We start from the raw sequence: 56992 nt of genomic DNA, 5'->3' as shown, positions 1-56992 counted from the left end.
GGTGAGTCGGCGACGGCGCTCCGGACGAAGTTGTACGGGCTGCCGGCCAGGGCGTAGGTCGTCGATGTGGGCCACGTCGGGGTCTCGGGGTGTGCTGGGCGGATCCGGAGGTCATCGGGCTCGGGGCGGCAGGACCACCGACCGGGTGATCCTGCCGGGAGCCGTCGTGGGAATCGTGCGCTGGTCTCAGCCGGCCACGCGCTTCTCGATGTCGGCCCGCATCTCGGGCGGGAGGGCGTCGGCCACCAGGAGGCGGGACAGGTGCTGTGTGTTGTGCATGTAGATGTCGAACGCCTCGGCGATCGTCAGACCGTGAGCGGGGCGCTCGATGACCTCGATGCGGGCGCCGGGCGTGACCTCGCCCTCCTGGAGGATGCGCAGGTAGGCGCCGGTGCGGTTGGAGGCGGCGAAGCGTTTGGTCCAGCGGGGCTCGCCCATCCGGTGCTGGAAGGTGGAGCACGGGATGCGGCCGAACGTGGTCTCCAGGACCACCTGGTCGCCGACCTGCCAGCGGTCGCCGATCACCGCGTTGTAGAGGTCCAGGCCCTCGGTGGTCAGGTTCTCGCCGAACAGGCCCGGTGCCAGGTCACGGGACAGTTCGGCGGACCACCAGGCGTAGTCCTCGACGGCGTACGCGTACAACGCCTGGTCGTCGCCGCCGTGGTGTTGGATGTCGCCGATGAAGTCGCCGACCACGCCGCTGTGCAGGCCGGTCCTCTTCGGACCGGGGCGGCGGACGGTCACCGGGTGGTCGACCGGGCGTTTGCCGATGCCGGTGCCGCCGGTGTCCTTCGCGGGGTTCGGCTCGGAGCGGCCCACGTTCAGCGAGATCAGGCGGCCGACGCCAGGAGAAGGAGAAAGGGTCATCGGGGGAACTCCACCACCGCTCGGTCTTCGATCGGCCGGTAGCCCGGCCGGGGGTACAGGGCGTTACTGCTCGGGTTTGCCAGGTCGGTGAAGAGGACCACGCCCGTCGCGCCGGCGTCCAGCGCATTTCGGGTCGCCGCCGGCGGCCAGGTGTGCCGGACGGGCGACGACCGTGGGGAAGGGCCGGCGTTGTCGGCGGAGGCCGAGACGCCGGAGGGGAGGTGCCAGGTCATCGGGCCCAGGCTTTCGCGATGCGGGCCAGGCTGTCGATGCGGGTCGCCGGGTCGTAGACGGCGCCGGCCAGCATGAGTTCGTCGGCGCCGGTGCGGTCGGCCAGATCCTCCAGGGCGGCGACGACCTCGTCGGCGGTGCCCGCGAACTGGGTGCCGGGCAGTGACTCCAGCACCGCACGGTCCAGATCGGACAGCTGCCGCTGGGCGGCCGTCTCCGGTGACACCATCGGGCCCAGCCGGCCGGTACGCAGACTGAGCGCCATCACCCGGCTCGGGCCCGCGAGGAACTGTGCCTCCTCGGTCGTCTCCGCGGCCAGGACCGACGCGCTGACCATCACCCAAGGGCGCGGGAACCGCGGCGACGGCTGGTACCCGTCCCGGTACAGCCGCAGGGCGCCGTCCACATCGGAGCTCATCGCGAAGTGGTACGCGAAACAGAACGGCAGCCCCAGCGCGGCCGCGAGCTGCGCGCCGTAGGTGGACGAGCCGAGGATCCACACCTCGGGGTACGACTCGGCGGCCGGAGTGGCGGACAGCCGGTCGGCCGGCACCCGGTCGTCGCCGAGCAGGCCGAGCAGCGTCTTCAGATGCTCCGGGAACTGCTCGACCGTCAGATAGGGCGAGACGCCCCGCAGTGCGGACGCGGTGGCCTGGTCGGTGCCCGGTGCACGGCCGATGCCGAGATCGACGCGGCCCGGATAGAGCGCCTCCAGCAGGGCGAACTGCTCGGCCACCACGAACGGCATGTGGTTCGGCAGCATCACGCCGCCGGAGCCGACCCGGATGTCGCGGGTGTGCGCCGCGACCGCGCCGATCAGCACCGGCGGCGACGTCGACGCGACCGCCGGCATGTTGTGGTGCTCGGCCACCCAGAACCGGGAGAAGCCCAGCTGGTCGGCGGCCGCGGCGATCTCGATGGTGCCGCGCAGCGCATCGGCGCTGGTGTGGCCCTCGCGGACGGTGGCCAGGTCGAGCACGGACAGCGGAACGCGTTTCGGTGCGGTCATGCGGGGCTCAATCTTTCCGGTTCTGGGTGCGGATCGTCTGCACGCCCACGGTCACCGCGCCGAGCGCGACCCCCGGCACCAGCAGCCAGATCGGCCACGGATAGACGAACTCCGCGACCGACGCGGCGACCAGGGCGTAAACGACGACGTTCACCGCGGCGAGGGCACCGAAGATCGTCCAGAGCACGATCAGGGCGGTCGGCAGGCGGCGGATCCCGTCGGCGGCGCCCCGCCCGGGACGGGGCAGGTCCTTCACGAGGACGCGCAGCTCGGCGTGAGTGCGTGCGGCGTACGCCAAACCGATGCGCTCGTCATACTCATGCAACGACAGACGGCCCTCGTCGAGCGCGAACTTCAGCCGGTCGGCGATCTGCTGGCGGTCCGCGTCCGCCGCGCGCATGCTTTCGACCTCTTTGGACACCGCAGCCCCCTCGTCACCCGCTTACCGTCAGGCTATCCCGGCGACCCCTCACACGAGGTCCGCGGCGAGCCTCTCGGTGGCATGCCGATCGGCGCGGGCCATCGAGCCTCCGGGGACGGCGGCGACCGCCGCGGCCAGCAGCAACACCGTCGACGCGAACACGAACGACCAGGGCAGGCCGCCCGGCTGGTCGACGATCACACCGGCCAGGGCGCCACCCGCCGCACTGCCGGCCACCGAGACGGTGACCATCCAGGTGTACGCCTCGTTCAGCATGCCGGCCGGCGCGATCCGGCCGACCAGACTGTTCTCCACGGTCAGGGCGGGTGCGATGGTCGCGCCGCCGAGCACCAGGGCGGCACCCAGCCACAGCGGGCCCGGCATGAACGCCAGCACCAGGAAACTCAGCGACACCGCCGCCAGCAGCCAGGCGAACTGCCGGTACAGCGCCATCGCCGGGCGGCGGGTGCCGAACCAGATGCCGCCGATCGCGCTGCCGATCCCCCAGACGCCGAGCAGCACACCGCCGAGGGCCTCGCCGCCGCCGTGCTGAGCCGCGTAGGCCGGGACGATCACGCCGGCCGCGCCGAACGCGGTGCCGAGGGCGCCGACACACAGCAGCAGTGCCGGGAATCCACCGGATCGCAGGGGGCCCAGTCCCTTCGCCGCCGTCCCCGGGTCGTACCCGCCGCGGTGGCGCATCACCGGGAGCCGGGACACCCATGCCGTACCGGCGAGCGTCACCGCGCCCGCACAGATCAACGCGGCCGCCGGCTCGGTGGTGGCCACCAGGAACGCGGCGACGAGCATCGGGCCGAGCACGAACACCAGCTCGAACAGGGACGTCTCGGCGGCGATCGCGGCCGAGCGCAGCTCGTGCCGGCCGGTGCCCGGTGCGGTCATGGCGGTCCACGCGCGACGGATCGCCGCGGTCGACGGCGGATAGGTGGCGCCGGCCGCCGCCGAGGCCACGAAGATCCATTCCAGATTGCCGGCACCGCCCCGGCTCGCCAGCAGCAGACCGGCCAGCGCCAGCGGATGCAGCACCGCCGTCGCCAGCAGGATCGGGCCCGCGCTGATGCGGTCGGCGAGCCGGCCCGCGATCGGGCTCAGCGCCGCCCCGGCCAGTGCGTAGACGCCACCGGCCAGACCGGCCGCCGCATAGCGGCCGGTCGCCTGCTCCACCAGCAGGAGCAGCGCCAACGGGGTCATGCCGATGCCCAGACGGGCCAGGATCCCGACGACCAGCAGGACCTTCGCCCCCGGCAGTTGCCACACGCCAAGGTACTGACGTAACGCGGTCACAGGGGCCTCCGGCTGCCGGGTCGGTAACGAGCGAAATGCTCTTCGAGGCTAACGTCGGCAGCCGGGTGGCTCATCGGGATTATCGGCGGCAGGGCTATGAGCAGCGTCACCGATGCCTGGTGAGGGCGGCCTGTTCGTGCAGACGGCGGACCCGTTCCGCCATCGGCGGGTGCGTGGAGAACAGCGCGGCCAGACCGCCGCCCGCGAACGGGTTCGCGATCATCAGGTGGGCGGAACTCGCCAGGCGTCCGTCGGTGGGCAGGGGCGTGCGGGCCGTACCGTGATGGATCTTCTCCAGGGCGCTCGCCAGGGCGAGCGGGTCGCCGGTCAGCGTGGCACCGGAGGCGTCCGCCTGGAACTCCCGGTTGCGGGAGATCGCCAGCTGGATGATCGACGCGGCCAGCGGGCCGAGGATCATCATCAGCAGCAGGCCCGCCGGGTTCGGGCCGTCCTCGTCGTCGCCGCCGAACGGCAGGAAGAACGCCAGGTTCGCGAGCATCGTGACGATGCCGGCCAGGCCCGCCGCGACACTCGAGATGAGGATGTCGCGGTTGTAGACGTGCGACAGCTCGTGGCCGATCACCGCCCGCATCTCACGCGGCTCCAGCAGATTCAGGATGCCGGTGGTCACCGCCACCGCGGCGTGCTGCGGATCGCGGCCGGTCGCGAAGGCGTTCGGCTGCATCGCCGGCGAGACGTAGAGCCTCGGCATCGGCTGGCCGGCTGCCTGAGCCAGCTCCCGCACGATCGCATACAGTCCCGGCAGCTCCGCCTCGGTCACCGGGCGGGCGCGCATCGCCCGGAGCGCGATCCTGTCGGAATAGAAGTAGCTGACGGCATTCACCACCAGCGAGACGAACACGGCGAGCACCAGACCGGTACTGCCGCCGAGCCAGTAACCCACGGCCAGGATGAGGCCGGTGAGCAGACCCAGCAGAGCGGCCGTCTTGAGGCCGTTGTGATGGCTGGACAACTTTCACTCCTTCGGCTTGCGGGCTCGTGACCCGCATTCCACGGAACATCGGTTGCCTTCGTGTTCATCCGTGTGCGCGCTGTGACTTCGCTGAACACCCCATCAAGAGCGACAGCGGTGGTACGCCGTACGCCACCGGCAACCGCACCCACCGGTCACGTGGCTCCCCCGCGAGGCAGGCGCGGTGCCGGACCGTGGCGCGGCCGCCGGGCTGAAGCCGTTGGTCACCGGCTGGTCGTCACCGCTGCCTCAGCGGCCCTGAGGAGCACGGGGGTTTCCTCGGCTGGTCGTCACCGCTGTCTCAGCAGCGCTGAGACAGCGGTGGGAACCAGCCGAGATCTGTGGGCGAGCCAGCCGGGGCCGGTGGGCGAGCCAGCCGCGGGTCGGTGGGTCACGTGCGGGCCGGCCGCGGGGTGTGCGGGCTACGTGAGAGCGTTCAGGAGCAGCTGGGGGGCGAAGCCGAGCACCACGGCCGTCACGGTCGCCACCGTCAGGGCGGCGGCGACCGGGGTGGCCACCCGGTGGCGGGGGTGGGTGGCGTCGTAGATCAGGCCGGGGTCGGCCACGTGGATGCCGGGGTGTTCCGGAACGGTGTAGAGCAGGGCGGACACCCGGACGTAGTAGGCCAGCGCGATCACCGCGTTGACCACCACCACCGCGGCCAGCCAGATCCAGCCCTCGGCCACCAGGGATTCGACCACCGAGACCTTCGCGAACAGGCCGGCCAGCCCCGGTGGGAGGCCCGCCAGCCCGGCCATCGCCAGCACGAACACGGCACCCAGCCAGGGGTGGCGACGGGCCGCGCCGCGGAAGTCCGCCAGGGTTCCGCCGTCGGCTTCGGCCTGTTCCGCGGTGGGGATGAGCGTCACGGGCGGGCGCAGGGCCACGACCACGCCGAACGCGATCGACTCCAGGACGACGAAGAAGACCGCGTAGGCGAGGGCCGCCGGCACGCCGGGTGCGCCCATCGCCAGAGCCGCCAGGATGTAGCCGGCCTGCGCCACCGAGGACCAGGCGAGCAGCCGGACCATCCGGGTCTGTCGTAGGGCGACCAGGTTGCCGACGGTCATCGTGAGGACGGCCAGGGCCGACATCACCGCTCCCGTGTCCAGGTGGGCCACGACGGCGGCCAGGGCCAGGACGCCACCGAGCTTGGAGGCGGTGGAGAGATAGGCGGCGACCGGTATCGGGGCGCCGTCGTAGGTGCCGGGAGCCCAGGCGTGCAGCGGCACCGCGGCGACCTTGAACGCGAGGCCGATCACCAGCAGGGCCGCGCCGACTCCGGCGAGCGCGGCGAACGGGGTGGTGGCGGGGCCGAGCAGGGCCAGGTGGACGGTTCCGGTGGCGGCATAGTTCAGGGCGATCCCGAGCAGGGCGATGGCCGTCGAGATGACGCTGATCAGGAAGAACATGACCGAGGCTTCGGCCGGGCGGGTGCTCGGGCGCTCGATCGGGGCGTAGCGGCGGAGGCCGACCAGGACGTACAGCGGGAGGGTGAGGGTCTCCAGGCCGACGATCAGGGTGAGCAGGTCACCGGCGTAGGCGACGGTCACGCCGCCGGTCATCGAGCACGCGAGCAGGAAACAGTACTCACCGGCGGGGGCGGCACCGATCCGCAGTGCGGGCACCGAGAAGGCGAGGACGGCGGCGGTCAGGGCGCCGAACAGGGCCGCGGTCACCGCGGCCGGCCAGGTCGGCACCCAGGAGCAGCCGCCGGTGGCGCAGAAGGTCGGGTCCCACGGGCCGACGGCGAGCGCGCAGGCCGCGGTGACGATCGCGCCGACGACGGTCGTACCGATGATCGCCGGCCGTTTCCCGGTGAACAGGTCGGCCAGCAGGGCGAGGACGGCGGTGCCGGCGGCGACGTAGAGCGGCAGCAACGCGATGTGGTCGACGGCCTGACTTCTCATCGGCGCACTCCGGGCAGGTCGACGTCGGGGGTTCCGGTCACGGCCGGATTCCCAGGAGGGTGGTCAGCGGCTGGGCCGTGTCGGACAGGACCAGGGCGGGGGCGACGCCGATGGCCAGGGTCAGCAGGATCAGCGGCGACCAGGCGAGCCATTCGGTTCCGGTGATGGCGGGGCTCAGGGACCGTACCTCCGGGGTGGCCGGACCGTGGGTCACCCGGCGCAGCAGGCGCAGGAAGTAGGCGGCGGTCAGGGCGCCACCGATCGCGGCGACCGCGGCGAGGGTCAGCCAGAAGGGGCCGCCCCGGTCGACCGCGGCGATCACCGCGAACGCCTCGCCCCAGAAACCGGCCAGGCCGGGCAGTCCCAGCGACGCGATGGCGGCGAAGCCGAGTAGCGCGGCCAGGCGCGGAGCGGTCTCGCGGAGGCCGCTCAGCTGGTTGAGGGATCCGGTGCCGGCCCGATCCTTGATCGTCCCGGCGAGGAAGAACAGCAGGCCGGTGATCAGGCCGTGGGCGATGTTGCCGAGGAGGGCGGCCTGGATGCCGGCGACCGACAGGGTGGCGATGCCGAGCAGCACGAAACCCATGTGGCCGACGCTGGAGTAGGCGATCAGGCGTTTCAGCTCGGTCTGGCGCAGACAGATCAGGGCACCCACGATGATCGCGATGACGGCCAGGATGCCGAGGACCGGGGAGGCCCAGGCGGCACCGTCGGGGGCGACGCCCAGGCCGACCCGGATCAGTCCGTAGGTGCCCATCTTCAGCAGCACCCCGGCCAGGATCACCGAGCCGACGGTCGGGGCCTCGGTGTGCGCGTCGGGCAGCCAGGTGTGCAGTGGCCAGAGCGGGGCCTTCACCGCGAACGCGACGGCCAGCAGGGCGAACGCCGCGTACTGGGTGGTGCGGTCGAGGTGTGGGGAGCCGGTGAGCAGGATCAGGTCGCCGGTGCCCGCCTTCGTGACGACGAGCAGGACACCGAGCAGCAGCAGGACCGAGCCGGCCAGCGTGTAGAGGACGAACTTGCGGGCCGCGGCACGGCGGTTCGGGCCACCCCAGCCGGCGATCACGGCGTACATCGGCAGGAGCACGACCTCGAAGAACAGGAAGAACAGGATCAGGTCCAGGGCCAGGAAGGTGCCGAGCACACCCACCTCGAGGACCAGCAGGAGCGCGGCCAGGCCCTTCTTTTTGGTGTACGCACAGCACAGCGCCGTGAGCAGCCCGGTGAGCACGATCAACGGGTAGGACACCCCGTCGACGCCGAGGTGGAACTCCAGTCCGAGGGCTGGCACCCACGGCAGGTCCAGGTCGATCCAGGGCACCAGCGGCGGCCGGTCCGCCGGCCCGTAGGCGAACCAGCCGAAATCGTTCGGTCGCATCAGGATCGGCAGCACCGACAGCACGAACGTGACCGTGGCGAAGGCGCCGGCGACGAGCCGGGACCGGGCGGCCGGGGCCAGGGCGACCACGATCGCCCCCAGCGCCGGCACCAGGAGCAGTGCGATGAGCAGCAGCTGCGGGGCGGACCAGGCGGGTTCTACGTAGTCGCGGTACATCAGGCTCCCCACCAGGCGATGGCGCCGAGCAGCAGGGCCGCGGCGCAGACGGCGACCGCGGCGGCCGGCAGCGGCAGCCGGTGTGCCTCCTTGAGCGCGTCACCCGCGCGGGACGTGCCGGTTCCGGTGCCCATGACGGCAGCGTCGACGATCCGGGTGTCGCCGGTGGTGGCCCAGCGGGCGAGCGCCTCGGCCGGGCGGACCACGAGCCGGTGCTGCACGTCGTCGAGCCGGAACCCGGCGGCCAGGAACGGCCCGGCGCGGCCCAGCGCGAGAGCCGGGTCGGCGCCGGGGACGGCCCACCACAGCCACCACGCCGTGCCGGCACCGGTGGCGAGCAGCAGCATCGGCAGGGCGACGGCGACGCCCAGGTGCGGGTCGTCGAGTTCGAGCGCGGTCCGGAAGCCGGGAGCGAAGGCGGCCAGCCCGAGCAGGGCGGCCGGGATCGCCAGCAGGATCAGCGGCCAGCGCATCGGGGCCGGCGGGTCGTGCGGGGCGGCCGGGACCTGATAGCGGGCGTCGTCGAAGCCGACCTCCCAGGCCGGGCCGTACGGGCCGGGCGCGCGGGACGGGCCGAAGAACGCGCGCAGGAACAGCCGCGTCGCATACCAGGCGGTGACCCCGACGGAGAGCAGCGCGGCCAGCCACACCAGCCAGGCGGCCCAGGCCGGTGCGGTCTCCCCGCCCTCGGTGGCGTGGGCGGCCGCGGTCAGCACATTCTCCTTGGACCAGAAACCGGAGAGCGGCGGCAGGCCGGCGAGCGCACCCAGCCCGATCGCGAACGACCAGAACGTGACCGGCATGTGCGGGCGCAGGCCACCCATCCGGGACAGCAGGTTGGTGCCGACCGCGTGGATCACCGCGCCCGCCGCGAGGAACAGCAGCGCCTTGAACGCGGCGTGGGTGAGCAGATGGAACAGGGCGGCGGCGGGCGAGCCGACGGCCAGGGCACCGGTCATGTAGCCGATCTGCGAGACCGTCGACCAGGCCAGGACCCGTTTCAGGTCGTCCTGGGCGGTCGCCGACAGCGCGCCGATCAGGATGGTCACCGAGGCCATCACGGCCAGCGTCGCCAGGGCGGCCGGGGACTGCGCGTAGAGCGGGAAGAGCCGGAACACCACGTAGACGCCGGCCGCGACCATGGTGGCCGCGTGGATCAGCGCGGAGATCGGGGTGGGGCCGGCCATCGCGTCCGGCAGCCAGGTGTGCAGCGGGAACTGGGCGCTCTTGCCGGCCACCCCGGCCAGGATCAGCAGCAGCGCGGCGGTCAGCGTGCCCGGCGAGTAGTCGTGGGCGAGCACGTCGGGCAGGTAGGTGCTCTTCGCGTCGGCGACCAGGACGGCGATGCCGAGCAGGAAGCCGATGTCGCCGATCCGGGTCACCAGGAACGCCTTCACCGCGGCGGCGGGCGCCTCCGGCAGCCGTCGATCGTGGCCGATCAGCAGGTAGGAGCAGGCGCCCATCACCTCCCAGCCGATCAGCATGAGGATCAGGTCGCTGCCGGCGACGACCAGGAGCATCGCTCCGGTGAAGAGACTGACCTGGGCGGCGTACGGCGCGTAGCGGGGGTCGTCGTGCAGGTAGGTGATCGAGTAGATCTGCACGCACAGGGCGACCGCGGTGACGGCCAGCGCCACGTAGGCGGCCGCGGCGTCGACGAGCGTGCTGAATCGCACCTCCAGGTCGCCGATCACGGCCAGCGTGAGACCGGTGTCCCACCCGTCGGACGACTGCGCCGGATCCAGGACCAGGCGGAACGCGAGCAGCAGGGCGACCGCGGCGCCGGTGACACCGATTCCGGCGGCGAGACGGCGGCGGTTCCGGTCACCGTCACCCGGGGGCAGGGCCAGACCAATCAGACCCAGGAGCAGGGGTACGAGGGGAAGCAGCGGCCCGGCAACGTCGACGCTCACCCGGCCACCCGTTCCTCGTCCGCGTCCAGCCGCACGTCGTCGACCACGACCGCCCGGCGCATCCGGTAGTACTGGAGGATGATCGCCAGGCCGACACCCACCTCGGCGGCGGCCAGCACGATCACGAACAGGGCCAGCACACCGCCGGTCCCGGGAGCCGCCGAGCCGGGACGGGCCCACGACTCGACCACCACGCCGGTCAGCGCCGACCGCAGGGACACGTCGGCGGTGACCAGGATCAGGTTGACCGCGTTCAGCATCAGCTCGACGGCCATCAGGACCAGGATCGCATTGCGCCGGCGCAGGACGCCGTAGACACCCAGACCGAAGAGCAGGGCGCCGACGACGTACGGGATGACGACGTGCATCAGACCTCCTGTCCGTGCTCTTCGGCGACGGCCTTGTTCTGTTCGGCGACGGCCTCGTGCTCTTCGGCGACGGCCGGGGTGCGGGCGCCGATGTCCGGGCGGGACAGCACGATCGCGCCGACCAGGGCGGACAGCAGCAGGATCGACAGCACCTCGAACGGCAGCACCCAGGCGCCGAAGATCTGCTCACCGACCCGCTCGGCGGTGCCCGGCTCCGGGGCCGGATAGCGCACCCAGCGGAAGGCGTCGGCGAACAGGGCGGCCAGGCCCAGACCGGCGCCGCCGCCGACCAGGACGGCCGGGACCGCCGGACGGTCCAGGTCGGGGGACGGGCCGATCGGGGCGCGGGTCAGCATCACGGCGAACAGCAGCAGCACCACCACCGCACCGACGTAGACCAGGATCTGCACCCAGGCGACCAGCTCGGCACCGAGGACCAGGTAGAGGCCGGCGATCGCGCCCAGGCTGACGACCAGGTACAGACCCGAGCGGACCAGATGGGCGCTGGTGACGACCAGGAAGCCCGCGCCGACGGCGACGGCGCCGAGCGCGAGCAGCAGCACGTCGGCGACGGTCACCGGCCCGCCTCCGGGCCGGGTTCCTCCGCCGAGGGTCGTGGTTCCGGTGGGGTCACCGGCGTCGGCGGGGGGGCCGGGGCTGCGGGTGTGCCAGGGGTGGTGCGTACCGCTGCGGGTCTTGCGGTCTTCGCGGCGGTGGCCGCGCCCGGACCGGCTGCCTTGCGCGCCGCGGTGGCCTCCTCCTTGGAAGGTTCGCCGAGGACGTCGTGCGCCGGCGGCGGCGGCACCGTGCGCATCCACTCGCCCAGCCGGTTCTTGTCGTGCAGCAGGTCGAGGACGTCGGTCTCGGCGTACTCGAACTCGGGCGTCCAGTGCAGCGCGTCGAACGGGCAGACCTCGATGCAGATCCCGCAGTACATGCAGAGGGAGAAGTCGATGTCGAATCGGTCGAGCACGTTGCGCTGCCGGGCGCGCGCCGCGCCGGGGACGACGACCTCCTCCTTGTGCGAGTCGATGTAGATGCACCAGTCGGGGCACTCGCGGGCGCAGAGCATGCAGACCGTGCAGTTCTCCTCCGACAGCGCGATCACCCCGCGGGAGCGCGGTGGCAGATCGGGCTGCACGTCCGGGTACTGCTGGGTGCCGGCGCGCCGCGTCAGGGTCTTCAGCGTCACGGCGAGCCCGTCGAGCAGGCCCTTGCCGGGCATCATGCGCTCACCGTTCTCACTCACAAGGGACCATCCTGCCCCGTTGAGTGATCCCGCGCGACCTCGGGTGGGACGGATCTTCCGGTAGAGTGCCTAGTCGTGCGACATGCCCCCGTCGGCGCATGTCTAGGTCAGGGCCTTCACGGCGACGGTCAGGACCAGCTGGGCGAGGGCGACGGGCACCAGGACCAGCCAGCAGAGACGCTGGAGCTGATCCTCGCGCATGCGGGGGAAGGTGACCCGGAGCCAGATGATCACGAAGGACAGGGCGCCGATCTTCAGCAGCGTCCAGAGCCAGCCGAGCTGATCCTCCATCGGCCCGTGCCAGCCGCCGAGGAACAGCACCGTGGTCAGCGCCGCGATCACCACGATGCCGACGTATTCGGCGAGCAGGAAGAACGCGAACCGCAGACCCGTGTACTCGGTCATGTAGCCGAAGACCAGCTCGGAGTCGGCGATCGGCATGTCGAACGGCGGTCGGCGGATCTCGGCCAGGCCCGCGATGAAGAAGACCAGGCCGGCCGGGGCCTGCCAGATCAGCCACCACGGCTGCCACGCCTCGACGATGCCGGGCAGGCTCAGCGTGCCGGCCGCCATCGCCACGCTCGCCGCCGCCAGCACCAGCGGAAGTTCGTAACCCAGCAGCTGGGCGGCGCCGCGGACCCCACCGAGCAGGCTGTACTTGTTGGCCGACGCCCACGCCGACATCAGCACCGCCACCACGCCGATGCCGAGCACCGCCAGGACCAGGAACAGGCCGATGTCCAGGCTCTGCGCCACCAGGCCCGGCCCGATCGGGATGGTCATCACGACCACCAGGTACGGGAAGAGGGCCACGATCGGGGCCAGCCGGAACACCGTCCGGTCCGCGTCGTGCGGGGTGATGTCCTCCTTCTGGACGAACTTCACCCCGTCGGCGATCAACTGGGCCCAGCCGTGGAAGGCACCCGCATACATCGGACCGACGCGGCCCTGCATGTGCGCCATCACCTTGTGCTCGGCCTGCCCCACGACCAGCGGCAGCACCAGGAAACCGGCCAGCACGGCGGCGACCCGGATCAGCAGATCCAGCCAGAGCGGCATCACTCCGTCCTCCTCGGAGCACGCCGTTCCCGTTCCGGTGCCGGCGGAGCCTGGCCTTTCAGCGGGCCCCACTCGTTCGGATCCGGGACGCCGGGCGGGCGCACCGGTGCCCGTTTGGCGCCGCCGCCCTCCGACTCCCCCGGCTCCTTGGCGCCCGGCCACGGCTTGGCCACCCGGGCCGCCAGGACGAACTCCTTGCGCAGCGGATGACCCTCGAATCCCGGGGGCAGCAGCAGCGGGCGCAGGTCGGGGTGGCGGGCGAACGTGATGCCGAACATCTCGAACGTCTCCCGCTCGTGCCAGGTGGCGCCGGGATAGAGGTCCACCAGCGACTCCACCTCCGGGTCCTGGCGCGACACCCGGGTGCGCAGCAGCACCCCGTGCCGGCGGCGGGTCGACCAGAGGTGCGCGACCACCGAGAAGCCACCGTCCAGCTCGTCCACCGCGGAGAGCCAGTCGAAGAAGTCGAAGCCCAGCGCACCGGCATCGCGGGCCGCCTCGGCGGCGAACCACCAGCGGGCCACCGGCACGTCGACCACGGCGCGGGCGTGGCGCGGTCCGCCGCCGGAGACCTCGGTGGTGACGGTGCCCTTCTCCGGGTCGTCGGTCGCCAGCAGGTGGACCAGGCGTTCACCGACCTCTTCGGGCGTCATGCCCGTCATCCTATGATCCGGGGCCCGGATGCAACGTTCCGCCGGGCGACCGCGTGTAGTCCTCGTGACCGTCATAGCCGCACGGGAGGCAGGCATCACGGCCGATCCCGATCCGCCCACGTTCGACGAGGTGTACGCCGCGAGTTACACCGACCTCGCCGTGCAGCTGTACGCCTACTTCGGTGACCGTCAGGAGGCACAGGACGTCGCCCAGGAGGCGTTCTGCCGTGCCCTGGCCAAGTGGAACACGATCGCCCGGTACGACGATCCGGTCGCCTGGATCCGCCGGGTCGCCTGGAATCTCGCCGTCAGCCGGTGGCGCCGGACCCGCACCGCACTGAACTTCCTGCGCCGGCAGCGCCCGGACGAGCCGCACACCGACGGGCCGGGGCCGGAGCGGGTCGCCCTCGTCGCCGCGCTCGGCACCCTGCCGCCGGCTCAGCGCCGGGCCACGACTTCGGCGGATACGGCTGGCATGCCGAGTTCCCCGACTCGGAGCGGTACGACCTGGCGCTGACCTGCCGCGGGAGCACTACGACAACAGAACCGGGACGATCGGCACCGTCGCCTGGGCGCTGATCATCCGCTGACGGCACTCACAGGCCGGGGAGGCGGCCGTTGCGGAACACGTCGACGAAGTCCTGATGGTCCTCGCGGGCCTGGTCACCGTACTTGTGCGCGAACTCGACCAGGTGCTGGACGAAACCGGGCTCGTCCTTGTCGACGACCGCGACGATCGCCTCCTCGGTGGAGAAGTCCACCAGGTCGTGACTGGACTCGTCGTCGGCGACCGAATGCATCCGGGCCACCGCACGGCCCAGGTCGGCGATCACCGCGGCCAGTTCCTCCGGCTCGTTCACGTCCGACCAGTCCAGATCGGCGGCGTACGGCGACACCTCCGCCACCAACTGCCCCACCCCGTTCAGCTCGGTGAACCCGAGCCACGGGTCGGCGTGTGCCTGGAGGGCCCGCTGCGACTCGGCGGTCCGGTGCCCCTGATGCCGGAAGTAACCGCGTACCCGGTCGTCGTCGATCCAGCGGGCCACCGCCGGGACCTGCGCCTGCTTCATGTAGATGACGACGTCGTTCTCCAGGGCCTCGGTGTGCCCCTCCAGCAGCAGGTTGTACGACGGCAGGCCGGCCGAGCCGATACCGACGCCCTTGCGCAGTTTGATGTCCTTGATGTGCAGCGAGACCGGCCGGGTCTGCTGTGGAAGCGTGGCCAGATAGCGGTCGAACGCCTCCATGACCGACGCGTGCATGCCCGAATCCACGTCGTAGACCCCGTCACCGATCGAGAACCGGCGTTCGTAGTCGTCGATCGTGGTCTGCTGGCTGAGCAGGTCGACCCGGGTGTTCAGCCGGGCCTCCTGCAACACCCGGCGCAGCACACCGGTCGCGTTCTCCAGGGTGATCGAGCCGATCGCGTCGTCGCCGCCGTGCGCGATCGCCCGCAACTCGGTCAGATAGGAGCGGGCGAACTCGGTCACCAGCGCCGTGATGCTGTCGTCGGAGAGCGCCTTCGAATACCCGATCAGCGCGACACTCGCCGAGAAACGCTTCAGATCCCAGCTGTACGGCCCGACATACGCCTCGTCGAAGTCGTTGACGTTGAAGACCAGCCGGCCGGACGAGTTCATGTACGTCCCGAAGTTCTCCGCGTGCAGGTCACCGTGGATCCACACCCGGCTGGTCCGCTCGTCGAGAAAACTGTCGTCGCGGTAGTCGCCGCTCAGGTCAGCGTAGAACAGCGAGGCGCTGCCCCGGTAGAACGCGAACGGTGACGCCGCCATCTTTCGGAACTTGCGGCGGAACGCGGCCGGGTCGAGCGCCATCAGCTCGCCGAACTCGCGGGTCAGAACCTCGATGATGAACTCGGCTCTCATACCGGGTCACGTTACTCAGCCCGAGTATGCCAGCGGTTACCCTTTCCGCTATGTCCGCTTCACGCCTGCTGCGTATCGGCACCCGCTCCTCCCCCATGGCCCTCGCCCAGGTCGAGCGTGTCCGGCGGATACTCGCCGCCCGCCGGCCCGAGATCACCGTCGAGGTCGTGCCGCTCACCACCAGCGGCGACCGGTGGCAGGGCGCGCTGTCCGAGCTGGGCGGCAAGGGCGCGTTCACCAAAGAGGTCGACCAGGCGCTCCTCGACGGACGGGCCGACCTCGCCGTGCACTGTGTCAAGGACGTCCCCGGCGACCGGCCCGCCCCCGCCGGCACCGTGTTCGCCGCCTACCTCGCCCGCGACGACGTACGCGACTGCCTCGTCGACCCGGCCGGCCGCCGGATCGAGGACCTGCCCGCCGGCACCCGCGTCGGCACGTCGGCGGTCCGCCGGATCGCCCAGCTCGCCCTGCACTGGCCACACCTCACCGCCGTGCCGATCCGCGGAAACGCCAACTCCCGCCTGGCCCGGCTCGACGCCGGCGAATACGACGTGCTGCTCCTGGCCGTCGCCGGACTGCACCGGATCGGCATGCCGGAACGCGTCGGCCAGCCGATCGACGTGGACACGTTCGTACCCGCCGTCGGCAGCGGGACCCTCGTGTTGCAGTGCCGGCAGGACGACGAGGCGGCGCTGGAGATCGCGGAGGCGCTCGCCGACCGTCGGACCGGGCAGGAGACCGAGGCCGAGCGCACCATGCTGCACATCCTTCAGGGCAGCTGCAGCTCCCCGATCGGCGGCTACGCGCGTACCGAGCCGGACGGGCGGATCAGCCTGCGGGCCCGGGTGATCAGTCTGGACGGCAAGACGGTGCTGGACGCCCACGAGTGGGCCGCCGACCCGGTCGTACTGGGCACGTCGGTCGCCGCGTCCCTGCTCCGGCAGGGCGCCCGGGAGATCCTCGGCTAGCTGCTGCTCGTCGTCGCCGGTCCGGCCGCCTCGGGCCGGCTCGGCTTCGCGCTTGCCGTCGGCCCTGACCTGCTGGCCCTGCTTCGCGTTGCCTGCCGGCTCTGACCCGCCGCCCTGCTTCGCGTTGCCTGCCGGCTCTGACCCGCCGCCCTGCTTCGCGTTGCCTGCCCGCTGCCTTGCTTCGCGCCGCCTTGCTTCGCGCTTGCCGTCGGCCCTGGTGCGCCGCTCTACTTCGTCGGCGGTTTCACCAGCGGGGCGGTCAGCGCCAGCGGGTCGGGCCGGTGGACACCGCCCGGACCGGACTGCTCGGCGGCGATCTTCTCCTGGAGACGCAGGATGCCGTGCAGGAGCGCCTCCGGCCGCGGCGGGCAACCGGGCACGTAGACGTCCACCGGGATGATCTGGTCGACGCCCTTGGTCACCGAATACGAATCCCAGTAGGGCCCGCCGCAGTTCGAGCAGGAGCCGAACGAGATCACATACTTCGGCTCGGGCATCTGGTCGTAGAGCCGCTTGATCGCCGGCGCCATCTTGTCGGTGACCGTGCCGGACACCACCATGAGGTCGGCCTGTCGTGGCCCGTGCGCGAACGGGATCACCCCGAGCCGCATGAAGTCATGCCGGGCCATGCTGGACGCGATGAACTCAATGGCACAGCAGGCCAGACCGAAATTGAACACCCAGAGGGAGTAGCGGCGCCCCCAGTTCAGCACGAACCGGATGGGTTCCCCGAGCACTCCTGGCAGACCGGCCATCCGGTCAACCTAACGCATCCGGGTACCGCCGGCTCAGCGTCATCGGCGTGCGAGCCGTCTCCAGCACCCGAACCGGAAGATTCGGTCCCTCGACGTGGTAGTGCGCCCGGGTGCGGCCGACCGGCTCCAGCGACCGGCGGCGGCGAGAATCCCTAGGTCACGCTGCTCCTGCTGGAGGGTCAAGTCCCGGCCGTGCACAGTGCGCCCACCGAAGGCGCCGACTCACCACGACATCGTGCAGCGCGGAGACCATCCGCTCGTCGACGCCTTGCCCGGCAGAGAACGGTAGAAACAGGACGCCACCAGCGGTGAGGGCCCACCGCTCCCCGTTAGTTCCCCCACCGTCACCTAACGGTGGGGCGCTGAAGCAGGCTCAGGAAACCGGTGAGCATGGCCTCGCGAAGGGCCGGTGGTGCGGCATTGAGGATCGTGTTGACCGCGGCCATCCGGGTGAAGTCACCGGCTCCCAGACCCAGGCCCTCGGCCAGGGAGGCGATCAGCTCCGGGGTGACCATCTCGGGGGTCAGCGGTGGCAGCGGCGGCAGCTCGATCGGGCCGCGTGCTCGAGCCACGGCGACGGCCTCGGCCAGGTCCGGAGCGAACGAGGCGGCGGTGGCGTGGACGGCCGCGGTCACCGTCAGGTGGATGGTGGGCGGGTGGTCGGCGTGGGCCATCTGGGGTTGGGTGTGCCAGCCACGGGCCGCCAGTTCGTCGGCCAGGACGAAGAGGTCGACGCCGTCGGAGGCCAGGCAGACGACGCTGGTCTCGGTGGGGGCATAGAGCCGCACCCCGTCGGTGGCCTCGACCGCCGCGGCCAGCACCGCGACCGACTCGCGGGTCTTGCGGGCCAGATCGAGATAGCCGGTGTCGCCGATCGAGCGCAGCGTGGCATAGGCCGCGGCGATCGGGCCGCCGGAACGGGTGGACGAGATCACCGGATTGATCATGGTGTAGCCGGGCCAGTCGGCGTGTGCGAAATACTGCGGGCGGCGCAACTCCTCCGAGGCGTGCAGGAGGATCGAGACACCCTTCGGTGCGTAGGCGTATTTGTGCAGGTCGGCGGAGATGCTGGTGACGCCGGGCACGGAGAGGTCGAAGTCGGGCAGGTCGGCACCGAGACGGCGCAGGTAGGGCAGGATCCAGCCGCCGAAGCAGGCGTCCACGTGGAACCGGACACCATGCTCGGCGGCGATGGCGGCGATCTCCGGGATCGGGTCGACGACGCCGTGGGCATAGCTCGGGGCGGAGGCGGCGATGAGAACCGTGTCCGGGGTGACCGCCGCGGCCATCGCGCGTGGATCGGCCCTCAGGTCCGTCACCGGCACCACGTCGAACTCGACCCGCAGGTAGTGCGCCGCCTTGGCGAACGCCGCGTGCGCGGTGGACGGGACGAGCAGCCGGGGCGAACGGATGTCGGGGTGGGCGTCGCGGGCCGCTTTCACGGCCAGGATCAGGGACTCGGTGCCGCCGCTGGTGACGCTGCCGACCGTCGCCGGCCCACCGCCGAGAAGCCGCGCGGCCGCGCCGACCAGGGCGTTCTCCATCGCCAGCAGCGACGGGAAGGCGGTCGGATCAAGGCCGTTGACGTGCGCGGACGTGGCGTGGGCGGCGCGGGCCAGATCATCCAGGCCGTCGAGGGCGGGGTCGTAGACATAGGCGAACAGGCGCCCGCCGTGGGTCGGCAGGTCACCGGCCCGCAGCTCCTGCAACTCGGCGAGGATCTGCTCGCCCGGGACGCCCTTCTCCGGCAGCGCATCAGTCATGCCGGTGACGCTATCCGTTCGCCGGTGCCGAGCCGCCGGTTGTCCACAGCGGCTACTTGTCCACAGGGCCGGCGCCGGCATCGGCCCGGTCGTCGTAGCGTCGCAGCAGCACCACGGCCGCGCCGACCAGCAGGGCCGGGAGGACCGTGAAACCGAGCAGCACCCCGAGTCGTGCCGAGTCGCTCTGAGCGGCCGACTCGCCGGTGGCCGACGAGGCATAACCGAAGATCTGGAGGATCAATGCGTAGATGCCCGGTCCGAGAGCCAGGCCGAAGGTCTCCCCCGCGGTCCACAGGCCGGTGAAGACGCCGGCCTGACGGCGGCCGGTGCGCTCGGTGTCGCGGGCGATGCAGTCCGGCAGCATCGCCATGGCGAAGACCTGCTGGCCGGCATATCCGACACCGACCACGGCGACGATCAGGTAGACGGCGACCGCGGGCAGGGACGGAGCGGCGACGAGCGCTAGGGCCGCGCAGGCGAAGAGCAGGGAGGCGGCGATCAGGGAGCGCAGTTTGCCGTGCCGGCGGCCGATCGCGGTCCACAACGGCATCACCAGCAGCGCCGGGCCGACGAACGCGGCGAACAGGAAGGTCGCACCGGACCCCTGGACGAGGACGTGGTCGGCGAAGTACTTGACGCCGGCCAGCATGGTGCCGATGCCGGCGGCCTGGACGATCCAGCAGATCAGCAGGGCACGGAAGGGGGCGTTGCCGCCGGCCACGCGCAGTTGCGCCCGCAGGCTGGGCTCGGAGTCGCCGGCTTGGCGGGACTCGGCTTTACGCGTACCGAGAAAGGTGGCGAGCGTGCCCACCACGATGAGTGCGCCGACGAAGGCGCCGGACCACCGGTGTCCTTCGCGGCCGCCGCCGGTGAGTTCGACGACGAGCGGTGCGAGGGCGCCGGAGACGAGGATCGCGAGCGCCAGGACCGCGACCCGCCAGGTCATCAGGCGGGTGCGCTCGGCGTAGCCGTCGGTGAGTTCGGCGGGCATCGCGACGTAGGGGACCTGGAAGAAGGCGAAGGCGGTGGCGGCGGCGAGGAAGGCCACCGCGACGTACGCCCCGGAGGCGCCACCGCTCGGGAAGGGAGCCGCGAAGATCGCCGCGAAGAGCACGCCGAGGAGCAGTCCGGCGGACAACAGGAACGGGCGGCGCGAGCCGCTGCGGTCGGAGATCCGCCCGGCGACCGGGTTGACGACGACGTCCCATGCCTTCGGTAGGAGAACAAGTAATCCGGCCACGCCCGCGGCCACACCCAGGGTGTCGGTCAGATAAGGCAGAAGAAGCAAACCGGGCACCGTACCGAAAGCTCCGGTGACCAACGAGCCAAGCGCATATCCAGCCAAAACACCGCGCGGCAGAACACTCGTCGGGGTTACCACGGGAGGGGGACCACCGGTCGTCATCGAAGCGCATCGTAACCATGATCGGCCTGCTCCGCCTACGCTCGGCCGCATGAAAAGCGTTGCGGCCGGCGTCGCCGCCAGTCATCCGGCGACCGCCCGCGCCGGGCTGCGAATCCTCGAGTCCGGCGGCACCGCGGCCGACGCTGCGGTGGCCGCCGTGCTGGCCTGTTGTGTCGCCGAGACGGTCTATACGGGACTCGGCGGCGGCGGGTTCGCCACCTTTTACGACGCCGTCACCCGTGAGGTCACCTGCCTCGACTTCTTCGTGGCGGTGCCGGGCCTCGACCGGGACCGGGATCCGTCGGCCATGGTGGCGGTGGACGTGTTCTTCGGCGGGCTGCCACAGATCTACTCGATCGGCGGGGCCAGCGTGGCGGTGCCGGGAGTGCCGGCCGGGCTCGGCGAGGTCCACCGGCGGTGGGGTCGGCTGCCGTGGCCGGAGGTGGTGGCGCCGGCGGCCGGACTGGCCCGGACCGGAGTGCTGCTGCCCGACGCGCACGCGCGGACGCTGGAGTCGTGCGCGCCGGCGCTGGCCTACGGCGAGGGGGCGGCCCTCTATCAGCCGGGTGGGCGGCTGCTGCAGGGCGACGAGCTGCTCTTCCACCCGGGACTGGCCACCGCGATGGACGCGCTGGCCGTCGACGGGCCGGAGGTCTTCTACACCGGGGGGTACGGGAAGCTGCTCGTCGACACGGTTCGGGACGCGGGCGGCAACATCGGGCCGGCGGATCTCGCCGCGTACCGGGTCGAGTCGGTGCCGGTGGATCACGCGTCGCTCGCCGGGTATCGGGTGCATGCCCGCCATGATCTGAACCGGACCGTCGACACGATCGGGGCGCTGCCCGCCGACCTGTCCCTGCCGACCCGGGCGCCCGGAGTGGCGTCCGCCCTGGTCAACCGGGGTAAGCAACGGCTCGGTGACACCACCAACGTCTCGGTGGTGGACCCGGCCGGAAACGCCTGCGTGATCACCACGACGCTCGGGCTGGGTGCCGGGGTGTGGCTGCCGGGGCTGGGCATCAACCTGAACTCGATGCTCGGCGAAGGAGAGTTGCTCACCGAGAATCTGGTTCCCGGGGAGCGGATGTCGTCATACATGTGCCCGCTCGTGGTGACCGGGCCCGACGGTGGCCTCGCCGTGGCGGCGGGGTCGGCAGGGGCCTCCCGGATCCGGACCGCTCTGGTCGACACGCTGCTCGGGGTGCTGGTCGACGGGCTCAGCGTGCCGGAGGCGATCGCCCGGCCCCGCTTTCACGCGGTGGAGGACACCGTGCACGCGGAGGCCGGTTATCCGACCGCTGAGCTGGCCGAACTCGCGGCCGCGGGCTGGCAGACCGTCGAGTGGCCGGAGATCAACCACTACTTCGGCGGTGTCACCGCCGTCGGCTGGACCGGCGCGGCCGGCGACCCACGGCGGGGCGGCGTGGGCCTGCTGCTGTAGCGGCCGGGTGGCTCACATGGTGCGGGCGGCGGTGGCTGCGGCGGTCGCCGCGGTCTCGCGCAGGGGGACGTCGAGGTCGGTGGCGGTGAGGCCGAAGGTGCGCTCGGTCAGCGACGAGTCGAGGACGAACGGCGCGTAGAACTGGTAGTCCATCTCCGCCAACTCGCGGGCCATCGGGATCACCAGGCCGGCCGTGCGCATCACGAAACGGGGCATGCTGCGGACCTTCAGCGGGGACCGGCCGGTCAGGGCGCAGTAGCGGGCGGCCAACTCACGGATGGAGATCGCGGGCGGTGACGGCACATGCCAGGCCCGGCCCCACGCCCGCTCGTCACGGGCCAGCTCGACCAGGGTGCGGGCCATGTCGCCGGTGTAGGTGAACGTGTGCGGGGCATCCACGTCGGCCGGGCACCAGGCGGTGCGGCCCTTGTCGATGGCGGGCAGGAGCACGCTGGAGAAGACGCCGACCGCGCCGGCACCCAGGTAGTCGGAGGCGCGGGCCTCGATCGTGCGCACGCCGCTGTCCACGGCGTCCTGCCACATGCGGTTGCGGATGCGGCCCTTGCGGCCGGTCGCGGCGAGCGGGGTGTTCCCGGTCATCAGGCCGCCGGGCTGGGGGCCGTATCCGTACAGGTTGCCGGTGATGGCGTAGACCGCTCCGGCCGACTTGGCGGCGGCGATCATCGCGCTGTTCATCGGGAACCACTTGTCGGCCCACTCGGTGTATTTCGGGTTCGCGCAGTTGTAGACGACCTCGGCGTCCTGGGCCAGCTCGGTGAGGCGGCGGACGTCCGACGCGTCGGCGGCGGACCGCTCGATCAGCTGATGCTCGGGACCGCTGCCGCTGCGCGTGACGATGCGGACCCGCTCGCCGCGCTCGGCAAGCAGGCGGGCGACGGTGGAACCGATGGGGCCGGAACCGATGACCAGGTGCATGATGATCTCCTTGCTCGCTTTTGTGAGCACTGCTCTCTTGCTAGAGCAACGATCGCATAGAGGGTGCTGAAAATGCAAGAGCAGTGCTCTCGTTGTGGCACACTGACCTGATGAGCGAGAAGGTGACTGCGACCAACCTGCGGGCCCGGGTCCGGGCCGAGATGACCGACGAGATCAAGACGGTGGCGCGGCGGCACCTGGCCACCGATGGGGCGAACCTGTCGTTACGGGCCGTCGCCCGGGATCTCGGCATGGCCTCGTCCGCGGTCTATCGGTACTTCGCGAGCCGGGACGAGCTGCTCACGGCGTTGATCATCGATGCGTACAACGCGGTCGGCGACGAGGCCGAACGGGCGGTGGCCGAGCAGGAGACCCCGCTCGGGATGTGGCTGGCGGCCGGCCATGCGGCACGCGAGTGGGCACTGGCCAACCCGCACGAGTGGGCGCTGATCTACGGCAGTCCCGTGCCGGGATATGCGGCGCCGAGGGACACCGTCGAACCGGCGACCCGCTTCATGCTGCTACTCGGAGCAACGCTCGCGAAGGCGAACGTGACGGGCGGGATCGCCGACCGGCCGCCGCTCACCGGACGCTTCGCCGAGGAGCTCGCGGCGATCGCCGGCGCCTACTTCCCGGAACTGACGGCACGCATCATCGCCGACACCATCGCGGCGTTCTTCCAGATCTGCGGTGCCATCAGCTTCGAGCTGTTCGGGCAGCTCAACAACACAATCGAGGACGACCGGCGGGGCTTCTTCGACTACCAGCTGCGGTCGGCCGCGAGACTGGCCGGACTCACCGAGTAAAAGCTCCGCCGGGAGACCGGCGGGCTCACCGTGCAGGCGGGGCGACGGGCATCCAGCCCGCCTCCGCCATCAGGACCCGGTCGCCGCGCATCGGTACGCCCTCGCCCAGAAGCAGCCCTTTTGCCCGGACCTCGTGACCCGGCGGGAGCCGGCCTCCCCCGCTGCACACCCGGTGCCACGGGACGCCGCCGCCGTGCAACGCCATGATCCGGCCCACCAGCCGGGCCGAGTTGCGGCCGGAGCGGTCGGCGAGGGCGTCGGCGATCGCGCCGTACGACATCACCCGGCCCGCCGGAATGCTCTCCACCAGCGCCAAGACCTCTTCGACGTACTCCTGGGGTGTCACAACCCGCCACGATATGGGATCGGACGACGACCGGCACCGCCCGGCCGAGCACAATGGGCCTGGTGCGGGAAGTGGTGACCGGCGCGCGCCGGATCGTGGTCAAGGTGGGCTCGTCCTCGCTGACCACCGCGACGGGCGGCATCGACGAGCAACGGATCGACGCCCTGGTCGATGTGCTGGGTTCGCTGGCGACCAGCGGCCGTGAGGTGGTGCTGGTGTCCAGCGGCGCGATCGCCGCCGGGCTCGCCCCGCTCCAGTTGCGCCGGCGGCCACGTGACCTGGCCACCCAGCAGGCCGCCGCCTCGGTCGGCCAGGGTCTGCTGATCGGGCGCTACGCGGCCGGGTTCGCCCGGCACGGGCTCACCGTCGGGCAGGTGCTGCTCACCGTGGACGACGTGACCCGGCGTGTGCACTATCGGAACGCGTACCGGACGCTGCGCAAACTCCTCGACCTGGGCGCGCTGCCGATCGTCAACGAGAACGACACGGTCGCCACCGAGGAGATCCGGTTCGGTGACAACGACCGGCTCGCCGCCCTGGTCGCCGCGCTCGCCGACGCCGATCTGCTGGTGCTGCTCTCCGATGTGGACGCCCTCTACACCGGCGATCCGGCCGACCCGGCTTCCCGGCGGATTCCGCTGGTCCGCGACGACAGTGACATCGCGGGCGTCACGATCGGCGCGGCCGGGCGGTCCGGCGTCGGCACCGGTGGCATGGTGACCAAGGTGGAGGCGGCCCGGATCGCGACCGGCTTCGGAATCCCGGTCGTGCTGACCGCGGCCCCGCTGGCCGGGCAGGCGCTCGCCGGCGAGGAGGTCGGCACCCTCTTCGAGGCGGCCGATCACCGGCCGGCCGCACGTCTGTTCTGGCTGGCCCACGCCACCGCGCCACGCGGGCGGCTGCACCTGGACGAGGGCGCGGTCGCGGCGGTCGTGGCACGGCGCAAATCGCTGCTGCCTGCCGGCATCACCGCGGTCGACGGTTCGTTCGCCGCCGGCGATCCGGTGGATCTGGTTGATGCCGGATCTGGTACGCCGGTGGCGCGCGGCCTGGTCAACTATGACGCGGTCGAACTGCCGGCGCTGCTCGGGCGGTCCACACCCGAGTTGGCCGCGGCACTGGGGCCGGGATATGAACGAGAGGTCGTCCACCGCGACGACCTGGTGCTGCTTTAGCCGTACCCCCGTCTTTGTCGAAAGGGTTTTCATGAGCGTGCTGGAGCAGGCGGCTGCCGCCCGGATCGCGTCGTTCGACCTGGCCGCGGCCACTCGCGCGGAGAAGGACGCGGCTCTGCTGCTGATGGCCGACCGGCTGGTCGAGCGGACCGACGACATCGTGCACGCCAACGGCGTCGATGTGGCGAAGGCGCGGGAGAGTGGCACGTCGGAGGCGATGATCGACCGGCTTCTCCTGACTCCGGAGCGGGTCGTCGCGATGGGCGACGGCCTGCGACAGCTCGCCGCCCTGCCCGATCCGATCGGTGACGTGGTGCGCGGCTCGACGCTGGCCAACGGCCTGGAGTTGCGGCAGGTCAGGGTGCCGTTCGGAGTGGTCGGCATGATCTACGAGGGCCGGCCGAACGTGACCGCCGACGCCGCCGGCATCTGTCTCAAATCGGGCAATGCGGCGCTGCTGCGCGGTTCCGGCTCCGCCTTCTCGTCGAACGCGGCGATCGTCTCGGTGCTGCGCAAGGCGATCGCCGACGCCGGTCTGCCGGTCAACACGGTCCAGTTGCTGGACGCGACCACCCGCGACTCGGTGAAGGAACTGATGCGGGCCCGTGGCCTGGTCGACGTGCTGATCCCGCGGGGCGGCGCCTCGCTGATCAGGACCGTGGTCGAGCAGTCGACGGTGCCGGTGATCGAGACCGGGGTCGGCAACTGTCACGTGTACGTGGACGCCGCCGCCGACCTGGAGAAGGCGCTGGCCATCACCGTCAACTCGAAGGCGCAGCGGCCCTCGGTGTGCAACGCGGCCGAGTCGCTGCTGGTGCACGCGGAGATCGCCGACACGTTCCTGCCGCTGGTGCTGTCGTCGCTGGCCGACGCCGGGGTGACCGTCCACGGCGACGCCCGGGTGGCGGGTTACAGCGACGCCGTGGTCATGGCCACCGACGAGGACTGGGGCACCGAGTTCCTGTCGCTGGACATCACGGTCGCGGTCGTCGACGGCCTCGACGACGCGCTCGACCACATCCGGCGCTACGGGACGGGCCACACCGAGGCGATCGTCAGCGAGTCGGTCGCGGCCACCCGCCGGTTCGTGGCGGGGGTGGACGCGGCCGCGGTCATGGTGAACGCGTCGACCCGGTTCACCGACGGCGGCGAGTTCGGGTTCGGTGCGGAGATCGGCATCAGCACCCAGAAGCTGCATGCCCGCGGTCCGATGGGCCTGCCCGAGCTGACCTCGACGAAGTACGTCGTCACGGGCAACGGACACACCCGCTGACCCTCCCCGGCTGGTTCTGGCCGCTGCCTCAACCGTGCCGAGACAGCGGTGAGAGCCAGCCAGACCTCCCCGGCTGGTCACCACCGCTGCCTCGACCGCGCTGAGACAGCGGTGAGAGCCAGCCAGACCTCCCCGGCTGGTCACCACCGCTGCCTCGACCGCGCTGAGACAGCGGTGAGAGCCAGCCAGACCTCCCTGGCTGGTCACCAGCGCTGGGTTGACGTGGATGAGGCAGCGGTGAGAGCCGGCCGGGACTTCAGCGGCAGGCGCGGAGCACCGTCAGCGTGGTGTTGACGTCGAAGAGTGGGCCCTCGTTGCTGTCCCACCCGCCGTCAGGGCGCTGGGTCTCCGCCAGCCGCTTCCGGGCGCTCTGCAGCAGCCAGTCGTCACCCAGATTCACCCGGCGCAGGGCCGCCGCCATCGACGCGACGTCGCCGGGTGACATGTCCGTCAAACGGTCGCCGAGCACCTGCTGAACCCGCGCCGACTCGTAGAAGAACTGCTGCTGGTGCAGGAGACCGGCGGCGTGCCAGCCGACGGCCAGGAATGACGGCCACGTGCCGTCCGGCCGGATCTGGGTGACCACCCAGCGGGCGGCGGACCGCAGCACCTCGCTCCATGGCGCCCGGGTCTGATGGGGGTCGATCTCGACGGCCGCCGCGGTGAGCCAGAAACCGGCCACCGACGTCTGGTAGAGCGTGGCCTCGGGATCGCCGGGCATCGCCCAGGCCGGCGCCTCATCGGCCAGCGATTCGTGCTCCTGCCAGGTGCCGTCGCCGCGTTGCGCGGCGGCCAGCCATTGCAGGGCCTGGATCCCGACCGGACTGTTCAGCGCACCGATGCCGTCGAGTTCGGCGAGTCGGTAACAGGTCGCGTCGACCGAGGGGATGCCGCCCTCCGCCGAGGCCGGCCAGCCACCCTCCGGCATCTGGCCGGCGGCGATTCGTTCCACGGCGTCCGGAGGGGCGGGATGCCCGGTCCTGAGGTGGGACAATCGCGCACGTTCCACCGGATCGCCATGGCCGACCACGTAGCCGATGGCGGCGTCTATATCGATCACGGTGAAGACGGTACCGGCCGGATCTGTGAATCGCAGGTCTGTTCCATCCGGGGAGTCACCCGTTGGTGACTCCCCGGACAAGGATCCGTCAGTACGACGGCAGCGACGGGTCGATCAGGTTGACCCACGCCACGATGCCGCCCTGGACGTGCACCGCGTCCTTGAACCCGGCCGACTTGAGCGCGGCGAGGGCCTCGGCCGAGCGGACGCCCGACTTGCAGTGCAGGACGATCTGCCTGTCCTGCGGAAACTTCGCGAGCGCCGCACCGGAGAGGATCTCGCCCTTGGGGATCAGCGTCGCGCCGGGGATCCGGTTGATCTCCCATTCGGCCGGCTCGCGGACGTCGACCAGGAAGATGTCCTTGCCGTTGTCCTGCCACTCCTTGAGTTCACGGACGGAGATCGTGGAGCCGGTGATCGCCTCCTGCGCCTCCTCGGAGACCGCGCCGCAGAAGTCGTCGTAGTCTTCGAGCAGGTCGGTGACGGTCGGGTTCTCCCCGCAGAGCGCGCAGTTGGGGTCCTTGCGGACCTTGATCTTGCGGTACTCCATCTCCAGGGCGTCGTAGACCATCAGGCGCCCGACCAGCGGCTCACCGATACCGGTGATCAGCTTGATCGCCTCGTTGACCTGGATCGACCCGATCGACGCGCAGAGCACGCCGAGCACGCCTCCCTCGGCACAGCTCGGGACCATGCCGGGCGGCGGGGGCTCCGGGTAGAGGCAGCGGTAGCAGGGACCGTGCTCCTCCCAGAAGACCGACGCCTGGCCGTCGAAGCGGTAGATGGATCCCCAGACGTACGGCTTGCCGAGCAGCACCGCGGCGTCGTTCACCATGTACCGCGTGGCGAAGTTGTCGGTGCCGTCGACGATCAGGTCGTACTGGCTGAAGATCTCCTTGACGTTGTCACGGTCCAGCGCGGTGTTGTGAATGACCACGTTGACCAGCGGGTTCACCTCGGCGATGCTCCGGGCCGCGGACTCCGCCTTGGGCGTGCCGATATCGGAGACTCCGTGGATGATCTGGCGCTGGAGATTGGACTCGTCGACCGTGTCGAAGTCGATGATGCCGAGCGTGCCCACGCCGGCCGCGGCCAGGTAGAGCAGGGTCGGCGAGCCGAGGCCGCCCGCGCCGACGGCGAGGACCTTCGCGTTCTTCAGCCGCTTCTGCCCGTCCATCCCGACGTCGGGGATGATCAGGTGTCGCGAATAGCGGCGGATCTCGTCGACGCTCAGCTCAGCGGCCGGCTCGACGAGCGGGGGCAGAGCCACAGTTCACTCCCCGGGTTCGGTGGAAAGGATCGCCGCCCATTGTTGCTCGATTCGCACGCGCGGATCCATGACGTTGGACACGGGCCCGACATGCGGGATCGCGGAATAATTCAGGCTACCGGCTCGCCCGTGTAACGCTTGCCGTCCAGATAGGGCCACGGGTTCGGCGTGCAGCCCTTCAGACCGAAGGTCTGCTGCTGCATGACCGGGGCCTTCTCACCCTCGCCGGGGCAGGCCTCGTGCCCATGTCCCAGCTCGTGCCCGACCTCGTGGTTGATCGCGTAGCGGCGGTAGGTGTCCAGCTCACCGTCGTAATCGGGTACCGCGTCGGCCCACCGGTCGGCGTTGATGATCACCTGGCCGGGGACCCGGCACGAGGTGTAGCCCTCGGTGTCCAGCCCACCGGTGGCGCACATCTCCTCCGACGTCTTCGCCGAGGCCAGGTAGATGGTGAAGTCCGCATCAGCGGCCTTCGGCACCCGGCGCAGACGCAGCCGGCCGTCGTTGATCCAGCTCCGCTCGTCGCCGAGGGACTCGTCGATCACCTCGGCGAACTCGGTGGGCGATGTGTCGTCGACGTTCTTCTCGACCGCCACCCGGAAGCGGTACAACCGGCCGCCGTCGCCCAGCATCGGGCCGCGCTCCGCGGCGTACCCGAACTCTCCGGACTTGCCCTTGGCGGCGGACTCGCCGTCGCCGTCCGCATCGATCTTGGCCGGCACGTCTCCGGTCGCCTGCGGCGCGGGTTCCACGGCCGCCGGTTCGTTCGCGCGTTGCGCGGCCTCCCGGCCGGGGGCGAGCGGCCGCTCATCGTCGCGCAGCTCATTGCCGACGACCAGAATCAGGACGACCATCAGGAGGTACGCCACCAGCAACGTCCTGCGACGACGCCGGACACGCCGCGCGGCGGCCGTCTCGGTCACCGCGTGCCGGGCCGGTCCGGTGGTCCGCGAATGCGCGGGCACGTACTCGCTCTCCGCCTCCGGATGCTCCAGCACCGAGGGCAGGAACTCGGGTTCGGCCTCCTCGGGACGGCGGATCTCGACGGTGGACCGGTGCTGCTCCGGCGCGGCGACGGAGAGGTCCTCGTCGGCCACCACCTCCGGCGGCTCCGGCTCCTCGGCCTCCCACGGGTCCTCCACCCGCGGTGGCACCGGCGCCGGGACGTGGATGTTCTCGGCGAGGTTCCGCTCGAGCATCGACTTCGGCGGCCACAGGTTGTCCGGCAGTTCGGCCGGCAGTCGCAGGCTCGGCGGAAGGCCCCGGTTCCTGGTCCGCGGGTACTGGTCGTCCGGGTCGGCGCCCACCGTCGGCTCGGCCGGCGGCTCGGGCCGGATCAGGGTCTCGACGTCCTGGCCGGGGAGGACTCCGAGCCAGCCGTTCTCGGCCGACCGGCCGTCCCAGGGGACGGGCTCAGGTGGTGCGGGCGGACGGGAGCCGGCGCGGGTCCGGCGGGTGCCGGTGGCGCGCGGGTTCACGTGAACGCCCGGGGCGGCCATCGGGTCGTCGGCCGGTCCGAGTGGCTCCGGCTCGGCCGGACGGGGCCGGGAAGCGGCCACCCGTTCTGCCGCCAGTTCCAGGATGCCCCGGGTCAGCGGTGGTGGTGGTTCGTGGTTCTCCGGGGCGCTCACGGCGGGCGCAGGGGGCTCCGGCGGGGCCGGCATGGCCCGCGCGGCGCTCCGGCGGCGGGACGGCTTCTCCTCCGTCGCCCTCTCCCCCGCGAGGTCCTCTCCCGGCACCGGCGGCTCGACCGGTGCGGTGGCGGGCCGGCGGGCCGGGGTGCGACCGGCGGCGGACTTCCGCTCCGGCTCGACCGGTGCGGTGGCGGGCCCGCGGGCCGGGGCACGGCCGGTGGCGGACTTCCGCTCCGGCTCGACCGGCGCCGTGGCGGTCTTGCGCGCCGGGGCACGCCCGGTGGCGGTTCTCGACGAGGTGGACTTGACCGGGGTCTCACCGGTCTTGCCGGCGGCCTCCCCGGTGGCGCTCCGGCTCCTGCCGGTGGTCTCCCCGGTCGCGCTCCGGCGGACGCTCTTGCGCGCGGGCTCGGCCGGCGCGGTCAGCGGCGACCGGCCCGTGGTGGACGCGGCGACGGTGCGCCGCCGGGCCGGTGTCTCGTCCACGGGCGGCTGCGCCGCCTCGGTCCGGGAGCGCGCGGCCCGGCCACGCCGGTCGGTGCCGGCGTCCGGGTCAACGGGGCCATTTGTCGCGTTTGCCATAGCAAGCGCAAGCCTGCCACGACTCACCGTCTGTCACAGGACTTTCGGATTTCCGTACCGGATGGACGTTCAGAGCCGGGGGCCGGCGAGGTCCCGATCCCGGTTGCGAGGCCAGGACCAGGGAACACAGCCACGCAGCGTGAGGGTCTGCTGGACCATCACCGGCGCCGGCCCGCCCGCTTTCGGGCAGCCCTCGTGCCGGTGGCCGAGCTCGTGCCCGACCTCATGGTTGATCACATACTGCCGGTAGGCCGCGAGATCGGTCCCCGCCTGGAGGTACGGCGGCGCAGACGTCCGCCAGCGGTCCAGGTTGATGACCGCCTTACCGATGGCACGACACGAGGTGTACGGCACCCCGCCGATCCGGATGTTGGTGCCGCCCACCTCGCACATCCGGCCGGCCGTCTCGCGGGTGGCCAGGTAGACGGTGAAGTCCGCCCGGTCCGCCCCGGCGACCATCTGCATCCGGACCGTCCCGGACCCGATCCAGCTCCGCTCGTCCTCCAGGATCGCGCGCACCTGTGCGGCGAACGCGGCGGCGTCCTCACCGCTGCCCTCCTCCACGGCGACCTTGAACCGCCGGAGCCGGCCCGCGACACCGACGACCGGGCCGCGGTCGTTCGCATACTCGAACCGGCCGGAACCCTTCACCGGCACGGCGCCCGGCAGCGTCAGCACGCCCGCGGGCGGGAAGACCGAGGCCGGCGCGGGTGAGGGTGTGGTCGGCGCCTTCACCTGGTCGGTGACGACCGCGGACGGCGACGGAGCGGCGCTCGGCGAGGCGGCGGGAGAGGCGGCGGCTGCCGCATGACCGGGCGGGCCGGCCGGTGTGTCGGACGGCCGGCTGACCGCGACCACGGTGAGCAGCACCAGCGCGGCGGCGAGGATCACCAGCCAAGCCTGGCGCCACCGGTCTCCCGAGGACAGGGATCGCGGCTCAGGGGCGGGCCGGGGGGAAGCGCTCATGGGGGTCCAGACTCGCACGAAACCGGTCAGCGCTCCCACCCCGGAAGGATCTTGTGCGCTTCGCTACATCGAGCAACCGATCCACCGGCGTGGTCGTCGCTAGCGCTCCGCCGGGGCCGTCCGGACGTCGTCGAGAAGACCCGCGATGGCCCGTGCCACCAGACGGGGGACCTCCATCTGGGCGACGTGACCGACACCGGGAAGGATGAGCAGGCGCCCGTCCGGGACGACCCGGGCCACCTGGGCCGGCACCCGCGGGTCGATCAGCCGGTCGTTGAGGCCGCCGATGACCAGCGTCGGCGCCTGGATCCGGGCGGCCAGCCGCCACTGCGAGTTGCCACCCGGCAGGTACGCCCGCAGGAAGCTGCTCACCAGGCCGCGCAGAGTGCCCAGATACGCCTTCGGATAGTGGGCGACGGTGTAGCGGAGCTGGATCTCCTCCATCGCCTCGGCCCGGCGCTGCGGATGCACCTTGGTGGTGTCACCGAAACACGCGGCCAGCACCTGCTCGGCCATCTGGTCCGCGGTGACCCGGGTCAGTGCCCAGGCCATCAGGCGCTCCGCCCCCGGCAGCGCGAGCAGCGGCAGGACCGGGCCCTGCGCGGTGCGGCGCGGGTCGAGGAACGGCATGGCCGGGGAGATCAACGTGAGCGTACGCACCAGATCGGGCCGTAGCGCCGCCACCCGCACCGAGATGGAGCCGCCCAGCGAGTTGCCGATCAGGTGAACCGGGCCGCGGCCGGAGTGCTCCAGATAGTCGACCAGCGTGGCCGCGAACGAGGCGATCGAATAGCGCGGGCTCGGATCGCTGTAGCCGAACCCCGGCAGGTCGACGGCCTGACCGTCGAGCCGGTCGGCGAGCAGGCCGGCCAGATCGGTGAAATTCTGCGAGGAGCCGCCGAGGCCGTGCACGTAGACGGCGGGTTCGGCGGTGTCACCCAGTGCCGGAGTGTCCCGCACGTGCAGCATCGCCCCGCCGACCGTGACCCGGCGTGCGGGCCATGGCGGCGGAATCTCACCCTCCGGCAACAGCGCACTGTCGTCGGCCAGAATCGCGCCCTTCATCAGGCCAAGAGTGCCTCGAGCCGCCGGTTCACCGCAGAGAGTGTGGCGCGCACCATGGCGTGCCGATCGTCACCGGTGACCACGGCCGAACCCGCCAGCTGCTCGACCCAGCCGCCGCCGCAGGACAGCAGCAGCACCACCACGGCCACCTGCATCTGCCCGAACGAGACCGAGGCCGCGTGCTCGACGAAGCACCGGGCCGGGCCGTCCTCGTGCTGTGAGGTGGAGAGCAACTCGTCGACGGCACCCGCGGTGGCCGTCGCACACAGGCGCAGAAGGTAGCCGTCGACCGCCGGGCCGGTGGCCACGCCCGAGGCGCTGCGCCCGCCGGCACGCAGCCGCACCTCGACGGAGGCGTCCGCGCCGAATGTGTTGACGTGCACATTCTCGATGATCACGCGAGGGCCGGGGTTGTCACCCGGGTCCAGCGGCCGCGGCTTGGAGGAGTCCGCGGGAACCAGGGCGGCGCCGGCGTTGACGCCGGGCTGCCGCTTCTCCAGCGGGGGGTACGGCGCCGCGGAGACCGGCGCGGCGGCCGGGGCGGGCGCTGCGGACACCGGGCTGACCGGGTTGACCGGACTGGAGACCGGCGCGACCGGGCTCGACACCGGGGCCACCGGGCTGGAGACCGGTGCGACCGGCACCGCGGCCCGGGCCGGCCGGGTCGGCTGGCTGGGCAGCAGCGGGGTGCTCCGGGGGGCGGAGACGGGCGCGCTGGACGGCCGGAACGGCGAGTCGGCGGGCATCGCCGCGTCCAGGCCCATCCGCTCCTGGAGCAGACGGGCCACCTGGCGGCTCACCTCGGCGGCGTCCGCGCCGTCGGAGAGGTCGAGGCGGAGGCTGTGCGCGCCGGCGGGAGTGGCCCGCAGCGAGGCGTCGCGAACCCCCGGCACCTCGCGGACCGCGGCCAGGATGTCCTGGACGTCGAAGCCCTCCTGGCGCTCCTGAGCGGGTACGACATCGCCGCGGCGCAGGTGCGTCGCGATACGGGCCAATGCGGGCGCTTCGGCCGACGGTTCCACGGAGGGCGGCTCCGGAACTCTCGGGACGTCCGGCTGGGCCGGGACGCGCTGCGGGAGTGTCCCGCGCTGGTCGCCGTCGTTCTCGGCGTCACCGGGCGGGGCGTAGGGCGGTGTCACATCGGGGACCGGATCGTACGCCCGGCGGGCGAATCCCGGCGGATCGAACGAGGCGGCCTGGCCGTCGAGCTGAGGCAGCCCCTGGGCCAGGGTGTCGGTGACCAGCGCGTGCCGGGAACGGGCGGCCCCGCCGGAGACCGGGGCGACCGGCGGCGGCCCCTGGACCGGCTCGGGCACCCAGTCGGGCCGGGGCGGTGGCACGGCGGCACGGTGCTGGTAGGTGTCGTCGAGGTCACCCTCGTACGGAAAAGGCGGCGCGCTGCTCGGTGCGGGAGCCGTCGGCGTACGGCGGTGGTGACCCAGGATGTCGGCGAGCCGGCTCCGCTCGGGGGACCATGCTTCGGTGGACCCGGACGGGGGAATCTCGGAACCCGCCCCCGGCGCGGGGACCCCGGACGCGGGTGCGGCCCCGAAGGGACGTTCCGCCGGGCCCTGCTGCCGTCCGAAGGTGCGCCCGTCGGACGGGCGACGCCATGGTGGCGTGTCCACTCCCTGCTCCAATGCCGCTCCCGTGTGGGGCCACGAACTCTCGTCGTCGGCCCAGCCGTTCATCCGTGTGCGGTCACGCGAGTCGGCGCCGTTGCCACCCGCTGAGGCTCCCGTGTCTCCGGAATGCCCTGATTCATCCACCGCGCGCTCCTCGCTCGCCCCCGCTGAGGCTACCGTGTCGTTGCAGTGGCGATAAGTTGCAGCGTCGCGACAATTGCCCGCACGACCGCGACATGCGCCGATCCGGGCAATCCGAGACGACAAACCGCGGGGACCCGACCCCCTGGAGGTTCACAGAAATGACCGCTGCGTCCGGCGGGCCACAGACCGCACGACCCACCCGCCTGCCCCGTTCGGCGCGACGCAAGCAGTTGCTGGCCGCCGCGCAGCAGATCTTCGTCGCGCACGGCTATCACGCCGCCGCGATGGACGACATCGCGGAGCGGGCGGGCGTCTCGAAGCCCGTTCTCTACCAGCACTTCCCCGGCAAACTGGAGCTCTACCTGGCCCTGCTGGACACGCACTGCGACGCGATAATCGCCAAGGTGCGCGGGGCCATGCTGGCGTCTCCCGACAACAAGGACCGTGTGAAGGGCGCCGTCCGGGCGTACTTCGACTTCATGGATCACGAGAGCGAGGCGTTCCGGCTCGTCTTCGAGTCGGACCTGCGCAACGACCCCCAGGTCCGCCAGCGGGTGGAGCGGGTCGAGCAGGGCTGCATCGCCGCTGTGACGGACACCATCATCTCGGACACCGGCCTGCGGCCGGATCAGGCCGAGCTGCTCGCTTCGGGCCTCGCCGGGGCGGCCGGACAGGCCGCACAGTTCTGGCTCGCCAACGGCCGGCGTACGCCCAAAGCTGAAGCCGAAGCGCTCGTAGCTGCGCTGATCTGGCGTGGGATCGCCAGCTTCCCGCTGCAGGGCGGTTCAACGGCCGGTATGGCCCCCGAAATCGGATAGCCTTTCGAACGGGTAAGACGGATCTTTTTAGGAGGGACTCCGTGGAGGTCAAGATCGGCGTGCAGCAGTCGCCGCGCGAGCTTGTGCTGGAGAGCGCTCAGACCCCGGCGGAGGTCGAGCAGGCCGTGACGGATGCTCTGGCCAAGGACGGCGTCCTGACGCTTACTGACGAGAAGGGCCGCAAGGTGATCATCCCGATCGCCAAGGTGGCCTACGTGGAGATCGCCGAGGCGTCGCACCGCCCCTTCGGCTTCACGACCCGCTGATTTTCTCGTAACGGGAGGGCGCTCCGACCTCGGGGCTCCCTCCCGTAACTCTCTCCCGGTGCGTCTGCTACCAGGTCGGGTAGAGTGGTCTGCGTCGTCGTCGATCTGTCAAGTCGACGGCCCGCGTGTGGCCCGCTTTCGAGCGTGCGGCCCGCGCCTATACGAGACCGCGCCCAAACGACTTTCCGACGGGCGCACCACGAGAGGGCACCCGTAAAACTTCATGACCGACAATGAGCAAGCTCTGATCCCCGTCATCACCCGTGCGCCGGTCCGCCCGGACAGCCCCACGTTTGCCGAGCTGGGCGTGCGCGCCGAGACCGTCGAGGCCCTGGCCAAGGCCGGCATCACGCACGCCTTCGCGATCCAGGAGTACGCGCTGCCCATCGCGCTGCGCGGTACCGACCTGATCGGCCAGGCGCCCACCGGCACCGGCAAGACCCTCGGCTTCGGCCTGCCCCTGCTGGAGCGCGTCACCGCCCCCAGCGAGGGCGCCGACGGCCAGCCCCAGGCGCTGGTCGTCGTCCCCACCCGTGAGCTGGGCCTGCAGGTGGCCCGCGACCTCGCCGCGGCGGGCAGCACCCGGGGTGTCCGGGTCCTTCCGATCTACGGCGGCGTGGCGTACGAACCGCAGGTCGAGGTCCTCAAGAAGGGCGTCGAGATCCTGGTCGGCACCCCCGGCCGCCTGCTGGACCTGTGCAAGCAGAAGATGCTCAAGCTGGGTTCGGTCCAGGCCCTGGTGCTCGACGAGGCCGACCGGATGCTCGACCTGGGCTTCCTGGAGGACGTCGAGAAGATCCTGGCGATGATCCCGAGCGAGCGTCAGACGATGCTGTTCTCGGCGACCATGCCGGACCCGATCGTGGCCCTGTCCCGCCGGTTCCTGCGCAACCCGGTGACGATCCACGCCGGGCACACCACCGAGAGCGGCCCGTCCCCGCTGACCAAGCAGGTCGTCTACCGCACCCACCCGATGAACAAGGTGGAGATGGTGGCGCGGATCCTCCAGGCGAAGGATCGCAGCCTCACGATGATCTTCACGCGGACCAAGCGGGCCGCCGACCGGGTCGCCGAGGACCTCGACTTCCGTGGTTTCGCGGTCGCGGCCGTGCACGGTGACCTGGGTCAGGGCGCCCGTGAGCGGGCGCTGCGCGCGTTCCGCAGCGGCAAGATCGACGTGCTCGTGGCGACCGACGTGGCGGCCCGTGGTCTGGACGTCTCGGGCGTCACCCACGTGATCAACTACGACTGCCCGGAGGACCCGGAGACGTACACGCACCGCATCGGCCGGACCGGCCGGGCGGGCGCCACCGGCGTCGCGGTCACCTTCGTGGACTGGGAGGACATGCCGCGCTGGGTGCTGATCGACAAGTCGCTCGGTCTCACCATGCCGGAGCCACCGGAGACGTACCACACGTCCCCCGCGCTCTATGCGGACCTGGACATCCCCACCGACATCTCGGGCACCCTGCCGACCGCCTCGCGCAGCCGGGCCGGGCTCTCCGCCGAGATCGAGGAGGACCTCGGCACCGTCGGGCGCCGTGGCCGGGGTCGCAACGACCGCGACCGCAGTGACCGCGGCCGGGGCCGGTCCCGCGGTGGCGACTCCGGGCCGGCGCCGTCGGCCGACTCCACCACCTCGCCCGGTGACGCCGCCGAGCGGCCCGCGCGTCAGCGTCGTCGCCGCCGGGTGACCGAGGACGAGGTCGCCACCGCGGCCCCTGCCGTCACCGAAGCGCCCGCGGTCACGTCCGACGCTGCGGTGACCGCCGTTCCGGACACGTCTTCGGAGGCACCGGACTCGGCGGAGGCGAGCGCTCCGCGGGCCCGAACCCGTCGCCGTCGCACCGCCGCGGCTGCGGTGTCCTTCTCCGAGGCCACGTCCGACACGGTGGTTCAGCCGGCGGTCACCGATGCACCGGAGGCCGCTGTCTCAGCGGCTTCGCCGGACGCCTCCGCCGAGACCGCGGAGACGGCACCGCGCCGGCGCCGCCGTCGCAGCACCGCCCGCCCGGCCGACTCCGACCTGTCGGGTGGCTCCGAGGCCGGCGTGGGCACCACCGCCGACGTCTGATCCGTTTTCGCCTCGTGGGACCGGTATCCCCGGTCCCACGACGCTGTTCAGGACCAGTTGTGCCAGAGTTCGGCCAGCAGGTCCATGTTGAGCCGGTAGGCGCCGGCCACCTCGCGGAGGAAGGCGTCCTGCTGGCGGCGGGCCCACGGCAGAGCGTTGAGCCGTTCCCGGTAACGGGCCCGGAACAGCGGCGGATCGATCCCCTCGAAGACGAAGAACCGGAAACCCTCACGGCGGAATCCGTACGCCTCCACGACCGCCTGTCCCAGCCACTGCCCGCCGGAGAGATCCCCGAGGTAGCGGGTGCAGTGGTGTGCGACGTACTCGGTGGCCCGGCCGAAGGCGGCACTGCGGATCCGGGTGCAGTAGGTGGTGGTCGCGGGCAGCGAGGTGATCCGGCTCTGCCAGCGTGATCCGAAGAGGAACCGCAGATCCGACTCGAGCGCCGGCAGCCGGAACAGCTCCGGGTAGACGAACCGGCACGCCACCGGGTCGTCGGCCATCGCGGAGGCGGCCAGTTCCAGCGACTCGTAGATGAACCAGTACTGGCTGAGCAGTTCGGCGTACGCGGCCAGGGGCAACCGGCCGGACGCCAGGTCGGTGACGAACGGGCTCTGCGGCGACCCGGCGCTCTCCTCCCGGTTGATCTCCCGCAGCCGGTCGGAGAGCAGCGTGGGCGCGGAGAAATCGGCGAGGAAGGACATCATGGCGGGCACCTCGTTCTCTACGACACCGACCAACTTAACCGCGCAGGTCCGGGTGACATAGCCCCGAGGGGCCATCCGGGTGAAGAGCAGAATGGAAGTCATGCCAGAACCGCTCGAATCAGTCCTCGCCGAGGTGCGGGAGCTTCTGCTCGCACCGGGCCTCACCCGGGCCGTCGCGGCCGGCCGGCGTCGCGGGCACACGCCCACCGTCACCCGCGCGCAGCTACGCCCGGTGACGTTGAAGCAGGGACGCAAGCTACAGATCGTCACCGACGACGGCGCCCGCCCGTTCACGCGGAACGTCGACGGTGCCGAGGCGGCCGCGGCGGTCGACGCGCTGCTGGCCGAGCCGTTCGGTAACTGGCACGTGGAGACCGACGCCGCGACCGTGCAGGTCCGGGTGACCAAGAAGGGCGACGCCCAGGTGCACCGCTCGGCCGCCGTCGCCGCCCCGAGCACCCCCGCCGGACACGACCGGGCCAAGCAGTGGCTGCTCGACCCGGGCGACCCGCTGTTCTCGGTGGTCGGCGGCACGGCGGCGAAACGCCGCCAGATCGACGCCTTCCTGCGGGCGCTCGCCGCGACCCTCCCCGACGACCTTCCCACACCGCTCCGCGTCGTGGACCTGGGCTGCGGCAACGCCTATCTCACCTTCGCCGCCTACCGATATCTGGCCGGGCGGGGCGTCCGGGTCGAGGTCGTCGGGATCGACGTCCGCGAGGATCAGCGGGTACGCAACAGCGCCGTCGCCGCCGAACTGGGCTGCTCCGATGACGTGACGTTCGTGGCCGGCACCATCGAGGAGGCGCAGCTGCCCGTCCCGCCGGACCTGGTGCTCGCGCTGCACGCCTGCGACACCGCCACCGACCAGGCACTGGCCCGGGCGGTCGACTGGGAGGCGCGCTGGGTGCTGGCCGCCCCGTGCTGTCATCACGATATCGCGGCGCAGCTCAAGCGGGGTGCGGCGCCGGAGCCGTACGGGGAGGTGACCCGGCACGCCATCCTGCGGGAGCGGTTCGCCGACGTGCTGACCGACTCGCTGCGCGCCGCCCTGCTGCGCCTGCACGGTTACCGGGTGGAGGTGGTCGAGTTCATCGACTCCGCGCACACCCCGCGCAACCTGATGCTGCGGGCCCGCCGGACCGGGGCCGGGCCCACCGCCGAGCAGCGTGCCGAGTACGACTCGCTGACCGGCCAATGGGGCGTCACGCCGGCACTGGCCGGGATGCTCAGCTGACCACGACGGTCCAGGCCGCCGTGGACACCTTCCCGGCGACCTGGAAGTCGAGGAACATCCGGTAGGTGCCGGGACTCGGGGCGGCCAGCCAGAACTTGACCTTGCCGTCGACCAGCTGCGTCTCCGGATGGACGTGGACGTAGCCGAGGTCACCCTGCCGAAGCACGACCAGGTGACCGAAGGCGCCCAGATACGGCTCGAGGGTCACCGGCCTGCCGGCGTCGTCGGTCACGGTCATCAGCAGGGGCTGGGTCGACGCGGTCCCCGGCGTCCCCTCATATCCGACCCGGAACCCGCCGGTGCTCGCGACCCGCGCCGGATCGGGCGCGGTGACCGGCAGGTATTCGCCCGGGACCGTCAGGTCGGCCCCGAGCGTGGTGGCCACCTGCGTACCGCCGACCTGCACGCTGAAATCGGTGAACATGCGGTACACACCGGGCTCGGCGAAGGTCAGGTCGACACTCCACGTGCCGTCGGCCGCCATCACCGGATGCAGATGCTGAAAGCCGGTGAGGTCACGGCGAGCGACGATCAGATGCAGCGGCTTGTCGTGCACGACCGCGAAGGTGGTCACCGGCGCGCCACCCGGCCCGTTGACGGTGAACTCCAGTCTCTGCTGCACACCGGCCTCGAAGACGGCGCTGAACGGCGTCAGGGTGAGGCCGCCGCCACTGAGCGAGAGACCGCTGACCGGAGCGCCACCGCCACTCGCGGTGATCGGGCCGGTGTTGCCGTGCACATGCGGCACGCTCTCGTCGAACGGGCTCGCCGAGGGCACCGCGGGGGTGGTCGCGGCCGCCGGAGAGCCGCTCCCACCGGTGCCGCCGTTGAGCCGGCCAAGGCCGTAACCGGCGAACAGCACCACGATCAGCAGCGCCCCGACGGCGGCGAAGCGGAAACCTGAGCCCTCGTCCGCCGTCTCCTTCTTCGACAGCCCGAACGACGGCTCGCTCTCCTGCTCGTCAGGCATCCGCGAGTTCGTACCCTGCCTCGTCGACGGCCGCCCGCACCGCCTCGTCGGAGAGGGCCTCCTCGCTGGCCACCGTCACACCGCCGGAGGCCAGGTCGACCTGCACCGAGGTGACGCCGGGCAGCGCCGAAAGCTCCTGGGTGACCGACTGGACGCAGTGCGAGCAGGTCATGCCCGTCACGGTGAAAGTGCTGGTCACGGCCACAATACGATCCCTTCAGCCCGGTCTGACTCATTCGTGAGCCTACCGGGATGTCATACGCCGCGGTTACCGTGCGGCCGTGAGCCGATATGAGATCCATCTGACGGTGTCCGCCGGCGCCTCCGACGATCGGCTTCGATCGTGGGCGACCTCACACGGCGTCAAATACACCCGGATCCTTCTCGACCGCGGCGACCACGCCAGCCAGCCGATGCTGAGCTGGCTCTCCGACGGCACGCCGGCCTCCGCCGAGGCGGACGCCCGCCGGACCGCCGCCACGCTGGGCGCGGACGGCTTCCCGGTCACCCGGCTCAAGGTGGAGGCCGCCGCGGCACAGGCCGGCATCCATCCCGGGCTCTACTTCGAGCATCACGTCAAGCTGCTGCTTCCCGCCGGGACAGACCTCCAGGTGGTACGGGAGGTGGCCGTCCGACACGACGCCCACCTGTCCCGCAACGCCCGCCGCCTCCGGGCCGACGGCGTGCAGGAGCGGTTCGTGACCCAGCGGTGCCGTCAGGTCGGGCTGCCGGCCGCGAAGTCCCGGCTGTCCGCCCTGGTGGACGCGCTGACCGGCGCCGGCTGGGAGATCGCCGAGGTCGAGGAGGAGTGGGTGCTCATCGACGACAACCCCGGTCTGGACGCCGGCTGGTTCGTATGACCGCCCATCGGGCCGCCCTCGACCACGTGCTGACGGTGATCGGCGAGTCGTCGTGGGCGGACCTTCTGGTGTTGCGCGGCAGCATGACCATGCCGGCCTGGGTCGGCGACGCCGCCCGGCCACCCGGCGACCTCGACTTCATGCTGTGGCAGCCCTCCGTCGTACCGGATGACCTCGACCCGTATCCGTATGTCGACGCCCCCGCCTTCGTCCAGCAGTGGCCGGAGGCCGCGCACGGGGCGATCCGCAACGAGATCTGGGAGTTCGAGGATTTCGACACCGGCGGGCACCATCCACGGCTGCCACCGGAGGGGCTGCACTGGGTTTCCGCCGAAGACCTCGACACCGGCCCGTGGGAGGGTGCCGAGGAGGAGTTCCGGTCGCTTCTCACCGACAAGCCGTGGTCCCCCGACGGGATCGTGTTCGACCCCGTCTCGATGACGAGTTCGACGGACGGGGACTACGCCGACTACGAGCCCGGCGGAGGGACCGGCCGGATCCGGCTCACCGTCCCGTGGCGGGCCGAGGATTTCGAGATCGGTCGTGTGCAGATCGACGTGGCCTGGGGCGAGAGACTGCCCGAGCCCGCGGTGTGCACGGCCGTGCCGCGGGCCGGGGACCGGCCGCCGGTCGCGATGTGGACCGCGAGCCGCGAGTTGTCCCTGGCGTGGAAACTGCACTGGCTCGCCGCCGACCAGCGGACCCGCGGTGTCTCCGCGATGAAGGACGTCTACGACGCGGTCCTCCTCGCCGAACTCGACGGAATGCACCTGCGCCCCCACCTGCGGCGCCTGGCCCTCGGCGCCGACCCGGCCATGCTCCGGCCGACGCCGGGTCTCACCCCGTCCCCGCAGTACACGTTCCGCCCGCCGCCGACCGCGCCTCCACGGCCGACCGCGCCTCCACGGCCGACCGCGCCTTCACCGCCGACCGCGCCTTCACCGCCAACCGCGCCTTCACCGTTGCCATCGTCTCCGTCCGGCTCGACGGCAGGTTCCGTCACGGCCGACGAGCCGAGAGTCGGGCTGCCGTTCGCGCGCCTGCTGGACCCCGGCGTCATCCCGACATGGGCCGTCGAGGGCAGCCCCACGACCGAAGGCGACGCGGCCTCGTGGCTGACCCGCCTCGCCGCCGCAGCCGCCCACCTGCTCTGACCCGGCATGCCCACACCACCGCCTCGGGCGCCGGACACAACCCGCACCACCACGCCACCGCGCTGCCCACCTGCTGTGACTCGGCTGCCTCGCTGGTCGGCTCGATCAGACGCTGTGACACCATGCGACCGGCCCCTTGCGGAAATGTGACGAAGGAGGAGCTGATGGATGATCTGGCACGCGATGGTTATGTCCTGACCGCGGACCCGAAGCGCGTCGACTTCGCCCGAGTGCATCGATGGCTCGCCGAGGAGTCCTACTGGGCGGCCGGGCGCTCCTACGACCTGGTGGCCCGCTCCATCGACGGTTCCCTTCCGTATTCGATCTTCACCTCCGACGGCGCTGAGCAGGTCGCGTTCGCGCGCGCGGTGACCGACGGCGCCACCTTCGCCTGGATCTGCGACGTCTTCGTCGACGAGAGCCACCGGGGCCGCGGCCTGGGTAAGTGGATGATCGACACCATCGTCGCCGACCTGTCCGACCGCGGGATCCTGCGCTTCCTCCTCGCCACCAGGGACGCCCACGACGTCTACCGGCGGTCCGGCTTCGAGGACCTGGCAGGCGCCCACCGGTTCATGGAGATCGACCGCCGCCCCACCAGGAACGCCATCCTCGGCAAGCCCTGACCGATCCGGCTCCACGCTCCACCGCCGCCCTCTCCGGTACGAAGGCAGCCACCCACCGCCCTCCTGCGCCGTGGGGCGGCCGGGCAGCAATTCCAGCGGCGCGACGCCCTCCAGCGACGCGACGCGGCGCTGTCGCTTCCGTGGGCCGGGCAGCTACTTCCAGCGGCGGCACCCTTCTCGTGCTGCTGCGCGGCCAGCCACCGTCGACTGGACAGCTGCTCCCAGCCGCGGCGGTGGCCTTGTCCGCGCGGGTGTCACCGGCGGCTCCTGCCTGTGGATAACTACGTCGGCGCGGTTATCCACAGACGGGGCGACCGGCCCCGCCTGTGGATAAGGACGGCGACAATGGTCAGCCCGCAATGGCGAGGGCGAACGGAAGGATGCCTGGAGCGCCGGCCCGCCGGAGGGCTCGGCCGGCCAGCGCCAGGGTCCAGCCGGAGTCGGTCAGGTCGTCGACCAGGAGCACCGGACCGGATAGTTCTGGCAGCTCAGAGGCAACATGGGCAGGGACCACGAAGGCGTCGTGCAGGCCACGAACCCGCTGGGCGCTGTTACCTCGGTAGGCACCCGGCTCAGCCGCCCGGCCCGCGGGATGTGCGGCTTCGAGAGAGCCGAGCATCGGCAGCCGCCCCACCGTGGCGATGTGCTCGGCAAGGCTGTGGATAAGTTGTGGATGACGCTGTGAATAAACCGCGACCACGGCCGCTGGACGCTGTTTCCAGGCATCGTCTCCCCTGGCCCACGCTTTGAGCACCTCGATCACGGCAGCGGCCAGATCGGTGGGGACGGGAGCATCGGGCGATTCCGGTGAGACGGCGGCGCGCAGGCGGTTGCCCCAGCCCAGATCGGAGAGGCGGCCGACGGCCCGGCCCGGCTCGCTCTGCTCGGACGGCGCGATCCGGCCCTTGAGCGAGATGCCGACGGCGGCCAGGCCGGTGGGCCACATCTTCTTCGGGGCGATCTCGGTGCCCGGGCGCCCCAGGAAGGCATCGGCAGCCGCCAGCGACGCCGACGACACCTCGGCGTCGAACAGCGGGCCGGCACAGTTGTCGCACCGACCGCAGGGAACGGCCTCCGGATCGTCGAGACACCGGCGGAGGAACTCCATGCGGCAGGTGGTCGTCTCCGCGTACTCGATCATGGTTCTCTGCTCGGTCTCGCGCGCCTCGGCGACGCGCCGCAGCCGCGCCTCGTCGTAGGTCCACGGCTCGCCGGTGGCGAGCCAGCCGCCGCGGGTGCGCCGGACCGCGCCGTCCACGTCGAGGACCTTGAGCATCAGCTCCAGGCGGGTGCGCCGGAGGTCGACCAGCGGCTCCAGCGCCTGCGTGGACATCGGCTGGTCCGGGGAGAGCCGGGACAACACCGCCCGCACCTGGTCTTCCGGAGGGAAGGCCAGGGACGCGAAATATCGCCAGATCGCGACGTCCTCGGGGCCGGGCAGCAGCATCACCTCGGCATGCTCGACGGCCCGGCCGGCTCGGCCGACCTGCTGGTAATACGCGATCGGCGACGGCGGCGCTCCGAGGTGGACGACGAAACCCAGGTCGGGCTTGTCGAAGCCCATGCCGAGCGCGGAGGTCGCCACCAGCGCCTTGATCTTGTTGTTCAGCAGATCCTGCTCGGCGACCCGGCGCTCGGCATCCTCCACCTGGCCGGTGTAGGAGGCCACCTCGAACCCCCGAGAGCGCAGGAAATCGGCCGTCTCGGTGGCCGCGGCGACGGTCAGCGTGTAGACGATGCCGGACCCCGGCAGCCGCTCCAGATGGTCGGCGAGCCAGGCCAGGCGGTGTGCCGGATTCTCCAGGCGCAGAGCGGCCAGGCGAAGGGAGTCACGGTCGAGCGGGCCCCGCAGCACCAGTGCGTCACCGAGCTGGTCGGCGACGTCGGCGGTCACACGGGCGTTCGCGGTGGCGGTGGTGGCGAGCACCGGGGTACGCCCCGGAAGCCCCGCCAGGAACGTCCGCAACCGCCGGTAGTCGGGCCGGAAGTCATGGCCCCAGTCCGAGACGCAGTGTGCCTCGTCGACCACGAGCAGACCGGTGCTCCCGGCGAGACCGGGCAGCACGTTGTCACGGAAGTCGGGGTTGTTCAGCCGCTCCGGGGAGATCAGCAGCACGTCCACCTCGCCGGCGCGGATCTCCTGCTCGATCAGGGACCACTCGTCGAGGTTCGCCGAATTGATGGTCCGTGCGGTGATCCCGGCTCGGGCGGCCGACTCGACCTGGTTACGCATGAGGGCGAGCAGTGGCGACACGATGACCGTCGGCCCGGCCGGATGATCACCCGGCTCGGCGGCGACCCCGGACCGGAGCAGTGCCGTGGCCACGAAGTAGACCGCCGACTTGCCCCACCCAGTGCGCTGCACACAGAGCACCCGCCGCCGGTCCACGGTGAGGGCCTCGATCGCCCTCCACTGGTCCTCCCGGAGGACGGCGTGCTCGCCGGCCAGGCGTCGGAGCACCTCCTCGGCCCGCTCCCGCACCACCGCCCGTTCGGCTGCCGTTCGCGTCGTATCAGTCACCCGGCATGTCTATCAGCCCGCGAAGATCGGCCCGGAGTTATCCACAGTCCGGAGTTGTCCACAGCCTGGCCGACGCCTCCCTCCCGGATCGACCATGCTCGCTCCGTCCAGCGGGATCGGCGTTCGGGAGAGTCGAAATGCAGGCTTCAGGCAGATGGACGGCCCGGCGGCGCGGGCCGCGGATCGGTGGGCGACCGGGCGGCCGGATCGTTCCGGCACGCAACAGCGTCAAGCCGGCGGAGGCCGGGCCCCGGCCACCACCAGGGCGGGCCGGTCTGTGACCGGCCCGCTCCCCCACCGGCCGGCGCCCGAGTAAGCGAGCGCCGGCCACCCGGCCGGCATCTGCGGTGACAGGTGCCGGTCATCCAGCCGGCGTCTGCGGTGACAGGCGCCGGCTGGCCGGGCCGCATCCGTGGGCGACGCGTACTGGCCGAGATGGCCGGCTCGCGGCGACGGATGCCGGCCCGTACCCCGGATCGGTGGCACCCCGGTCCGGTGGCTGTCGCCATCCGGACGGGAGGCAGCCGGGCGGGTGCCACCCCGGACGGGCGGCAACCCGAGAACCGGGGTGGCACTCAGGGCTGCGTTTTCACCCGATGGTGCAGCCGATGCCCACTGCATCAGCGCGTCGAGCAGTCGGCGGCGTGCGGCCCACCCGGCGGACCCGCACCGAGGTGGGCAGGCTTCACCGAACTCGGCGAACTATCCCCGCGTGAATGGAAACCTCAGGGACATGACCAAGACCATCGCCGAAAAACTACTGATCAAGCCGAACTCCACCGTGTGGCTGAACGAGCCGGCCCGGCTCCCCCTGCTGACGCCGATGCCCGAGGGGGTACGGGAAAGCGGCGCCCTCGCCACCGCGAGCACCGCGGTGGTGTTCGTCGAGGATGCCGCCGGTGTGCGGGACCAACTGGAACAGCATCGCGCGGACCTCGACAAGCCGGCCGCCTTCTGGATCGCCTATCCGAAAGGCAACAAGGCCGACATCAACCGGGACTCGCTGTGGCCGATCGTCGCCGACTTCGGCATGCGACCGTGCGGACAGGTCGCCATCGACGATCGCTGGTCCGGGCTGCGGTTCCGCGCCGACCGGCCGGGCGAGGACCGATTCACCGGCGGCCCTCGATGAGAGACCCATGAACCCGGCGGCGCCTTAGTGAGAGACCGCGTGAACGAGACGGCCCTCGATGAGCCGTCTCGATGCGGCTCGGCCGTCTTGGTGAGACACGGGGATGGGCCACCGTGACGAGACGACCGACGCGCGGGTCAGCGGCCCAGTACGGACCCGCCGTTCACGTTGATGATCTGGCCGGTGACGAAGCCACCGCCGGGGCCGACCAGCCAGCGGACTGCTTCGGCGATGTCGTCGGGGGTGCCGGCTCGCTTGAGCACGCTGGCGTCCACTCGTTTCTGATGACCTTCAGGGGTCATCCGGCCGTCGAAGAACTCACTGTCGGTGACGTATCCGGGGGCGATGACGTTCGCCGTGATCCCTTCGGCGCCGAGGGAGGTGGCCAGGTCGAGGCCGTACCCGTGCAGGGCTGCCTTGGCCGCGGAGTAGGGCCCGCCGCCGCCACGCTGGGCGGCGATCGAGCTGGTCAGGATGATCTTGCCGCCTGGGCGGCGGAGCCGCGGGAGGAGGGCGGTGGTCATGAGTACGGCGGAGAGCACGTTGGAGTCGAGGTTCGCCCGCCAGCGCGCGGCCACCCCGTCCAGGGTGGTGTCGTCGCCGTCGAGGTACGCCCCGGCGTTGTTGACCAGCACGTCGAGCGGGCGCCCGGCGACGGCCTCGACGACGGCGGGCACCTGGGCCGGGTCGGAGGCATCCGCGGTGACGGCGGTGGCCTGCGGCCCGATCCACTTCACCGCGTCAGCGAGGACCTCGGCACGCCGGCCGACGATGATCACGTCGAAGCCCTCGCCGGCGAGCATCCCGGCCGTGGCCTTGCCGATCCCGGTACCGCCTCCGGTCACCACTGCGAGTCTTGTCATGGCAACGACCCTATCGACGGACCGATCACCCGACTGGCCAAGTGGCAGTCCCCGAGCCCGAGAGTCAAGTGCAGTCCGGAGCCCGGCAGTCGCGTGGCAGCCCGGACCCGGGAGTCAGAGCTCAGAGCGGGCCGGAGCCCGGGAAGCGCGCGACGGGCGGCTACAGAGCCAGGGAGAGGCCACCTGAGCGCTTGACCGCCGGTTCGGGGAGTCGCTCGGCCGGCGGCGGCGAGGTGCGGCGTGGGGCACCGCCACGGCGACTCGGTGGGCGTTTCCGGTCACCGGCCGGAGGGTCCTCGACCGTGGTGGCGTTGACCGACTTCTCGCCGGCGGCGTTGCCCGTACCCCCGGCTCGTCGCCCGGAAGCGTCGAGCGAGCCGCCCGCCGGATCGCCCAGCGCGTCGCCGGTGGTCCCGCCCAGGACCTCGGCACGGCACGGACGGCCGTTCAGCACGAAGGAGAGAGGCAGCGGATTGTGGCTGCGATAGCCGCCCTGGAGAACGATCGCGCGCGAGCGGCCCTGGCCGTTCACCACCACACGGTGACCCTGCTGGGTCACGGCGTCGGGCGTGGCGGCGAGACGCTGCGTGCCGGGGTAGGCGAACTCGATCCGCCAGTCCGCCGTCTCCGACGTGATCACGCTGAGCCGGGCTTCGAAGTACGAGCCGGAGTCCCGGCGTACCTGGTAGCGGACCTTGCAGTGGATCCGGTCCGGGCCGGCGGCGGCAGGTGTGCCCGCGCCGGTCGCGGTGGTGTGGGTTCGCCCGGTGTCGTCGGTCTCCCGACGGATGGACCAGTTGACCGCCGTGGCGGCGAGCAGGGTCACCGTGGCGAGGACGACGATGGCGGGCGTGCGGTGACGGCGGCCCTGCAGGCGGTTCGCCGGGAGGACGTCGCGGCGCTTACCGACGAACAGTCCGCCACCGAGCGGGCGCACCCGACCGAGACGCAGGGCGGATCCGATTCGCAGACCGGCACGCAGGCGTACGGTCGTGGCGGCGCTCACCGGCCGGTCGAAGCAGGCGCGCAGTGTCCGCCGTACCCCCGGTCGCCTGTCTCGGGCTGCCGGGATCGCCGCGACCGCCCTGGCCGCCGGTGCCGCATGCCGTTCGCCCGGTCGCAGCGGCGGGATGATGGGCCGCACGCCGACCGTCGCGGCGAGGGCGCGGGCCACTTCGGCCGCGGCGGGACGGTCCGTGGGGCTCTTCGCGAGGCACCGCAGGCACAGTTCGGCCACACCGGCCGGCATTCCGGCGACTTCCGGGATCGGGTCGGGGTCGGCGTAGAGGTGGGCCCGGAGGGCGTCGGCGGTGTTGTCGGCGGGCCACGGCAATCGGCCGGCGAGGGCCCGGTAGAGCAGCAGCCCGAGGGCGTAGACGTCGGTGGCCGGCGAGACCGTGGAGCCGCCGAGGCGTTCCGGGGCCAGGTATGCGGGGGTGCCGAGCAGGCTGCCGTCCGCGGCGGCGTCGCGCTGGCCGACGACGGCGGAGATCCCGAAGTCGACGATCTTGGCGCCGGCCCCGGTGATCATCACGTTCGCCGGAGTGATGTCGCGATGCACGAGGCCCCGGGCGTGCGCGGTGGCCAGCGCGGACGCGACCTCGGCGGTGATCATGACGGCCTCCCGCCAGTCGAGGGATCCCTGCCGGCTGATGCGGGCGCCGACGGACTCACCGTCGTTGAGTTCCATCACCACGTAGGGGACGGTCAGGTGCTCCGAGATCGGCGCCTCGCCGAAGTCGTGGATGCCGGTGATATGCGGGTGGCAGAGCCGCGCCGCGGCCAGCGCCTCCTGCCGCAGCCGGTCCCGGAAGGTGCGGTCCTCGGCCAGCCGTGGCGAGAGCACCTTGACGGCGATGTCGCGGCCGAGGATCTCGTCGTAGCCGCGCCAGACGACCGACATGCCGCCGGTGCCGAGTTTCTCCAGCAGGCGGTACCGGCCGGCGAGACGGAGCGAGCTCGACTGACCGTTTCGCTCCGTACGCCCCATGCGCCGATTCTCGCCCGATCGGCTCGCCGTCCGGTGCCGCACTCCGAAACCCATCCGGAAACCGCGACGGCCGAATCAGCCGGCCAGGACCCGCACCACCCGGCACCCCATCAGGAAACCGCGACGGCCGGCCGGAAACCGCACCACCCGGCACCGCACCCCGAAACCGCGAGGGCCGGATCAGCCGGCCAGAAGCTGGTCCACCGGGGCGTAGTCGTCGGTGAGGACGCGGGCATCGTCGATGAAGGCGTCCAGCTCCGCGCCGGAGAGAAGGGTCGCCGGCTCCTCGACGGCGGCCAGCCGGGGCCAGATCGCGTCGGTCGGCAGCGGATCGTGCGAGGCCAGGATGACGAAGTTGGAACCGCGGTCACCCGCGATCGCCGCGGGCGGGGCGATCAGCGCGACGTGCGGGAAGGCGGCCGCGACGGTGGCCAGTTCGGCGCGGATGAAGCGGTTGGGCGGATAGTCGATCACGTTCTGGGCGTAGACGCCGCCCGGCCGCAGCACCCGGGCCACCTCCTCCGCCATCTCACGGGTGGCCAGGTGCCACGGGACCACCAGGTGACCGAAGGCGTCACCGACCACCAGGTCGTAGGCGGCCGCCGGGAGCCCGGCCACGCCGACCCGGGCGTCGCCGACCTCGATCCGCAGGTCGGGACCGGGCTTCAGGCCGAGGTCACGCTGGTCGAGGTCGACCAGGCCACCGTCGAGTTCGAGGACGATCTGGTCACTGCCGGGACGGGTGGCGCGCAGGTATTCGGGGACGGTGAAGCCGCCGCCGCCGATGTGCAGGGCGTCGATGCGGGCGCCTGCGGGGGCGAGTACCTCGGTGACCGCGCCGATCCACTTGACGTACTCGAACTCCAGGTGGGTGGGGTCGTTCAGATCGACGTACGAGTGTCGCGCCGAGTTGAGGACCAGGGTGCGCCCGCCGTCCCGTGCCGGGTCCTCGACGACGCTGGCGCAGTGGTAGGCGGTCTCCACGTCGCAGGGAGTCGGAGCGGCCGCCCCGAGCCCGGCACCGACGAGCCCGACCACTGCCAGCGAGGCCCTGATCTTGAGTGTGCCGGGCAGGTCACGGCGCAGCCACCAGCCCAGCGCGAAGCCGGCGACGGCCAGCAGCACGGCCAGGCTCAGGATGATCACACTGCTCGGCATCGCCGCGACGAACACGAAACCGGTGATCAGGGTGGCGGTGATCGCTCCCAGGGTGCCGATGCTGGACAGGCGGCCGACCACGCTGCCGGCCCGGCTCAGGTCGGAGAGCTGGAGCTTCACGACCATCGGCGCGATCGTGGACAGCACCAGCGCGGGCAGGAAGACGGCGAGCGCGGCGAGCAGCAGGACGGCCGGGGCGGCACCGCCACGCAGGAACTCGCCACCCCACCGGACCAGCGGCAGGGTGACCGCGGTGCCGATGGCGCCGAGGATCAGGGCGGGGGCGAGCAGGGCACGCGGGTCGAAACGGTCCGCGAGGCGGCCGCCGATCCAGGCGCCGTAGGCGATGGCGGCCAGGGAGACACCGATGACCGAGCTGCTCACCTGGAGGGTGACGCCGACATAGGGTCCGACCAGGCGCAGCGCGACGATCTCCAGGACCAGGACGGCCCCGCTCGCGCCGAAGGCCAGGGCGGTGGCCAGAGCCGAGGGCAGGGCGCGGGGCTTCGTATCCATCGGCGGCATGCTACCGGCGGACGACGGCCCGCCCGCACATCGACAGGCCGCTCTCAGACAACCCTCAGCCGCCCGGGGGCGGCTGCGCGACCGTCACAGCATGGAGAGGTGGACGTGATTGGTGTGCACGGCGGCGGGACCACCGCCGGCGCTGTACGCCCGCCATCCGGTACTGGGCATCCAGATCTGGCGGTACCAGATCACGTACATCACTCCGAGCTCGCCCGCGTTCTTGACGTAGAAGGCGGCGAGCCGGTCACCGTACGTCTTGTCGCCCCCGGTCGCGGCGGAGTTCTCGAAGCCGCCCGACGCGGCCGAGTGGTCACAGGCCCGGCCTTTCGGGTGCTCGCCGGAGGAACGCTCGCTGAAACACACCGTGTACCGCTTGAACCCGGCGGCCTGCGCCTCCTGGTAGGCGTGCAGGGTGCGCGGGGTGATGCAGCCGCTGGAGGTGGGGTCCTTGACGGTGCAGGACTCCTTCGGCCAGGAGCCGTCGGAGTTGCGGGGCGCCGGTTTGGCCGCGGCCGAATCCGGGTCGACGAAACCGCCGGCCGCGCCGCCACCGACCTCGGCGAGGGCCAGCTCGGCCTCCCGCTTCTTCTTCGCCATCACGTTGACCTGACGCTGCTGCTCGATGACCTCGGCGTCCAGCGCGGTCTTGGCCTTCTTGGCGGTTTCGATCTCGTTGCGGTACCCGGCGAGCGTGCCGCTGTCCATCTTGGCCAGCATGTCGAGGCTCTGGAGCCGCTCCATGAAGTTGTTCGCGGAGCCGCTGCCGAGAAGCAGGCTGATCGTGTTGACCCGGCCCATCTGGTAGACGCGGGTGGCGACCTCGTTCACCTGGGAGGTGAGTGCGGTCGCGTTCGTCTCGGACCGTTTGAGCGCCTCGGTCAGCTGCTTCTGCCGCTTCTTCGAGTTGGCCAGCCTGGTCTTCGCCGCGTCGTAGCCTTTTGCGGCGTTCTCCAGCGTGATGCGCAGCTTCTTGGTGCCACCCTCGGGGTCGGCGGAGGCCGCCGACGCAGGCGCGACGAGCACCAGCGCCACGGCTGCGGCGAGGAGCGCGAGCAGGGCGGTGCACCGGCGCAAGAGACTGGCCGCCACAGATACCTCCAAGTCGTGAGCGCCGGTACTTTACCGTGTCGGAGCAGGCGAAAGGGAGATCGATCAGGTCGCCGAGTATCCACCGTCGACGAAGAGTGTCTGCCCCGTGACCGCCTGACTCGCGTTGCTCGCCAGGAAAACGACACACCCGGCGAAATCGTCGGGGACACCGTTGCGACCGATCATCGTACGGCCGGCGTGCGCCGCCACTTTCGTGGGATCGGCGAAAACGGCCTCGGTGAGCGGGGTGTGCACGACGCCCGGGGCGATCGCGTTGCAGCAGACGCCGTCACCGGACCACGCCTCGGCCTGCGAGCGGGTCAGACCGACGAGGCCGGCTTTCGCCGCTCCGTAGGCGCCACTGTTGCCGTAGGCACGGAACGCCTGCTGGGAGACGACGTTGATGATCCGGCCCCAGCCGCGCCGTGCCATCGCCGGGGCGAATGCCTGACCGAGCAGGAACGGGGCGGTCAGGTTGGCGGAGACGGTCAGGTCCCACACGTCGTCGGAGAGCTCGGCGAGCGGTGGGCGCAGGTTGACCGCCGCCGAGTTGACCAGGATGTCGGGTTCGCCGTACCCCTCGATGATCTTTGTGGCGAGAGCCTTGACGGCGTCGCGGTCGGCGAGGTCGGCGGCGATCGCGTCCGCCTCGGCACCGTGATCGCGCAGCTCGGCCACCACCTCGGCCATCGGCGCGGCACGCCGGGCCACCACCACGATCCGCGCTCCGGCGCGGCCGAGAGCCAGCGCCATCGCGCGGCCGATACCGGAGCTGCCGCCGGTCACCACCGCGAGCCGGCCGCTCAACCCGAAAAGATCATCGAGGTACGACGCCATGCCCGCACCCTAGATCCACGAGACGGCCGCGCGTGGCCCCATCGCAATGTGACCGCACTCTCACCCCACCGGGCGAGACAAGCACCCGGGGAGACCCGGGTGAAGCCACCAACGGCGACGCCCCCGAAGCCGGGCGGGCGAAAGGCCGATCCGACGCCGAACGGAAGGAGCACAGAGCCAGGGCGAGGGTCAGACCGGCGGCCCGGCCGGGAAGGAGCACCGGGCCGGGCGAAGGTCAGACCGGCGGCCCGGACGGGAGCAGCGTGCGGTGCACGGTGTGCCAGATGTCCTCGTTCGCGGCGACCAGGAGGCCCCGCTGGTCTCCGGTGGGCCGGTGCTCCGCGCCGTCCAGGTAGCGGACCACCCCGCCGGCCTCGCGGACGATGAGCGCCCCGGGCACGTGGTCCCACGGCAGGATCCGCCAGAACATCGCGAACTGCTGCTCGTCGACGGCGACGGCCGGGTACTCGTAGCCGGCGCAGTGCCGCCCACCGGTGTATCCGCCCAGCCCGGCCGCGTTGGTGAGCACCTCGGTGCGCAGCTCGTCGGGGAAGTACTTGCCGGCGATCACACCGTGCAGCCCGGCGGCGCCCGGGTCGTCGGCGCGCGCTTTGATCCGTTCGCCGTCGCGATAGACGCCGGCGCCCAGTTCGGCGACGGTCAGATGGTCGGCGACCACGTCGAGGATCCACGAGGCGGTGGTCTCCCCGTCGCGGACCAGGGCCACCATCACGCAGAACGGGGTCCGCCCGGCGGCGAAGTTGTTGGTGCCGTCGACCGGGTCGACGACCCAGACCGAGCCGCTGCCGCCGAGCCGGTCCCGGACGCTGGCATCGGCGGCGACGGCTTCCTCACCGACGACGACCGAGCCGGGCAGCAGTGCGGTGAGGCCGCGGGTCAGTGCCCGCTCGGACTCCTGGTCGGCGATGGTGACCAGGTCACCGGGCGACTTCTGATGTACCTCGTCGGCGCTCAGCCGCTGGAAGCGCGGCAGGACGACGGTATGCGCCACCTCACGGATGAGTTCCGCGACCTGATCAAGCACGTGGCGGCAACTTCACGACGCTGACGAAGAACTCGTCGATCTGCCGTATCACCGCGATGAACCGCTCGAAGTCGACCGGCTTGGTGACGTACGCGTTCGCGTGGAGCTGGTAGCTGCGCAGGATGTCCTCGTCGGCGGAGGAGGTGGTGAGCACGACGACCGGGATGCGGCCCAGCTCGTCGTCCTTCTTGATCTCGGCGAGGACCTCGCGGCCGTCGCGCCGGGGCAGGTTGAGGTCGAGCAGGATGAGGTCGGGGCGGACCGCGTTCGCATACTGGCCCTCGCGCCGCAGGTAGGCGAGCGCCTCGGCCCCGTCGGAGACGACGTTGAGCCGGTTGCGGACCTTGTGCTCCTCGAACGCCTCCTGCGTCATCAGCACGTCGCCGGGGTCGTCCTCGACGAGCAACACCTCGATCATCGTGCCGTTCTCGCGCTCAACGCTCATGCCGTGCCCTCCTGGGATGAGACCTGCTCCGACTCCGGCGAAGACGATGACGACACCGCCGGAACCGAATCCGGCGAGGACGAGGCCGAGGCCGGATCCGTCGCCGGAGCCGCCGGAAGCGGATCCGGCGTCAAGCCCGGCACCACCGGAAGCGTGAACCAGATCGATGCTCCCGGCGAGACGTCCACGTCCAGCCAGATCCGTCCGCCATGGTATTCGACGATCTTCTTGACGATCGCCAATCCGATGCCGGTCCCCTCGTAGGCATCGCGTGCGTGCAACCGCTGGAAGATCACGAACACCTTGTCGGCGAACTCGGCCTCGATCCCGATGCCGTTGTCCCGGACGTTGATCCGCCATTCCTTCTCCTCGAGGGTGGCGGTGATCGTCACGACCGGCGGCACATCGGGGCGGCGGAACTTGAGAGAGTTGCCGACCAGGTTCGCGAAGAGCGTGGTGAGCAGCGGCTCCTCACCCTCCACGATGGGCAGTTCCGACCAGATGATCTCGGCGTCCGCACCGGCCCGGGCCTCGAGCTGCGATCGCACCTCGCCGAGGACCCGGTTCAGGTCGACGTCGGTGAATCCGCTGGTGAGCCGGCCGATCCGGGAGAAGGCGAGCAGGTCGTTGATCAGTCGCTGCATGCGCTGGGCGCCGTCGACGGCGAAGCCGATGTACTGGTCGGCGCGCTCGTCGAGCTGCCCGGCGTAACGGCGCTGCAGGAGCTGACAGAAGCTGGCGACCTTGCGCAGCGGCTCCTGAAGGTCGTGCGAGGCGACGTAGGCGAACTGCTCCAGGTCACGATTGGAGCGGGTCAGCTCCTCGGCCTGCGACTGGAGCTGCTGGTTGATCCACTCGACCTGCTGCCGGGCGATGCGGACCTCGCTCAGCTCGGTGGCGATCTGCTGCCGCATCCGGTCCACGTCCTCGGCGAGGGCGACCAGGTCGGGCGAGCCGTAGTTGCTCTCGATGTGCCGTTCGTAGTCGCCGGCGGCGATCTTGCGGACCTGCCCGGCCAGGTCGACGATCGGCCGGCTCACCAGCCGGTCCAGCAGGACGAGCAGCAGCACGCCGGTGGCCAGGATGACGATCGCCGCGGCGATCTCGACGGCGACCAGGTCGCCGCTGGAGTTGCGGGCCGCCGCCGCGGTCCGGTCCCGCATCGTCAGGATGTCCGCCTGAAGCGTGTCGAGCGCGGCACGGACCTGTTCGAAGTCCCGGGTGTCGGTCGCCTCGATACGCTGCTGAGCCGCCTCGGCGCCCTGGGTCCGGACCGTCTCGATGAGGGGTCCGGCCACGTCGGCACGCCATTTGGCGGCGAGCTGCTCCACCCGGTCGAGCGATGCCCTGATGTCGCGTTCGCCGGGATCCAGCAGGTTGTGGATCTCGGCGACCCGCTCCCGCTCGGCGATGACGCCGTTGTCGTACGGCTCCAGGTTCTTCGGAAGCCCGGTGATCGCGTAGCCCCGGATCCCGGTCTCCTGGTCGACGAGTGCCGTGCCCAGGTTCTCTCCGGCGACCCGCAGGGGGCCGGCCCGGTCGAGGACGACGTCGACGGCGTTGTTGGCGGAGGCGGCCGTGATGGCGGCGGCCACACCGAGGCCACCGAGCAGCAGACCGGCGGTCAGGCAGAGCGCGAAGATCCGCCCGCGGAGCGTCCAGCGGCGGAAGTCCAGCAGTTTCACCGGCCACCGCCGCGGGAGATCAGCAGCATCGCCACGTCGTCGGTGAGCGGGCCGCCGTTGTCCTGGTCGGCGCGGGACACCAGCCATTGCGGCAGGGCCCGCAGCGGAAGATCCCGGGCGTCCGGCTCGTCGAGCAGTTTGCACAGGCCGCCGACGTCGAGTCGTTCGTTGCCCGCGCCGGTCCGGCCCTCGATCAGCCCGTCCGTGTACATCAGCATCGACCAGTCATCTCCGTCGAACTCCAACTCGGTCGCCGGGGTGGGTGTCGGACGTACCCCGAGCACGATCCCGGTACGCACGGCGACCGGCGCGGCCCGGCCACCGGAGAGGACGACGGGTGGCGGATGGCCGGCGACCCGTACCGTCGCGCGGTT

General features: G+C 71.5%; 53 protein-coding genes (1 of these 53 running past the window's edge). 14 read left to right on the top strand and 39 right to left on the bottom strand.

The genetic code is table 11. From position 1 onward, the window contains the following. Nucleotides 1-186 precede the first annotated feature (186 nt). The 14 genes from BC793_RS29830 to BC793_RS29765 all read right to left on the bottom strand — a co-directional run bounded on the left by BC793_RS29830 (nt 187) and on the right by BC793_RS29765 (nt 13513). Nucleotides 187-867, bottom strand: coding sequence for an MOSC domain-containing protein (locus BC793_RS29830; RefSeq protein ID WP_109598556.1), 681 nt, complete (start codon nt 865-867; stop codon nt 187-189). Continuing rightward, nucleotides 864-1100, bottom strand: coding sequence for a GNAT family N-acetyltransferase (locus BC793_RS51685; protein ID WP_239170300.1), 237 nt, complete (start codon nt 1098-1100; stop codon nt 864-866). The genes BC793_RS29830 and BC793_RS51685 overlap by 4 nt, the downstream gene beginning before the upstream one ends. Beyond that, entirely contained in the window at nt 1097-2107 is a 1011-nt protein-coding gene (locus BC793_RS29820) for an LLM class flavin-dependent oxidoreductase (RefSeq protein WP_109598554.1), read from the bottom strand. Before BC793_RS29820 ends, BC793_RS51685 begins: the two co-directional genes overlap by 4 nt. A gap of 7 nt (nt 2108-2114) precedes the next feature. After that, entirely contained in the window at nt 2115-2507 is a 393-nt protein-coding gene (locus tag BC793_RS29815; RefSeq protein ID WP_109598552.1) for a DUF1707 SHOCT-like domain-containing protein, read from the bottom strand. A 69-nt stretch (nt 2508-2576) separates the two neighbouring features. After that, a complete protein-coding gene (locus tag BC793_RS29810; protein WP_109598550.1) occupies nt 2577-3833 on the bottom strand; it encodes an MFS transporter in 1257 nt (418 codons plus the stop codon). Nucleotides 3834-3939: 106 nt separating this feature from the next. Beyond that, nucleotides 3940-4806 carry a zinc metalloprotease HtpX gene (gene htpX / locus BC793_RS29805; protein ID WP_109598548.1) on the bottom strand — a complete coding sequence of 289 codons (867 nt, stop codon included), beginning with the start codon at nt 4804-4806 and terminating at the stop codon, nt 3940-3942. Nucleotides 4807-5228: 422 nt separating this feature from the next. Beyond that, the gene (locus BC793_RS29800; RefSeq protein WP_109598546.1) at nt 5229-6716 is read right to left on the bottom strand and encodes an NADH-quinone oxidoreductase subunit N; all 1488 of its coding nucleotides are present in this window, start codon (nt 6714-6716) and stop codon (nt 5229-5231) included. Nucleotides 6717-6753: 37 nt separating this feature from the next. Next, nucleotides 6754-8271 carry a complex I subunit 4 family protein gene (locus BC793_RS29795; protein ID WP_109598544.1) on the bottom strand — a complete coding sequence of 506 codons (1518 nt, stop codon included), beginning with the start codon at nt 8269-8271 and terminating at the stop codon, nt 6754-6756. After that, on the bottom strand, nt 8271-10184 hold the full coding sequence (locus BC793_RS29790) for an NADH-quinone oxidoreductase subunit 5 family protein (RefSeq protein WP_109598542.1): 1914 nt from the start codon (nt 10182-10184) through the stop codon (nt 8271-8273). The genes BC793_RS29795 and BC793_RS29790 overlap by 1 nt, the downstream gene beginning before the upstream one ends. Then, nucleotides 10181-10552, bottom strand: a complete 372-nt coding sequence (locus BC793_RS29785) for an NADH-quinone oxidoreductase subunit NuoK (RefSeq protein WP_109598540.1) — start codon at nt 10550-10552, stop codon at nt 10181-10183. The genes BC793_RS29790 and BC793_RS29785 overlap by 4 nt, the downstream gene beginning before the upstream one ends. Then, complete coding sequence (locus BC793_RS29780) at nt 10552-11130, bottom strand: NADH-quinone oxidoreductase subunit J family protein (RefSeq protein WP_239170299.1); 579 nt, start codon at nt 11128-11130, stop codon at nt 10552-10554. The genes BC793_RS29785 and BC793_RS29780 overlap by 1 nt, the downstream gene beginning before the upstream one ends. Then, entirely contained in the window at nt 11127-11780 is a 654-nt protein-coding gene (locus BC793_RS29775) for a NuoI/complex I 23 kDa subunit family protein (RefSeq protein WP_109598538.1), read from the bottom strand. Before BC793_RS29775 ends, BC793_RS29780 begins: the two co-directional genes overlap by 4 nt. Nucleotides 11781-11903: 123 nt before the next feature. Further along, a complete protein-coding gene (gene nuoH, locus BC793_RS29770; protein ID WP_109598536.1) occupies nt 11904-12860 on the bottom strand; it encodes an NADH-quinone oxidoreductase subunit NuoH in 957 nt (318 codons plus the stop codon). Further along, the gene (locus BC793_RS29765) at nt 12860-13513 is read right to left on the bottom strand and encodes an NADH-quinone oxidoreductase subunit C (protein ID WP_109598534.1); all 654 of its coding nucleotides are present in this window, start codon (nt 13511-13513) and stop codon (nt 12860-12862) included. Before BC793_RS29765 ends, nuoH begins: the two co-directional genes overlap by 1 nt. Before the next feature lie 64 nt (nt 13514-13577). On the opposite strand from BC793_RS29765, the gene BC793_RS29760 reads away from it, so the two are divergent. After that, nucleotides 13578-14030: a sigma factor gene (locus BC793_RS29760; protein WP_239170298.1), complete on the top strand. Its 453-nt coding sequence runs from the start codon at nt 13578-13580 to the stop codon at nt 14028-14030. 79 nt (nt 14031-14109) lie between these two features. Here the strand turns inward: BC793_RS29760 and BC793_RS29755 are convergent, their stop codons facing one another. Continuing rightward, the gene (locus BC793_RS29755) at nt 14110-15399 is read right to left on the bottom strand and encodes a DUF2252 domain-containing protein (RefSeq protein WP_109598530.1); all 1290 of its coding nucleotides are present in this window, start codon (nt 15397-15399) and stop codon (nt 14110-14112) included. Nucleotides 15400-15449: 50 nt separating this feature from the next. Here BC793_RS29755 and hemC point away from each other — a divergent pair, with 50 nt between their 5' ends. Then, on the top strand, nt 15450-16367 hold the full coding sequence (gene hemC, locus BC793_RS29750) for a hydroxymethylbilane synthase (protein WP_109598528.1): 918 nt from the start codon (nt 15450-15452) through the stop codon (nt 16365-16367). 227 nt (nt 16368-16594) lie between these two features. Here the strand turns inward: hemC and BC793_RS29745 are convergent, their stop codons facing one another. The 3 genes from BC793_RS29745 to BC793_RS29735 all read right to left on the bottom strand — a co-directional run bounded on the left by BC793_RS29745 (nt 16595) and on the right by BC793_RS29735 (nt 20290). Beyond that, nucleotides 16595-17122 (bottom strand): NADH-quinone oxidoreductase subunit B, encoded by a 528-nt coding sequence (locus tag BC793_RS29745; RefSeq protein ID WP_109598526.1) that lies wholly within the window; start codon nt 17120-17122, stop codon nt 16595-16597. Nucleotides 17123-17466: 344 nt separating this feature from the next. Next, nucleotides 17467-18885 carry a pyridoxal phosphate-dependent decarboxylase family protein gene (locus BC793_RS29740; RefSeq protein ID WP_109598524.1) on the bottom strand — a complete coding sequence of 473 codons (1419 nt, stop codon included), beginning with the start codon at nt 18883-18885 and terminating at the stop codon, nt 17467-17469. 52 nt (nt 18886-18937) lie between these two features. Next, the gene (locus BC793_RS29735; protein WP_109598522.1) at nt 18938-20290 is read right to left on the bottom strand and encodes an MFS transporter; all 1353 of its coding nucleotides are present in this window, start codon (nt 20288-20290) and stop codon (nt 18938-18940) included. Nucleotides 20291-20339: 49 nt separating this feature from the next. Between BC793_RS29735 and BC793_RS29730 the strand changes: the two genes are divergently transcribed. Next, nucleotides 20340-21731, top strand: a complete 1392-nt coding sequence (locus BC793_RS29730) for a gamma-glutamyltransferase (protein WP_109598520.1) — start codon at nt 20340-20342, stop codon at nt 21729-21731. A gap of 12 nt (nt 21732-21743) precedes the next feature. On the opposite strand, the gene BC793_RS29725 is transcribed toward BC793_RS29730, so the two are convergent. Then, a complete protein-coding gene (locus BC793_RS29725) occupies nt 21744-22667 on the bottom strand; it encodes an NAD-dependent epimerase/dehydratase family protein (protein ID WP_373871253.1) in 924 nt (307 codons plus the stop codon). Between the two features lie 122 nt (nt 22668-22789). Here BC793_RS29725 and BC793_RS29720 point away from each other — a divergent pair, with 122 nt between their 5' ends. After that, the gene (locus tag BC793_RS29720) at nt 22790-23473 is read left to right on the top strand and encodes a TetR/AcrR family transcriptional regulator (RefSeq protein ID WP_109598790.1); all 684 of its coding nucleotides are present in this window, start codon (nt 22790-22792) and stop codon (nt 23471-23473) included. Between the two features lie 25 nt (nt 23474-23498). On the opposite strand, the gene BC793_RS29715 is transcribed toward BC793_RS29720, so the two are convergent. Next, nucleotides 23499-23819 (bottom strand): MGMT family protein, encoded by a 321-nt coding sequence (locus tag BC793_RS29715; RefSeq protein ID WP_109598518.1) that lies wholly within the window; start codon nt 23817-23819, stop codon nt 23499-23501. A gap of 62 nt (nt 23820-23881) precedes the next feature. Here BC793_RS29715 and proB point away from each other — a divergent pair, with 62 nt between their 5' ends. Both proB and BC793_RS29705 read left to right on the top strand, forming a co-directional pair. Beyond that, entirely contained in the window at nt 23882-24994 is a 1113-nt protein-coding gene (gene proB, locus BC793_RS29710; RefSeq protein ID WP_203896356.1) for a glutamate 5-kinase, read from the top strand. Nucleotides 24995-25025: 31 nt separating this feature from the next. Next, nucleotides 25026-26267, top strand: coding sequence for a glutamate-5-semialdehyde dehydrogenase (locus BC793_RS29705; protein WP_109598514.1), 1242 nt, complete (start codon nt 25026-25028; stop codon nt 26265-26267). A 256-nt stretch (nt 26268-26523) separates the two neighbouring features. On the opposite strand, the gene BC793_RS29700 is transcribed toward BC793_RS29705, so the two are convergent. The 6 genes from BC793_RS29700 to BC793_RS49805 form a co-directional block, all read right to left on the bottom strand. Next, nucleotides 26524-27327: a prenyltransferase/squalene oxidase repeat-containing protein gene (locus BC793_RS29700; protein ID WP_109598512.1), complete on the bottom strand. Its 804-nt coding sequence runs from the start codon at nt 27325-27327 to the stop codon at nt 26524-26526. An 88-nt stretch (nt 27328-27415) separates the two neighbouring features. Further along, a complete protein-coding gene (gene moeZ, locus BC793_RS29695) occupies nt 27416-28597 on the bottom strand; it encodes an adenylyltransferase/sulfurtransferase MoeZ (RefSeq protein WP_109598510.1) in 1182 nt (393 codons plus the stop codon). A 110-nt stretch (nt 28598-28707) separates the two neighbouring features. Continuing rightward, complete coding sequence (locus BC793_RS51680; protein WP_239170294.1) at nt 28708-30717, bottom strand: DUF3152 domain-containing protein; 2010 nt, start codon at nt 30715-30717, stop codon at nt 28708-28710. Between the two features lie 165 nt (nt 30718-30882). Continuing rightward, the gene (locus tag BC793_RS29685; RefSeq protein WP_239170293.1) at nt 30883-31704 is read right to left on the bottom strand and encodes a DUF3152 domain-containing protein; all 822 of its coding nucleotides are present in this window, start codon (nt 31702-31704) and stop codon (nt 30883-30885) included. A 174-nt stretch (nt 31705-31878) separates the two neighbouring features. Then, nucleotides 31879-32844, bottom strand: coding sequence for an alpha/beta hydrolase (locus tag BC793_RS29680; RefSeq protein WP_109598507.1), 966 nt, complete (start codon nt 32842-32844; stop codon nt 31879-31881). Next, nucleotides 32844-34472 (bottom strand): Daple, encoded by a 1629-nt coding sequence (locus BC793_RS49805; protein WP_158319409.1) that lies wholly within the window; start codon nt 34470-34472, stop codon nt 32844-32846. Before BC793_RS49805 ends, BC793_RS29680 begins: the two co-directional genes overlap by 1 nt. Nucleotides 34473-34771: 299 nt before the next feature. On the opposite strand from BC793_RS49805, the gene BC793_RS29665 reads away from it, so the two are divergent. The 3 genes from BC793_RS29665 (at nt 34772) to BC793_RS29655 (ending at nt 37771) form a co-directional block, all read left to right on the top strand. Beyond that, complete coding sequence (locus BC793_RS29665; RefSeq protein WP_109598501.1) at nt 34772-35431, top strand: TetR/AcrR family transcriptional regulator; 660 nt, start codon at nt 34772-34774, stop codon at nt 35429-35431. A gap of 41 nt (nt 35432-35472) precedes the next feature. Next, nucleotides 35473-35697: a DUF3107 domain-containing protein gene (locus tag BC793_RS29660; RefSeq protein WP_106315613.1), complete on the top strand. Its 225-nt coding sequence runs from the start codon at nt 35473-35475 to the stop codon at nt 35695-35697. Between the two features lie 223 nt (nt 35698-35920). Then, nucleotides 35921-37771, top strand: a complete 1851-nt coding sequence (locus BC793_RS29655; protein WP_109598499.1) for a DEAD/DEAH box helicase — start codon at nt 35921-35923, stop codon at nt 37769-37771. 47 nt (nt 37772-37818) lie between these two features. Here the strand turns inward: BC793_RS29655 and BC793_RS29650 are convergent, their stop codons facing one another. Then, the gene (locus tag BC793_RS29650; protein WP_239170292.1) at nt 37819-38580 is read right to left on the bottom strand and encodes a biliverdin-producing heme oxygenase; all 762 of its coding nucleotides are present in this window, start codon (nt 38578-38580) and stop codon (nt 37819-37821) included. Between BC793_RS29650 and BC793_RS29645 the strand changes: the two genes are divergently transcribed. Then, nucleotides 38579-39715: a class I SAM-dependent methyltransferase gene (locus tag BC793_RS29645; protein WP_109598497.1), complete on the top strand. Its 1137-nt coding sequence runs from the start codon at nt 38579-38581 to the stop codon at nt 39713-39715. The genes BC793_RS29650 and BC793_RS29645 overlap by 2 nt on opposite strands. Here BC793_RS29645 and BC793_RS29640 read toward each other — a convergent pair. Both BC793_RS29640 and BC793_RS29635 read right to left on the bottom strand, forming a co-directional pair. After that, entirely contained in the window at nt 39708-40685 is a 978-nt protein-coding gene (locus tag BC793_RS29640) for a hypothetical protein (protein WP_239170291.1), read from the bottom strand. The two genes, BC793_RS29645 and BC793_RS29640, sit on opposite strands and share 8 nt — an antisense overlap. After that, nucleotides 40678-40857, bottom strand: a complete 180-nt coding sequence (locus BC793_RS29635) for a heavy-metal-associated domain-containing protein (protein ID WP_239170297.1) — start codon at nt 40855-40857, stop codon at nt 40678-40680. Before BC793_RS29635 ends, BC793_RS29640 begins: the two co-directional genes overlap by 8 nt. A gap of 109 nt (nt 40858-40966) precedes the next feature. Between BC793_RS29635 and BC793_RS29630 the strand changes: the two genes are divergently transcribed. The 3 genes from BC793_RS29630 (at nt 40967) to BC793_RS29620 (ending at nt 43325) form a co-directional block, all read left to right on the top strand. Further along, entirely contained in the window at nt 40967-41545 is a 579-nt protein-coding gene (locus BC793_RS29630) for a hypothetical protein (protein ID WP_109598493.1), read from the top strand. Then, on the top strand, nt 41542-42699 hold the full coding sequence (locus BC793_RS29625; protein WP_109598491.1) for a nucleotidyl transferase AbiEii/AbiGii toxin family protein: 1158 nt from the start codon (nt 41542-41544) through the stop codon (nt 42697-42699). Before BC793_RS29630 ends, BC793_RS29625 begins: the two co-directional genes overlap by 4 nt. Nucleotides 42700-42863: 164 nt before the next feature. Continuing rightward, entirely contained in the window at nt 42864-43325 is a 462-nt protein-coding gene (locus BC793_RS29620; protein WP_109598782.1) for a GNAT family N-acetyltransferase, read from the top strand. 349 nt (nt 43326-43674) lie between these two features. Here the strand turns inward: BC793_RS29620 and BC793_RS29615 are convergent, their stop codons facing one another. Continuing rightward, nucleotides 43675-45846: a DEAD/DEAH box helicase gene (locus BC793_RS29615; RefSeq protein WP_109598489.1), complete on the bottom strand. Its 2172-nt coding sequence runs from the start codon at nt 45844-45846 to the stop codon at nt 43675-43677. A gap of 733 nt (nt 45847-46579) precedes the next feature. Here BC793_RS29615 and BC793_RS29610 point away from each other — a divergent pair. After that, the gene (locus BC793_RS29610; protein ID WP_109598487.1) at nt 46580-46978 is read left to right on the top strand and encodes a hypothetical protein; all 399 of its coding nucleotides are present in this window, start codon (nt 46580-46582) and stop codon (nt 46976-46978) included. A gap of 137 nt (nt 46979-47115) precedes the next feature. On the opposite strand, the gene BC793_RS29605 is transcribed toward BC793_RS29610, so the two are convergent. From BC793_RS29605 to BC793_RS29565, 9 genes are all read right to left on the bottom strand, one after another. After that, nucleotides 47116-47841 carry an SDR family NAD(P)-dependent oxidoreductase gene (locus BC793_RS29605; protein WP_109598485.1) on the bottom strand — a complete coding sequence of 242 codons (726 nt, stop codon included), beginning with the start codon at nt 47839-47841 and terminating at the stop codon, nt 47116-47118. Between the two features lie 160 nt (nt 47842-48001). Then, complete coding sequence (locus BC793_RS29600; protein WP_109598483.1) at nt 48002-49831, bottom strand: serine/threonine-protein kinase; 1830 nt, start codon at nt 49829-49831, stop codon at nt 48002-48004. A 180-nt stretch (nt 49832-50011) separates the two neighbouring features. Next, nucleotides 50012-51505 carry a fused MFS/spermidine synthase gene (locus BC793_RS29595; RefSeq protein ID WP_109598780.1) on the bottom strand — a complete coding sequence of 498 codons (1494 nt, stop codon included), beginning with the start codon at nt 51503-51505 and terminating at the stop codon, nt 50012-50014. A 93-nt stretch (nt 51506-51598) separates the two neighbouring features. Continuing rightward, nucleotides 51599-52606: a coiled-coil domain-containing protein gene (locus BC793_RS29590; protein WP_109598481.1), complete on the bottom strand. Its 1008-nt coding sequence runs from the start codon at nt 52604-52606 to the stop codon at nt 51599-51601. 63 nt (nt 52607-52669) lie between these two features. Further along, nucleotides 52670-53443, bottom strand: a complete 774-nt coding sequence (locus BC793_RS29585) for an SDR family NAD(P)-dependent oxidoreductase (protein WP_109598479.1) — start codon at nt 53441-53443, stop codon at nt 52670-52672. Nucleotides 53444-53678: 235 nt separating this feature from the next. After that, nucleotides 53679-54488, bottom strand: a complete 810-nt coding sequence (locus BC793_RS29580; RefSeq protein WP_109598477.1) for an inositol monophosphatase family protein — start codon at nt 54486-54488, stop codon at nt 53679-53681. Then, nucleotides 54481-54933, bottom strand: a complete 453-nt coding sequence (locus BC793_RS29575; protein ID WP_109598475.1) for a response regulator — start codon at nt 54931-54933, stop codon at nt 54481-54483. The genes BC793_RS29580 and BC793_RS29575 overlap by 8 nt, the downstream gene beginning before the upstream one ends. Then, nucleotides 54930-56618, bottom strand: coding sequence for a sensor histidine kinase (locus BC793_RS29570; RefSeq protein ID WP_373871252.1), 1689 nt, complete (start codon nt 56616-56618; stop codon nt 54930-54932). Before BC793_RS29570 ends, BC793_RS29575 begins: the two co-directional genes overlap by 4 nt. Continuing rightward, nucleotides 56615-56992, bottom strand: partial view of a PP2C family protein-serine/threonine phosphatase gene (locus BC793_RS29565; RefSeq protein WP_109598471.1) — the final stretch only. The gene runs 822 nt beyond the window's last position; 378 of the gene's 1200 nt are visible here — the last part of the coding sequence; its start codon lies off the right edge, out of view — the gene reads right to left on this strand; its stop codon occupies nt 56615-56617. Before BC793_RS29565 ends, BC793_RS29570 begins: the two co-directional genes overlap by 4 nt.

The sequence above is a fragment of the Actinoplanes xinjiangensis genome (assembly GCF_003148685.1).
Classification (GTDB): domain Bacteria; phylum Actinomycetota; class Actinomycetes; order Mycobacteriales; family Micromonosporaceae; genus Actinoplanes; species Actinoplanes xinjiangensis.
The sequence above is the reverse complement of the archived record's forward strand: the minus strand, read 5'-3'. Positions and strand labels throughout refer to the sequence as shown.

Bases quoted from the DNA above. Each gene is read 5' to 3' on its own strand.
- BC793_RS29765 (WP_109598534.1), bottom strand. From the start codon at position 13,513: ATGACGCCCGAAGAGGTCGGTGAACGCCTGGTCCACCTGCTGGCGACC.
- BC793_RS29785 (WP_109598540.1), bottom strand. From the start codon at position 10,552: ATGCACGTCGTCATCCCGTACGTCGTCGGCGCCCTGCTCTTCGGTCTG.
- BC793_RS29680 (WP_109598507.1), bottom strand. From the start codon at position 32,844: ATGAAGGGCGCGATTCTGGCCGACGACAGTGCGCTGTTGCCGGAGGGT.
- BC793_RS29755 (WP_109598530.1), bottom strand. From the start codon at position 15,399: ATGAGAGCCGAGTTCATCATCGAGGTTCTGACCCGCGAGTTCGGCGAG.
- BC793_RS29740 (WP_109598524.1), bottom strand. From the start codon at position 18,885: ATGACTGATGCGCTGCCGGAGAAGGGCGTCCCGGGCGAGCAGATCCTC.
- BC793_RS29645 (WP_109598497.1), top strand. From the start codon at position 38,579: ATGCCAGAACCGCTCGAATCAGTCCTCGCCGAGGTGCGGGAGCTTCTG.
- BC793_RS29605 (WP_109598485.1), bottom strand. From the start codon at position 47,841: ATGACAAGACTCGCAGTGGTGACCGGAGGCGGTACCGGGATCGGCAAG.
- nuoH (WP_109598536.1), bottom strand. From the start codon at position 12,860: ATGCCGCTCTGGCTGGATCTGCTGATCCGGGTCGCCGCCGTGCTGGCC.
- BC793_RS29820 (WP_109598554.1), bottom strand. From the start codon at position 2,107: ATGACCGCACCGAAACGCGTTCCGCTGTCCGTGCTCGACCTGGCCACC.
- BC793_RS29600 (WP_109598483.1), bottom strand. From the start codon at position 49,831: ATGGGGCGTACGGAGCGAAACGGTCAGTCGAGCTCGCTCCGTCTCGCC.
- BC793_RS29775 (WP_109598538.1), bottom strand. From the start codon at position 11,780: ATGATGCCCGGCAAGGGCCTGCTCGACGGGCTCGCCGTGACGCTGAAG.
- BC793_RS29795 (WP_109598544.1), bottom strand. From the start codon at position 8,271: ATGTACCGCGACTACGTAGAACCCGCCTGGTCCGCCCCGCAGCTGCTG.
- BC793_RS29625 (WP_109598491.1), top strand. From the start codon at position 41,542: ATGACCGCCCATCGGGCCGCCCTCGACCACGTGCTGACGGTGATCGGC.
- BC793_RS29585 (WP_109598479.1), bottom strand. From the start codon at position 53,443: ATGGCGTCGTACCTCGATGATCTTTTCGGGTTGAGCGGCCGGCTCGCG.
- BC793_RS29620 (WP_109598782.1), top strand. From the start codon at position 42,864: ATGGATGATCTGGCACGCGATGGTTATGTCCTGACCGCGGACCCGAAG.
- BC793_RS51685 (WP_239170300.1), bottom strand. From the start codon at position 1,100: ATGACCTGGCACCTCCCCTCCGGCGTCTCGGCCTCCGCCGACAACGCC.
- BC793_RS29650 (WP_239170292.1), bottom strand. From the start codon at position 38,580: ATGACTTCCATTCTGCTCTTCACCCGGATGGCCCCTCGGGGCTATGTC.
- BC793_RS29730 (WP_109598520.1), top strand. From the start codon at position 20,340: ATGAAAAGCGTTGCGGCCGGCGTCGCCGCCAGTCATCCGGCGACCGCC.
- BC793_RS29830 (WP_109598556.1), bottom strand. From the start codon at position 867: ATGACCCTTTCTCCTTCTCCTGGCGTCGGCCGCCTGATCTCGCTGAAC.
- BC793_RS29635 (WP_239170297.1), bottom strand. From the start codon at position 40,857: ATGACCTGCTCGCACTGCGTCCAGTCGGTCACCCAGGAGCTTTCGGCG.
- BC793_RS29725 (WP_373871253.1), bottom strand. From the start codon at position 22,667: ATGCACCTGGTCATCGGTTCCGGCCCCATCGGTTCCACCGTCGCCCGC.
- BC793_RS29610 (WP_109598487.1), top strand. From the start codon at position 46,580: ATGACCAAGACCATCGCCGAAAAACTACTGATCAAGCCGAACTCCACC.
- BC793_RS29800 (WP_109598546.1), bottom strand. From the start codon at position 6,716: ATGAGAAGTCAGGCCGTCGACCACATCGCGTTGCTGCCGCTCTACGTC.
- BC793_RS29640 (WP_239170291.1), bottom strand. From the start codon at position 40,685: ATGCCTGACGAGCAGGAGAGCGAGCCGTCGTTCGGGCTGTCGAAGAAG.
- BC793_RS29705 (WP_109598514.1), top strand. From the start codon at position 25,026: ATGAGCGTGCTGGAGCAGGCGGCTGCCGCCCGGATCGCGTCGTTCGAC.
- BC793_RS29815 (WP_109598552.1), bottom strand. From the start codon at position 2,507: ATGCGCGCGGCGGACGCGGACCGCCAGCAGATCGCCGACCGGCTGAAG.
- BC793_RS29575 (WP_109598475.1), bottom strand. From the start codon at position 54,933: ATGAGCGTTGAGCGCGAGAACGGCACGATGATCGAGGTGTTGCTCGTC.
- BC793_RS29595 (WP_109598780.1), bottom strand. From the start codon at position 51,505: ATGGATACGAAGCCCCGCGCCCTGCCCTCGGCTCTGGCCACCGCCCTG.
- hemC (WP_109598528.1), top strand. From the start codon at position 15,450: ATGTCCGCTTCACGCCTGCTGCGTATCGGCACCCGCTCCTCCCCCATG.
- BC793_RS29655 (WP_109598499.1), top strand. From the start codon at position 35,921: ATGACCGACAATGAGCAAGCTCTGATCCCCGTCATCACCCGTGCGCCG.
- BC793_RS29745 (WP_109598526.1), bottom strand. From the start codon at position 17,122: ATGGCCGGTCTGCCAGGAGTGCTCGGGGAACCCATCCGGTTCGTGCTG.
- BC793_RS29665 (WP_109598501.1), top strand. From the start codon at position 34,772: ATGACCGCTGCGTCCGGCGGGCCACAGACCGCACGACCCACCCGCCTG.
- BC793_RS29735 (WP_109598522.1), bottom strand. From the start codon at position 20,290: ATGACGACCGGTGGTCCCCCTCCCGTGGTAACCCCGACGAGTGTTCTG.